Annotated in this window: 56 protein-coding genes; 18 read left to right on the forward strand and 38 right to left on the reverse strand. The window is 55.3% G+C overall.

Annotated features, from left to right (window positions below; all coding sequences use genetic code 11):
* Both R6V78_RS16375 and R6V78_RS16380 read left to right on the forward strand, forming a co-directional pair.
* On the forward strand, positions 1-2711 hold a 2711-nt coding region (locus tag R6V78_RS16375), incomplete at its 5' end, for an SDR family NAD(P)-dependent oxidoreductase (protein ID WP_410290455.1).
* Positions 2708-3421 carry a fumarylacetoacetate hydrolase family protein gene (locus R6V78_RS16380; protein WP_410290456.1) on the forward strand — a complete coding sequence of 238 codons (714 nt, stop codon included), beginning with the start codon at positions 2708-2710 and terminating at the stop codon, positions 3419-3421. The genes R6V78_RS16375 and R6V78_RS16380, both read left to right, overlap by 4 nt.
* 74 nt (positions 3422-3495) lie before the next feature.
* Here the strand turns inward: R6V78_RS16380 and serA are convergent, their stop codons facing one another.
* Positions 3496-5079: a phosphoglycerate dehydrogenase gene (gene serA / locus R6V78_RS16385; protein ID WP_410290457.1), complete on the reverse strand. Its 1584-nt coding sequence runs from the start codon at positions 5077-5079 to the stop codon at positions 3496-3498.
* 203 nt (positions 5080-5282) lie between these two features.
* Between serA and R6V78_RS16390 the strand changes: the two genes are divergently transcribed.
* The 3 genes from R6V78_RS16390 (at position 5283) to R6V78_RS16400 (ending at position 7432) form a co-directional block, all read left to right on the forward strand.
* Positions 5283-6404, forward strand: coding sequence for a DNA-methyltransferase (locus R6V78_RS16390; RefSeq protein ID WP_410290458.1), 1122 nt, complete (start codon positions 5283-5285; stop codon positions 6402-6404).
* 190 nt (positions 6405-6594) lie between these two features.
* The gene (locus R6V78_RS16395; RefSeq protein WP_410290459.1) at positions 6595-6894 is read left to right on the forward strand and encodes a hypothetical protein; all 300 of its coding nucleotides are present in this window, start codon (positions 6595-6597) and stop codon (positions 6892-6894) included.
* Between the two features lie 103 nt (positions 6895-6997).
* Complete coding sequence (locus R6V78_RS16400; protein WP_410290460.1) at positions 6998-7432, forward strand: hypothetical protein; 435 nt, start codon at positions 6998-7000, stop codon at positions 7430-7432.
* Between the two features lie 40 nt (positions 7433-7472).
* On the opposite strand, the gene yjgA is transcribed toward R6V78_RS16400, so the two are convergent.
* The 4 genes from yjgA to R6V78_RS16420 all read right to left on the reverse strand — a co-directional run bounded on the left by yjgA (position 7473) and on the right by R6V78_RS16420 (position 10499).
* The gene (yjgA, locus tag R6V78_RS16405) at positions 7473-7961 is read right to left on the reverse strand and encodes a ribosome biogenesis factor YjgA (protein WP_410290461.1); all 489 of its coding nucleotides are present in this window, start codon (positions 7959-7961) and stop codon (positions 7473-7475) included.
* Between the two features lie 95 nt (positions 7962-8056).
* On the reverse strand, positions 8057-8716 hold the full coding sequence (locus R6V78_RS16410) for a TetR/AcrR family transcriptional regulator (protein ID WP_410290462.1): 660 nt from the start codon (positions 8714-8716) through the stop codon (positions 8057-8059).
* A 125-nt stretch (positions 8717-8841) separates the two neighbouring features.
* On the reverse strand, positions 8842-10233 hold the full coding sequence (rlmD, locus tag R6V78_RS16415) for a 23S rRNA (uracil(1939)-C(5))-methyltransferase RlmD (protein ID WP_410290463.1): 1392 nt from the start codon (positions 10231-10233) through the stop codon (positions 8842-8844).
* The gene (locus tag R6V78_RS16420) at positions 10230-10499 is read right to left on the reverse strand and encodes a hypothetical protein (RefSeq protein WP_410290464.1); all 270 of its coding nucleotides are present in this window, start codon (positions 10497-10499) and stop codon (positions 10230-10232) included. Before R6V78_RS16420 ends, rlmD begins: the two co-directional genes overlap by 4 nt.
* A 44-nt stretch (positions 10500-10543) precedes the next feature.
* Between R6V78_RS16420 and acnA the strand changes: the two genes are divergently transcribed.
* The 3 genes from acnA (at position 10544) to R6V78_RS16435 (ending at position 15172) form a co-directional block, all read left to right on the forward strand.
* Positions 10544-13297, forward strand: coding sequence for an aconitate hydratase AcnA (acnA, locus tag R6V78_RS16425; RefSeq protein WP_410290465.1), 2754 nt, complete (start codon positions 10544-10546; stop codon positions 13295-13297).
* 254 nt (positions 13298-13551) lie between these two features.
* Entirely contained in the window at positions 13552-14937 is a 1386-nt protein-coding gene (locus R6V78_RS16430) for a hypothetical protein (RefSeq protein WP_410290466.1), read from the forward strand.
* Positions 14938-14953: 16 nt separating this feature from the next.
* The gene (locus tag R6V78_RS16435) at positions 14954-15172 is read left to right on the forward strand and encodes a hypothetical protein (RefSeq protein ID WP_410290467.1); all 219 of its coding nucleotides are present in this window, start codon (positions 14954-14956) and stop codon (positions 15170-15172) included.
* Positions 15173-15196: 24 nt separating this feature from the next.
* Here the strand turns inward: R6V78_RS16435 and manA are convergent, their stop codons facing one another.
* Positions 15197-16453 (reverse strand): mannose-6-phosphate isomerase, class I, encoded by a 1257-nt coding sequence (gene manA / locus R6V78_RS16440; RefSeq protein WP_410290527.1) that lies wholly within the window; start codon positions 16451-16453, stop codon positions 15197-15199.
* Between the two features lie 98 nt (positions 16454-16551).
* Between manA and R6V78_RS16445 the strand changes: the two genes are divergently transcribed.
* The 3 genes from R6V78_RS16445 to R6V78_RS16455 all read left to right on the forward strand — a co-directional run bounded on the left by R6V78_RS16445 (position 16552) and on the right by R6V78_RS16455 (position 18696).
* Complete coding sequence (locus R6V78_RS16445) at positions 16552-17196, forward strand: radical SAM protein (RefSeq protein ID WP_410290468.1); 645 nt, start codon at positions 16552-16554, stop codon at positions 17194-17196.
* Between the two features lie 84 nt (positions 17197-17280).
* Positions 17281-17979, forward strand: coding sequence for a 7-cyano-7-deazaguanine synthase QueC (gene queC, locus R6V78_RS16450; protein WP_410290469.1), 699 nt, complete (start codon positions 17281-17283; stop codon positions 17977-17979).
* Between the two features lie 60 nt (positions 17980-18039).
* Positions 18040-18696 (forward strand): lysoplasmalogenase, encoded by a 657-nt coding sequence (locus R6V78_RS16455; RefSeq protein ID WP_410290470.1) that lies wholly within the window; start codon positions 18040-18042, stop codon positions 18694-18696.
* A gap of 487 nt (positions 18697-19183) precedes the next feature.
* On the opposite strand, the gene R6V78_RS16460 is transcribed toward R6V78_RS16455, so the two are convergent.
* A complete protein-coding gene (locus tag R6V78_RS16460; protein WP_410290471.1) occupies positions 19184-22072 on the reverse strand; it encodes a DEAD/DEAH box helicase in 2889 nt (962 codons plus the stop codon).
* Between the two features lie 362 nt (positions 22073-22434).
* Between R6V78_RS16460 and R6V78_RS16465 the strand changes: the two genes are divergently transcribed.
* Both R6V78_RS16465 and R6V78_RS16470 read left to right on the forward strand, forming a co-directional pair.
* A complete protein-coding gene (locus R6V78_RS16465) occupies positions 22435-23664 on the forward strand; it encodes a hemolysin family protein (protein WP_410290472.1) in 1230 nt (409 codons plus the stop codon).
* A gap of 153 nt (positions 23665-23817) precedes the next feature.
* The gene (locus R6V78_RS16470; protein ID WP_410290473.1) at positions 23818-24417 is read left to right on the forward strand and encodes a DUF3047 domain-containing protein; all 600 of its coding nucleotides are present in this window, start codon (positions 23818-23820) and stop codon (positions 24415-24417) included.
* Between the two features lie 120 nt (positions 24418-24537).
* On the opposite strand, the gene efp is transcribed toward R6V78_RS16470, so the two are convergent.
* From efp to mltF, 3 genes are all read right to left on the reverse strand, one after another.
* Complete coding sequence (gene efp, locus R6V78_RS16475) at positions 24538-25098, reverse strand: elongation factor P (RefSeq protein WP_410290474.1); 561 nt, start codon at positions 25096-25098, stop codon at positions 24538-24540.
* Between the two features lie 99 nt (positions 25099-25197).
* Positions 25198-25968 carry a phosphoribosylanthranilate isomerase gene (locus R6V78_RS16480; protein WP_410290475.1) on the reverse strand — a complete coding sequence of 257 codons (771 nt, stop codon included), beginning with the start codon at positions 25966-25968 and terminating at the stop codon, positions 25198-25200.
* Between the two features lie 131 nt (positions 25969-26099).
* The gene (gene mltF / locus R6V78_RS16485; protein ID WP_410290528.1) at positions 26100-27515 is read right to left on the reverse strand and encodes a membrane-bound lytic murein transglycosylase MltF; all 1416 of its coding nucleotides are present in this window, start codon (positions 27513-27515) and stop codon (positions 26100-26102) included.
* A gap of 287 nt (positions 27516-27802) precedes the next feature.
* Between mltF and guaA the strand changes: the two genes are divergently transcribed.
* Complete coding sequence (guaA, locus tag R6V78_RS16490) at positions 27803-29332, forward strand: glutamine-hydrolyzing GMP synthase (RefSeq protein ID WP_410290476.1); 1530 nt, start codon at positions 27803-27805, stop codon at positions 29330-29332.
* 7 nt (positions 29333-29339) lie between these two features.
* The gene (locus tag R6V78_RS16495; protein ID WP_410290477.1) at positions 29340-30212 is read left to right on the forward strand and encodes a hypothetical protein; all 873 of its coding nucleotides are present in this window, start codon (positions 29340-29342) and stop codon (positions 30210-30212) included.
* 56 nt (positions 30213-30268) lie between these two features.
* On the opposite strand, the gene kdsB is transcribed toward R6V78_RS16495, so the two are convergent.
* Entirely contained in the window at positions 30269-31015 is a 747-nt protein-coding gene (gene kdsB / locus R6V78_RS16500; protein WP_410290478.1) for a 3-deoxy-manno-octulosonate cytidylyltransferase, read from the reverse strand.
* Positions 31016-31053: 38 nt separating this feature from the next.
* A complete protein-coding gene (locus R6V78_RS16505; RefSeq protein WP_410290479.1) occupies positions 31054-31386 on the reverse strand; it encodes a histidine triad nucleotide-binding protein in 333 nt (110 codons plus the stop codon).
* A gap of 359 nt (positions 31387-31745) precedes the next feature.
* On the opposite strand from R6V78_RS16505, the gene R6V78_RS16510 reads away from it, so the two are divergent.
* The 3 genes from R6V78_RS16510 to R6V78_RS16520 are packed head-to-tail and all read left to right on the forward strand — an operon-like array spanning position 31746 to position 34455.
* The gene (locus R6V78_RS16510) at positions 31746-32918 is read left to right on the forward strand and encodes an HD domain-containing phosphohydrolase (protein WP_410290480.1); all 1173 of its coding nucleotides are present in this window, start codon (positions 31746-31748) and stop codon (positions 32916-32918) included.
* Entirely contained in the window at positions 32919-33695 is a 777-nt protein-coding gene (locus tag R6V78_RS16515; protein ID WP_410290481.1) for a motility protein A, read from the forward strand.
* Positions 33696-33705: 10 nt separating this feature from the next.
* On the forward strand, positions 33706-34455 hold the full coding sequence (locus R6V78_RS16520) for a flagellar motor protein MotB (RefSeq protein ID WP_410290482.1): 750 nt from the start codon (positions 33706-33708) through the stop codon (positions 34453-34455).
* A 29-nt stretch (positions 34456-34484) separates the two neighbouring features.
* Here R6V78_RS16520 and flgL read toward each other — a convergent pair whose 3' ends face one another.
* The 26 genes from flgL to R6V78_RS16650 all read right to left on the reverse strand — a co-directional run bounded on the left by flgL (position 34485) and on the right by R6V78_RS16650 (position 57448).
* The gene (gene flgL, locus R6V78_RS16525) at positions 34485-35360 is read right to left on the reverse strand and encodes a flagellar hook-associated protein FlgL (protein ID WP_410290483.1); all 876 of its coding nucleotides are present in this window, start codon (positions 35358-35360) and stop codon (positions 34485-34487) included.
* A 28-nt stretch (positions 35361-35388) separates the two neighbouring features.
* Entirely contained in the window at positions 35389-36789 is a 1401-nt protein-coding gene (gene flgK / locus R6V78_RS16530) for a flagellar hook-associated protein FlgK (protein WP_410290484.1), read from the reverse strand.
* A 63-nt stretch (positions 36790-36852) separates the two neighbouring features.
* Positions 36853-37365 carry a flagellar protein FlgN gene (locus tag R6V78_RS16535; protein ID WP_410290485.1) on the reverse strand — a complete coding sequence of 171 codons (513 nt, stop codon included), beginning with the start codon at positions 37363-37365 and terminating at the stop codon, positions 36853-36855.
* Between the two features lie 22 nt (positions 37366-37387).
* Positions 37388-37720 (reverse strand): flagellar biosynthesis anti-sigma factor FlgM, encoded by a 333-nt coding sequence (gene flgM / locus R6V78_RS16540; RefSeq protein ID WP_410290486.1) that lies wholly within the window; start codon positions 37718-37720, stop codon positions 37388-37390.
* 137 nt (positions 37721-37857) lie between these two features.
* Positions 37858-38196 carry a rod-binding protein gene (locus R6V78_RS16545; RefSeq protein ID WP_410290487.1) on the reverse strand — a complete coding sequence of 113 codons (339 nt, stop codon included), beginning with the start codon at positions 38194-38196 and terminating at the stop codon, positions 37858-37860.
* On the reverse strand, positions 38196-39302 hold the full coding sequence (locus tag R6V78_RS16550; protein ID WP_410290488.1) for a flagellar basal body P-ring protein FlgI: 1107 nt from the start codon (positions 39300-39302) through the stop codon (positions 38196-38198). The genes R6V78_RS16545 and R6V78_RS16550 overlap by 1 nt, the downstream gene beginning before the upstream one ends.
* Before the next feature lie 19 nt (positions 39303-39321).
* Positions 39322-40083: a flagellar basal body L-ring protein FlgH gene (locus R6V78_RS16555; protein ID WP_410290489.1), complete on the reverse strand. Its 762-nt coding sequence runs from the start codon at positions 40081-40083 to the stop codon at positions 39322-39324.
* A 10-nt stretch (positions 40084-40093) separates the two neighbouring features.
* A complete protein-coding gene (flgA, locus tag R6V78_RS16560) occupies positions 40094-41098 on the reverse strand; it encodes a flagellar basal body P-ring formation chaperone FlgA (protein WP_410290490.1) in 1005 nt (334 codons plus the stop codon).
* Positions 41099-41103: 5 nt separating this feature from the next.
* Positions 41104-41892 (reverse strand): flagellar basal-body rod protein FlgG, encoded by a 789-nt coding sequence (gene flgG / locus R6V78_RS16565; protein ID WP_410290491.1) that lies wholly within the window; start codon positions 41890-41892, stop codon positions 41104-41106.
* Between the two features lie 79 nt (positions 41893-41971).
* The gene (flgF, locus tag R6V78_RS16570; protein WP_410290492.1) at positions 41972-42718 is read right to left on the reverse strand and encodes a flagellar basal-body rod protein FlgF; all 747 of its coding nucleotides are present in this window, start codon (positions 42716-42718) and stop codon (positions 41972-41974) included.
* A gap of 211 nt (positions 42719-42929) precedes the next feature.
* Positions 42930-43379: a hypothetical protein gene (locus R6V78_RS16575; RefSeq protein ID WP_410290493.1), complete on the reverse strand. Its 450-nt coding sequence runs from the start codon at positions 43377-43379 to the stop codon at positions 42930-42932.
* A gap of 79 nt (positions 43380-43458) precedes the next feature.
* Positions 43459-44217: a FliA/WhiG family RNA polymerase sigma factor gene (locus R6V78_RS16580; RefSeq protein ID WP_410290494.1), complete on the reverse strand. Its 759-nt coding sequence runs from the start codon at positions 44215-44217 to the stop codon at positions 43459-43461.
* 157 nt (positions 44218-44374) lie between these two features.
* Complete coding sequence (locus R6V78_RS16585; protein ID WP_410290495.1) at positions 44375-45262, reverse strand: MinD/ParA family protein; 888 nt, start codon at positions 45260-45262, stop codon at positions 44375-44377.
* A gap of 19 nt (positions 45263-45281) precedes the next feature.
* Positions 45282-46832, reverse strand: coding sequence for an Ada metal-binding domain-containing protein (locus R6V78_RS16590; RefSeq protein WP_410290496.1), 1551 nt, complete (start codon positions 46830-46832; stop codon positions 45282-45284).
* Complete coding sequence (gene flhA / locus R6V78_RS16595) at positions 46822-48933, reverse strand: flagellar biosynthesis protein FlhA (RefSeq protein ID WP_410290497.1); 2112 nt, start codon at positions 48931-48933, stop codon at positions 46822-46824. Before flhA ends, R6V78_RS16590 begins: the two co-directional genes overlap by 11 nt.
* A 265-nt stretch (positions 48934-49198) precedes the next feature.
* Positions 49199-50266, reverse strand: coding sequence for a flagellar biosynthesis protein FlhB (flhB, locus tag R6V78_RS16600; RefSeq protein ID WP_410290498.1), 1068 nt, complete (start codon positions 50264-50266; stop codon positions 49199-49201).
* A 3-nt stretch (positions 50267-50269) separates the two neighbouring features.
* Entirely contained in the window at positions 50270-51058 is a 789-nt protein-coding gene (fliR, locus tag R6V78_RS16605) for a flagellar biosynthetic protein FliR (protein ID WP_410290499.1), read from the reverse strand.
* 5 nt (positions 51059-51063) lie between these two features.
* Complete coding sequence (fliQ, locus tag R6V78_RS16610) at positions 51064-51333, reverse strand: flagellar biosynthesis protein FliQ (protein ID WP_410290500.1); 270 nt, start codon at positions 51331-51333, stop codon at positions 51064-51066.
* Positions 51334-51347: 14 nt separating this feature from the next.
* Positions 51348-52154: a flagellar type III secretion system pore protein FliP gene (fliP, locus tag R6V78_RS16615; RefSeq protein ID WP_410290501.1), complete on the reverse strand. Its 807-nt coding sequence runs from the start codon at positions 52152-52154 to the stop codon at positions 51348-51350.
* Complete coding sequence (fliO, locus tag R6V78_RS16620; RefSeq protein WP_410290502.1) at positions 52151-52528, reverse strand: flagellar biosynthetic protein FliO; 378 nt, start codon at positions 52526-52528, stop codon at positions 52151-52153. The genes fliP and fliO overlap by 4 nt, the downstream gene beginning before the upstream one ends.
* On the reverse strand, positions 52525-52884 hold the full coding sequence (fliN, locus tag R6V78_RS16625) for a flagellar motor switch protein FliN (protein WP_410290503.1): 360 nt from the start codon (positions 52882-52884) through the stop codon (positions 52525-52527). Before fliN ends, fliO begins: the two co-directional genes overlap by 4 nt.
* Before the next feature lie 3 nt (positions 52885-52887).
* Positions 52888-53871 (reverse strand): flagellar motor switch protein FliM, encoded by a 984-nt coding sequence (gene fliM / locus R6V78_RS16630; protein ID WP_410290504.1) that lies wholly within the window; start codon positions 53869-53871, stop codon positions 52888-52890.
* A gap of 9 nt (positions 53872-53880) precedes the next feature.
* A complete protein-coding gene (gene fliL, locus R6V78_RS16635) occupies positions 53881-54339 on the reverse strand; it encodes a flagellar basal body-associated protein FliL (protein ID WP_410290505.1) in 459 nt (152 codons plus the stop codon).
* 386 nt (positions 54340-54725) lie between these two features.
* Positions 54726-55955, reverse strand: coding sequence for a flagellar hook protein FlgE (locus R6V78_RS16640; protein WP_410290506.1), 1230 nt, complete (start codon positions 55953-55955; stop codon positions 54726-54728).
* 29 nt (positions 55956-55984) lie between these two features.
* Positions 55985-56665 carry a flagellar hook assembly protein FlgD gene (locus R6V78_RS16645; protein ID WP_410290507.1) on the reverse strand — a complete coding sequence of 227 codons (681 nt, stop codon included), beginning with the start codon at positions 56663-56665 and terminating at the stop codon, positions 55985-55987.
* A 54-nt stretch (positions 56666-56719) separates the two neighbouring features.
* A complete protein-coding gene (locus tag R6V78_RS16650) occupies positions 56720-57448 on the reverse strand; it encodes a flagellar hook-length control protein FliK (RefSeq protein WP_410290508.1) in 729 nt (242 codons plus the stop codon).
* Positions 57449-57671 lie beyond the last annotated feature (223 nt).

A 57671-nucleotide genomic window follows, 5' to 3' on the forward strand; every position in this document is an offset into this window, starting at 1 on the left:
CAACCAACAGCCCTTATGAAGCGAACGCTTCGGAGGTTGCCGCATGCGTCGACATTACTAAAGTCCTGATCGACATCGTTTCCGAGCTGACCGGCTACCCGGAAGACATGCTGGGGCTGGACATGGATATCGAAGCGGATCTGGGCATCGATTCCATCAAGCGGGTCGAGATCCTTTCCGCCATGGAAGCGAAAATGCCCCACCTGCCCCCGGTCACCCCGGACATGGTGGGCAGCCTAAAAACCCTGGGCCAGATCGGCCAATATCTCTCGGAGGCGGGTGCGACATCGACCGATGATACCCACACCTGTCCCCCGGTTTCAATGGGACACGCCCACGCCTCTGCGCCGGAGGCGATTCCCCGTCAGATCATTGAGGTCGTCCAAACGCCCAAACCGCAAGGCCGCTCGCTGCGGATTGCACCGGATTGCTGGGTCGGGGTGTTAGCCGGAGAGCCCGCCCTGGCCGGATCCCTGGTCAAACAGTTGGCGGAAAGGAATATCCCGGCCCGTTTGTTGTCATCGGATGCGGCTGAGCGTCCAGGCGTGTTTACCGGTGCGGCGGGTCTGATTCTATGCGGGTGGACCGACCCGGAGCGCGCTTTTCTGGCGGCAAAACACGCCGCCGCTGAGCTGTTGAACGCATCAACCAGGGGTGATGCGCTGTTTGCCGCTATCACCCGCATGGATGGGGCCTTCGGTTTCACCGGCAGCGCCTTTGACAATCCGGAACAGGGATCCCTGGCGGGACTGGTCAAAACGGCCGCCCTGGAATGGAACGCGGTGATCTGCCGGGCCATTGACCTTGCACCTGATTTTACAGACCCGGAAAAAGCCGCCCAACGGGTCATTACCGAGTTGTCGAGCGTCAGCGCCCATGATCCGGTTGAAATCGGGTTGGGCGCTGATCAGCGGTTCACCTTGATGCCGGTTCCTGTCCAGATCGCCGATGGCCCGATCCACCTTGACGAAAACGATGTGGTTGTGGTCACCGGCGGCGCCCGCGGCGTAACCGCGGCCTGCGCCCTCCACCTGGCGCGGGCTACAGGCGTTTCGATTGCCCTGGTGGGCCGATCGTCCCCCCCGTTTGCGGTTCCCGCCTGGTTGATTGGGACCGATGGCGAAGCAGACATGAAAAGGGCCATCCTTAAAAATGCGTTCACCGGATCCAAACCCACACCCCAGGACCTTGAAACGGAATTTCGAAGACAGGCGGCAAATCTGTCGATTGCACATCGCATTGGCGCACTTAAGGCCTCGGGGGTTAAGGCCGGGTATTTCAGCGCGGACGTGACCGATCATGACCGCCTGAATGCGGCCATCGGCGCCATCAGGAGCCAGATGGGCCCGATTGCCGGACTGATTCATGGCGCCGGAGTGCTGCATGATCGCTTGATCGTGGACAAGACCGTCCAGCAGTTTCGTCAGGTTTACGCCACCAAGGTCAATGGACTCAAGAATCTGCTGTCCGTCACCAAAAGGGATAACCTCCGCCATTTAGTCCTGTTTTCATCGGTCAGCGCCCGTACGGGAAACAGCGGCCAGTGCGACTATGCCATGGCCAACGAAGCGCTGAACAAGATTGCCCGGCTGCAATCCCTGCAACACCCGGAATGCCGGGTCCGCGCCATCAACTGGGGCCCGTGGGACGGCGGAATGGTGACACCGGCCCTAAAAAAAGCCTTCACGGGTAAGCGGTTTCAATTAATCCCCATTGAAACCGGTGCCCGCCTGATGGTGGCTGAAATGAAAAATCCCCATCCCGGTCCCGTGGAAGTGCTCATCGGCAGCATGCTAACCACCCATGATGGATTGGCCGAACCCACCGATTCTCCCATGGTGCTGCAGGAGCGCCGCGAATTGGACCTTCAACGCTACCCGGTGCTCGCATCGCATGTCATCGGCGGCAAACCGGTGGTACCTTTTGCCCTGATCACCGAGTGGATCGGCCATGGTGCCCTCAAGGACAACCCCGGGTATACATTGCATGGCATCGATGATTTCCGGTTGCTCAGTGGAATTCGCATCGAAGAGGAGATGAAACTGGTCCGTCTCATGGCTGGAAAAGCCCGCAAAACCGGTGACGCCTGGCAGGTGGATGTGGAGCTGAGAAACGGTGTGAAAAACGGCAGGGATGTAATCCATTCCCGTGCCAGGGCGCTGTTGGTTGACCGTTTACCCGCTGCACCGGTGTTCAAGGGCAACGGAAAAAACGGCGGCCGCGCCTACCCCCGCCCCTTGGATGATCTTTACGGTGAAGTTCTGTTCCACGGTGATCACCTGCGGGCAATCAAAGCCATCGACGAATTTTCCGACCACGGCATGACGGCACGCCTGACCGGCGCTCCGAAACCCGAGGCGTGGATGCAGGATCCCATTCAGGGAAGTTGGATGGCCGATCCCCTGGTTTTGGACGGTGCTTTTCAAATGGCCATCGTCTGGTGTTTTGAGCAGACCGGCAAGGTTTGCCTGCCCAGTTATGCCCGCACTTACCGACAGTATCGACCCGCCTTCCCGGTCTCCGGTGTTACCGCCGTGATGACGGTCATCACCGCCAGCCATCGCAGCATGGTTGCCGATTTCACCTTTCTGGATGAGGACCATCTGGTCGTCGCCACCCTGGCCGGTTACGAGGCCACCATCGACGAATCACTCATGCATGCCTTTAAAAATAATAGGTTAAACCTTGTTATCAAAGAGAATCAACCATGATCAAGCTGCCAATTAAAAACAGTTCCCACGCCTATACGGTCAATCCGAGCAAGCTGATCGCATTGGGGTTGAACTACCGCTCTCACATTGCCGAGAGCGTTTCGGTAAAGGTCCAAGGATTTACCAATGAAGTGCCCAAAGAACCCCTGCTTTTTCCCAAGACACCCAATGTACTGGTCGGGCCGGATCAACCCATCGTTATCCCAACTTTTTTAAAAACTTATGGGTTCAAGACCCTGAGGACGGATTACGAGGCGGAATTGGCGCTGATTATCGGTGATCAGTGCAAAGATGTGTCACCTGTTGAGGCCATGGCGCATATTTTCGGGTACACCTGCATGAATGACGTCAGCCAACGCAATATTCAAAATAGTGACCGCACGGGGTGGTACCGGGGAAAATCCCTGGACACCTTCGGTCCCATCGGCCCGCAGGTGGTCCTGGCCCAGGATCTTCCCGATCCTCAGAATCTGAACATCTGCTGTCGGCTGAACGGCGCGACGGTTCAGGAAGGCAACACCAGTCAGATGATATTCAAGATTCCAGACATCGTTGCCTTCGTCTCCAAAAACTTCACCCTCATGCCCGGCGACATCATCCTCACCGGCACCCCGGCGGGTGTGGGACCACTGAGCCATGGCGACACGGTAGAGGTTGAAATTGAACATATCGGGATTTTGAAAAACACCGTCATCGACGTGACAATCTGATCCGGTTTCCGGTTATTTAACCGCGTGCTTGAGGGGGGATCCCGCCTGCAAGGCTTTTAAACCGGATTGGAAGATCAAAGTTCCAGCGGCGTCACGGAGTTGACCAGTTCCGCCGAGCGCAGATCCTCGATGACATCCGGGGGAACCGGCGTATCGGTCTGCAGAAAAATGATATTGCGTTCACCGTCCTTTTCCTGCCCCACGTGCATCCGCCCGATGTTGATGTTGTGACGCCCCAAAGTGGTTCCGATGCCACCGATTGCCCCGGGCCGGTCCTGATTGAAAATCAGCAGAATATGTCCTTCTGGAACCAGTTCCAGGCGGAAATTGTTTATTTTTACCACCTTGATATCACTGCGGCCGATGATGGTGCCGGCGACAACATTTTCCCCTGCGTCCGTGCTGACCCGCAGGGTGATGAGGTGGGTATAGTCCTCGGCCTCCGATGTGGTGGATTCAATGACTTTAATGCCCATTTCCTTGGCTACTACCGGTGCGTTGACAAAGTTGACCGCATATTTGACCATGGGGGTCAGCAGCCCCTTGAGGATGGCCGTCGAAACCGGAGCCATGTCCATTCCCCTGAAATCACCAGTATATTCAATGGTGACCCCCTTTACCGGCCCATCGGCCAACTGGGCCTGCAAGCATCCCATGCGATCGCCCACAGCCATATAGGGTCCGATTTTTTTAAGGAGTTCCCCGGCAACGGAGGGGACGTTGACAGCGTTGATGATGGTATCGTTGATCAGGTAGTCGATGATTTGCTGGGCAACCGCTACAGCGACATTGGTCTGGGCCTCTTGTGTGGATGCGCCCAGATGCGGCGTGCAAATGATCCGATCCATTTCAAAAAGGCTGCATTCGCCGGGCGGTTCCGTCTCAAACACGTCCAGGGCCGCACCAGCCACCTTCCCTGATTTAACTGCCTCTTGAAGGTCATCCTCGTTGATAATGCCCCCCCTGGCACAGTTAATGATCATCACACCGTCCTTCATTTTTTCGAATGCAGCTTTGTTCAGCAGCCCGGTGGTTTCCTTGAGCATGGGCACATGAACCGAAATATAGTCAGCACGTTGGTAGAGCTCATCCAGGCGAACGCTCTCGAAACCGGCTTTTTGGATCTGCTCGGGTGCGACAAAAGGATCGTATACCACCACCTGCATCCGCAGGCCCTTGGCCCGGTCGGCAACAATGGAACCGATTTTGCCAAAACCGATAACCCCTAAGGTTTTATCGAACACCTCCCGCCCTTGCAATTTTTTCTTGTCCCAGCGGCCGGCCTTCAATGAAAGCGTCCCTTGGGGGATGTTGCGGGTCAAGGCCATCATCATGGCAATGGCATGCTCTGCGGTGGTGACCACGTTTCCCGTGGGGGTGTTCATGACAACGACCCCGCGTCGGGTGGCAACCGGGATGTCTACATTATCTAAACCAATGCCGGCCCGGCCGATGACCTTCAATTTTTTTGCAGCGTCGAGGATCTCCGCGGTGACCCTTGTGGTGCTGCGGATTACCAGTGCATCGTAATCGGTGATCGTCTCCTCGAGTTCCTGGGGAGAAAGCCCCGTTTTTATCTCCACATCGATTCCCGCAGTATCTCGAAAAAGCCGCACTCCCGCCTCCCCTAAGGGATCACTGACAAGCACCTTGAGCATCTTTTTCTGGCCTCCTTCGCCTGCTGGTTGCGCCGTTATGCTTCGATTCCGCATGCCTTTTCAAGCGGGCACAAGCGGTATCTTGCTTTGTTTATCAATAAAAAGTCAAGCCACAAGAAATAGGATGATGTTGCGTTCATCCATTGAAATAAGTTGCGGTTTATGAGAGGGAACGAGCATTAAAAAAAGGAACCCGAAACCCTATGATCACTGAACACCGCATCCATTTTGCCGATGCAGAAAAAATGACCGACGTAATCTCACAGAGCGTTCACCTGGTGGTGACCTCTCCGCCCTATCCGATGATCGCGATGTGGGACGGGCTGTTCAGCCGTCAGCGCTCGATCAGCAGTGCCCTGAAGAGCGGGACGGGCATGCGGGCCTTTGAACTCATGCATCAGCAGTTGGACCGGGTGTGGAATGAACTGGCGCGCGTGCTGGTTCCCGGCGGCATCGCCTGCATCAACATCGGTGATGCCACGCGAACGCTCAATGACGTGTTTGCCCTCTATCCCAATCACAGCCGCATCCTGTCCCATATGCGTGGTATCGGCTTTACCAATCTGCCCAACATCCTGTGGCGGAAACAAACCAATGCGCCCAACAAATTCATGGGGTCGGGCATGATGCCACCCGGTGCCTATGTAACCCTCGAACACGAGTACATCCTGATTTTTCGCAAGGGAGATAAACGGCTGTTCGCTGCTCAGGCGGATAAAACCAACCGTCGGCAAAGCGCCTTTTTCTGGGAGGAACGCAACCAGTGGTATTCCGATGTCTGGATGGACCTGAAGGGGACGCGACAGCGCACCGAAGATAAACAGCTCAGACAGCGCAGCGGCGCCTTTCCATTTGAATTGGCCTATCGCCTGATATGCATGTTTTCCGTCATGGGCGATACGGTTCTTGACCCCTTTCTGGGCACCGGAACCACCGTGTGCGCTGCTGTTGCCGCCGGCCGGAACAGTGTGGGCTACGAATTGGACCCAAGCTTCCAACCCCTGATTCTCGAGGAATGCGGTCAGGCCAGCGATCGCGGTCGCCGACGCATAGATGAACGGTTGGATTCCCACCGGCAGTTTGTCCGCGACCGTCAAGCCAGCGGCAAAATCATCAAACACACCAATCAGGTATACGGATTCCCCGTGATTACCCGTCAAGAGACCGAACTGATGATTCCACTTCCCGGGGCGGTCGAAGAGACCACCGCCAACCGGTTCAGGGTTTCCTACGACATCCCGCCGCATTCGGGCGCCGACGAACTGGGTTCCGTCCCTGAAAAAGGCCTGACAGAGCCGACCGGTCAGCTGTCGCTGTTTGACTGACAATTGGCGGTCGGTGATAGTCGTCCGTTGAGCCGATGGATGAACACCGGCACTTCGGCCACGGCCCGGTAGCGTTCAGCGGGAATTTGGGACCCTATCTCGCGTGCCCCCAATGTTTGCCTAAACTAGGGGTTTATGCTACAAAAGCGCCTTGCTTAAAATTCCCCATTACCGGCTGGTACAGGTGCCCATGTTTTCAGGAATACAGGAAATTCTGCTAATCGTACTCATCGTTCTGGGAATATTTCTGGTTCCCAGGATGACAAAACCCCCGCCACAGACAAAAGTAAGGCTGCGCAACCCCGCCTGGAAGTTTTCCCGGATGCTTAGACTGGCCATCATTGTGTCCATTCTCTGGCCTGTTGGATGTGCAATTTACTTCAAACCCTGGCTGCACGATGCCACCACCTTTGTCACGCTGGGGATCGGACCGGTGGTGTTGGGGTGGAGTCTAAAGTGGGTACTTGCCGGAATTAAAAACAAGCGCTAAGGTGGTTGGTGACGGCGATGCTTCCCCCGACTCAAACTGGAAACGCCGAGAGGACCGGGCATTGCCACCGTTTGATCACCATCTAACTCAGAAGAGGTTTTCCATGGCACATGAAGATGCCGGACATTACGCGGCCAAGCACCCCGGCGGAAAGATCGACAAAGCCCTTGCCGCCGCTATCGCCGAGAAGGAGAAAGCGGGTCAAATTACCTGCGCGGCAGCCCATGCCATTGCCAAAAAACAGGCTTGTCCGCCGCATGATGTGGGCATGACCATCGACCTGCTTGAAAAAAGAATCCGCCGATGTCAACTGGGGCTGTTCGGTTATGGTTTGAAAAAGAAAAAGGTGGTAAAGCCGGCTGCCATGGTGACGAACAATCTCAGGACCGCCATCCGCACGGCCATGGATGGCGACCGTATCAGCTGCCTGGCAGCCTGGGAGGTGGCCAAAAAGATGGGTCTGACAAAACTGGAAATATCGTCAGCCTGTGAGGCCATGGGAATCAAAATTTCAAAATGCCAGCTGGGTGCGTTTTAGGCTTATTGCTTAAACAGCCAACCGGTGAATACTGAGGCGATTATTCTCTGCTGAGGCCTTTGAGATAGCGAAACAAATTGCGCGCAGATTTGGGCGGCGCCTCTTTTTCATATTCCTTGCGGGCGCTGCGCACCAGCTGACCCAGGCGCTGGCGGTCCGCATGGGGAAAGTTTTCCAGAATTTCTTCAAAAACAGTTTCATCTCCGGCCATCAGCTGATCCCGCCAGCGCTCAAAGCAATGAAATTCCCTGGCCTGCAGATAGGCGCCCTGCTCGATCTCAAGGAGCGCCTGCTGAATGGGCTCAACATCCACGCTGCGCATAACCGAACCAATATACTGCATTTGACGCCGCCGGGCGCCATGGGCGCGCATCGACCGGACAGCTTCGATCGCCTCCCTCAGGCGCAGGGGCAAGTTCATACGGTCTAGCTGGTCATCGGAAAGCGTGACCAGCTTCGCACCAATTTTTTGAAGGGCGGCCGCCTCTTTTTTAAGTCGGGTGCGGCTTTTTTCAGCATCGTCTTGCATGTCCATGCTTACCGGTCTCGCTTTCTTCCCAGTCTGCCTAAACCGCTTGAGAACTGGATCGTAGATAAAGGCATGCCAGTGTCAATGCTGGGACGTCAGGATTCTGCTGCGGGGGGACTTGCAATTTCCGGCCCTGTCAACTCACGCAGATTTTCAGGAATTTTTCCGGTAGCGAACACGCTGCTGATGATTCGAACCAGCCGGTGGATGTGACGTTTGATCTCTTGTTGGGAACGCCCGGGATAATTTTTAAAGGACATGACCACGCCGGTAACGGATGCATAAATGGCGTGGGTAACCAAACGGCTGTTCATTCCGATATCGGTCTGGTTGTTCACCTTTTCCAATATGTCGAGAAAACTGCGTTGCATGGTATTGTAGCGCTCCAGGGCTTTTGGCTGGATCTGTCCGGTAATCATGAAATGCCCCATCATCTGAAATACGGACTCATTCTCCAGCAGATAGTCCACGCTGCCCATGGCGAGCTCTTCCAGCGAGGTACGGCCCTGGGCGACACTTTTTTCAAACAGCCCTTCCACCACTTTCATGTGCCGGACCAGGGCTTCAACAAAAACATCGTCACGACTGGGGAAATACCGATAAATGGCCGCCGCCGATATGCCGGCCCGTTTAGCGATGTCGCGCATGCCGATCTGATGAAATTCCTTCTGGCTGAACAGTTCCATGGCAGCATCGACAATGAGGCTTTTTCGTGTTTCGCGCTCCTCTTTCCGTAACTTCTGAAAAGTCGACATGCATGGGCTCCCGCGAATCCAGGTTGTCGTTGAGTCAATGGCGCCATCCGATCCGGAATTCCACTATTGCGGTTAAATTCATTAACGCAGTTAACTTGAATTAACAACTCTTTTCCAAATGGGTATCAAGTCCTTTTTCTTGATAGCCTGGCCACCGATTCAATGTGAAAGGTGTGGGGAAACATGTCAACCGGCTGGACTTCTTCGACGTTATACGACGCCTTGAGCTCCAGCATATCCCTGGCCATGGTGGCAGGGTTGCAGGAAACGTAGACAATCTTTTCCGCTGCCAGTATCAGCACCTGCTTGAGCACATCCTTGTGCATACCGGCGCGGGGCGGATCGATTACCACAAGATCTGGAATCGCTTCGATGGTTGGCAATGTATGCCTGATATCTCCGAGAATGAACCGGCAGTTGGCGATGCCGTTGGTTCGACAATTCTTCTGAGCATCGGCCACGGCGCTTTCCACCATTTCAAGACCGATGACTTCACGGGCCTGTCCGGCCAGCCATGTGGCAATGGTTCCGGTGCCGCAATAGAGATCAAGCACCGTTTCGTGCCCCTCGAGCCCTGAAAATTGACCCACGGTTGCATATAATTTCCGGGCACTGCGGGTATTGGTCTGGAAAAAGGAGTTGGCTGAGATCTCGAATTCAAAAGCACCGATGCGGTCGGTCAACACCGGCGCACCGGCCAGGAGGATTTCGCGCTCACCGATGGCCACACCCGAGCGCCTGGCTGTGATGTTGTTGACGACAGAGGCCACTTCGGGAAACTGGGCCAAAAGCATATCTGCCAGAGGTTTGACCGCAGAGCGGTCCTCGCTGGCAGTGACGATATTGACCATCCACTGGTCACAGGCCACCGAGTGCCGCAGCATGAGAAAGCGCCAGAATCCTTCGTGGGTGCGCAGGCCGTAAACCGGTTGACCAGAGGCGCGCATATGGCTGCGTACAGCATCCAGGATGCGGTTTCCCGCTTCCGGCTGCAACAGGCACGCCTGGGTATCCAGAACCTTGTGGAAGGTGCCGGGGACATGCAGTCCCAAGGCGAATCCGAGGTCCACGTCGGTGCCCATTTCATGGGGCATCAGCCAGCGCCGATCCGAGCATGAAAACTCCATCTTGTTGCGGTATCCGAAAACTTCGTCCGACGGCAGCGTCGAATGCACCGTGGTCCCGTTGATCAGTGCGATATGTTCCAGTGATTCAGCGACGTGGCGACGTTTTAAGGCGGTCTGGTAGGAATAATCAATGAACTGCCACTTGCATCCACCGCAATATCCGCTGTAAGGACAAGGTGCCTCCACGCGCATGGGCGACGGGGTCAGCATCTCCTGAATGACGGCTTCGGCGTAGTTGCGTTTCTTCCTGACAATGCGGGCGGCTACCCGGTCACCGGTAACTGTCTGATCGATGAAAACAGCCAAGCCATCAATCTTGGCCAGCCCCTTTCCACCAAAGGCCACATCGATAACATCGCATTCGATGATCTCTTTTTTCTTGACGGTCATATAGAACCTTTTTGCATGATAAGCATTGGTTTCAGCCTTCCTGACGATTTTTCAACAGGGCCCTCCACATCGTCCATGGGTGGGCTTTTGTCAAGGATGATCATGGCGGCCCCGTAATAATCCGATATCTGCGTTATGTTTATTCTCCTTTTTTTCTTGCCCTGCCCATCGATTTTCTTTACTTTAGAAAAACCTGACGGATCCATTGCCGATCCCCATTTCGCAAAATAAAACCGTTCCAGACCTTTCGTTCCTTTTTTATTCATTCGATCATTTCCAAGTTCCATTCAACCCCGAAAAGGACCTTGCCATGAAAAACACGGATTACGCAAAGCCCCTCCAAATCGATGCAAAAACCGTCACCATCTTTGACTTCAATCAATTTGCCGCCGACATCGGGGCATCAGTTGAAAAACTGCCCTTTTCCATCAAAATCCTGGTGGAGAACCTGTTGCGAAAACTCGACGGTCGGGTAGTCACCGAAGCGGACCTGATTAGTATCGTCCGCTGGCAAAAGACCTACGAGGCGCCGGTGGAGATCCCGTATCACCCTGCACGCGTGCTCATGCAGGACTTCACCGGCGTACCGGCGGTGGTGGACCTGGCCGCCATGCGCGATGCGGTAAAGGCGCTGGGCAAGGATCCCGCACGGGTCAATCCCCTGGTTCCCACGGAACTGGTGGTGGATCACTCCATCCAGGTGGACTATTTTGGCACCGACGACTCCCTGGAAAAAAATGTGGCGCTGGAATACAGCCGCAACAGCGAACGGTATGAACTGCTCAAGTGGGCCCAGAAAAACTTTTCCAATTTCAAGGTGGTGCCACCCAACTCAGGCATCTGCCACCAGGTGAACCTTGAAAATCTCGGCCGGGTGGTCATCACCCAGGATGAAGGGGACCAGACGATCGCCTATCCGGACACCCTGGTGGGAACCGATTCCCACACGCCCATGATCAACGGCATCGGCGTGATGGGGTGGGGCGTGGGCGGCATCGAAGCCGAGGCGGTCATGCTGGGCCAGCCCTACTACATGTCCATTCCCGAGGTGATCGGCGTGAAGCTCACCGGCGTTCTGAACGCGGGGGTAACCGCAACGGATCTGGTTCTAACCATCACCGAGATGTTGAGAAAGGTGAATGTCGTAGAAAAATTCGTGGAATATTTCGGCCCCGGGATGAAAAGCCTGTCGGTTACCGACCGGGCCACCATTGCCAACATGACTCCGGAGTACGGCGCCACCCTGGGTTTTTTCCCGGTTGATGAGAAGACCCTTGACTATCTCGAACTGACCGGCAGGGGCGATCGCGCCCGGCTGGTCGAGGCCTATTCCAAAGCTACCGGCATGTTCTACACCGGCGAAACGGATCCGGAATTCACCCAGGTGGTGGAGCTTGATCTGGCGACCGTCGTGCCATCCCTGGCCGGCCCCGCCCGTCCCCAGGACCGCATCTCACTGCCTGCTCTAAAGAAGACGTTTGCCGACATCCTCGGTTGTGAATATGACCGGAATACCGAGATCAAACACATATCGGAATTTCACGATGAATCCGGAAGCAAAACCGTTCGTGCCAAGCGCTGCCGCCCGGTGACCCCGCGCCAGTTCGACATGGAGCTCAACGGCCGCCCGTTGAAAATCGGGGACGGCAACATCGTCATCGCCGCCATCACCTCATGCACCAACACATCCAATCCCCACGTACTCATGGGCGCCGGCCTCATCGCTAAAAACGCAGTCGCCAGGGGCCTCAAGGTGCCTCCCTTTGTTAAAACCTCCCTGGCCCCGGGATCCAAAGTGGTCATGGATTATCTGGAGGCGGCCGGCCTGGTTCCCTACTTCAACGCCCTGGGCTTTCATCTGGCCGCTTTCGGCTGTACCACCTGTATCGGCAACAGCGGCCCGCTGCATCCCGACATCGAGGCAGTCATCAGGAAAAACGATTTGAACGTGGCCGCCGTGCTTTCCGGCAACCGCAATTTCGAGGCCCGCATCCACCAGAGCATCAAGTCCAATTTCCTGGCATCACCCATGCTCGTGGTCATATTTGCGCTGGCCGGACGGGTGGATATCGACCTGACCCTGGAACCGGTGGGCATCGACCCCAACGGCGAGCCCGTTTACCTGGAGGATCTGTGGCCGTCAAACGACCAGATCGACAACCTGGCCAAAGCCCATGTTAAAAAGGAATTTTACGAAAAGGAGTATGCCCGCATCTTCGACGGCGATCGCTTCTGGGAGGCCCTCGACATCGCCGAAAGCACCACCTTTGCCTGGAACAACGCATCCACCTATATCAAAAACCCGCCCTATTTCGATGGATTCTCTCTGACTCCGCAGCCCTCGGGAGATATCACCGACGCCCGTGTCTTTCTGCTGCTGGGAGACACGGTCACGACCGACCATATCTCGCCGGCCGGCGCCATTCCCCAAGATTATCCGGCCGGACAGTACCTGATCGAAAACGGTGTCGACCGGGACCAGTTCAACTCCTACGGGTCCCGCCGGGGCAACCATGAGGTAATGATGCGCGGCACCTTCGGCAATATCCGCATCAAAAACCAGCTGGTTGACCCCAAACAGGGCAGCATCACCTTGAAATTCCCAGAGAAGAAGGAAATGTTCAACTACGACGCGGCCATGGCCTACGAGAAAGAAGGCACCCCGTTGATCGTACTGGGCGGCAAGGAATACGGCACCGGCTCCTCCCGGGACTGGGCCGCCAAGGGCACCACCCTGCTGGGCATCAAGGCTGTCATCGCCCAATCCTATGAACGCATCCACCGCAACAACCTGGTGGGCATGGGGGTACTTCCCCTGGTGTTTGCCGACGGGGAAAGCGCCCAAAGCCTTGGGCTGGATGGTACAGAAACTTTCACTATCTCTGGAATCGATAGCATGACACCCCGAAAACCGCTCTCCGTCCAGGCCGTCAGGACGGATGGCGGCAAAATCATTTTTACGGTCACATCCCGGCTGGATACGGAGGTGGATGTGGAATATTTTAAAAACGGTGGGATTCTTCCCTGCGTCCTTCGAAAAATGATGGTCGGTTCTGCCGGCTAATCAACGGTTACCGATAAAAAAATCAGGCGGCCCGTTGTGATCGGGGTGCCTGATTTTATGTGCGTCCGGCATGTCTTTTAATCCTCAGCAGGCCCGGGCTCAAGTTCAAATGTATGCGCGTTGACCGGCAATCAGATGCCCATGGTGCTGGAACCATGCTTGAGGTTCAGCACTCTTTTTCCTTGACGATTTTCTCCAATTCCCGGATAAACGGATCTCAATACACTGCCAATACCACACAGGAACACGCCCGCATGCCAGAGCATAACGGACCCTCCGGTCACCCCATGGATGAAATCGCGGAACAATTCAAAGCATGTGCCAAAGCCTCGCCGGGTCAGCCCGCATCGGAAACCACATCGCCCGTTGAACCATCCGACAGTCGATTCGAACCCACCGATACACACGGTTCTGAACGTGAATCGTCCCGAACCGCCCAAGCGATATTTGGTCCGCTTTGCCTTTCACCCGACCAAATTGAGGCGCCGTCCTTTTTTGTGGACAAAAAACTCTCGGTCCTGTGGATGAACCCCATCGGCACCGATGCATTTTCCCACGCCCTGGCCGTGGAGTTGAGATCCGCACCGACACGTAACATCTTCGACCTGCTGCTCAGACCGGCCATCAAGGCCTCGATTGACAACTGGCAGGCGTTTTTTTCATTTGTCTATATCCTGTTGCGCCGCTCAACCGACCGAGATACATTTGATAGGCAAACCGTCCTTATCTCCAAGAATCACCTCCCCGCCACCGGTGACGAGACCGCCTTTGCCCCTGCGATCCACCCGTTTCTTGTGGACAGCTGCATCGTCGGACGAAATGACGCGGCCACCGATCCACCTCTGCGCATTTTCGGACTGGAATTCAAGGAAGGGACGCTCTTTCTGCTCCGGAAGGATCCATGGCACACCGCAGTGCCCGTCGACGGGGCTGCGTCATCTGTCGTCGGTGACATCGGACCTGTGGATGAAAAAAATACGATCTGCATATTGTCAGCACGGCTCAACGATTCTCACCGCATCGCCGACACCATGCTCCCCGAGATTTTCTTCAAATTGATGCATCGAATCCGGGATGAAGGTGATCGTGTCGTCAGGTCCTTCGGCGGCAAACGGGCCGGCTGCAACGGTGCGCAAATCGATTATATGTTTACCGAAAGCGCCGGTAGAAACCCCATCTTCAGCGCCATCTGCTGCGCGACCCGAATGAACCGGCAGATGCAGGCCATGGAAGAAGAGCTCAAGGCTCAGCAGGGATGGGCGGATGAGATCCACTTGAACATGGGCATCAGTCACGGAGCGGATGAAATGACCACACCAGATCCCACCGGCTGCATGGAATCCATGGTCCCCGGCGGCACCTTTGATCAGTCTTCCCGCCTGTCCGCCGTTGCCGGTAAGGGGGAAATCTGGATCACAAAAAATGCCGTCGCCCAACTTCCCAAAAAACTCATCGACCAGGTGGTGGTGGGTATTGATCGCCAGGGCCGTTTTTTCCGCAATTTTTTCACCCGGCTTTCCGACCTTCCGCAGAAAACTGGACCCGGTCAGCCCCAACCAGATCTGGGAACGCTGTCCATAGCCCGCATCCTAACCATTGAAAAGCAGGTGCCGGCACAACCGGCAACAAGCGAGGTTTAACCGTGGAGGTTTAACCATGTCGGAAATCAGCCCGTTGGTAAGGGTTCACGTCAATATTGAGCTGTCCGCGGCATCCCTCCAGGCGGTGGTGGCCCATTCAAAAAAGAAAGCCGGCACAGATGATAAGGGCCGGTATCGGGTGGACACGGCCGATGCCCTGGCCGCCCTGATCTCCACCTTCCTTCAGGAAAAAGACTTCGAGGCGTTTGCCCGTGATGCGGATAATTATCGATAACGGCATCACCAGCAGCCCAGTTGCTCAGCATCTGCATCCATCTATCTTGATTGCTTGCGAAGCCTTCGACGATGGACGCAAAAGTGGAACGGCCGCTTTGTAAACGGTGAGGTTGCCGTCAATGGTATACGCTTCAAGGCCGGCAGGGACCAGGAAACTGTCCCCCCTTTTCACAGTGAGGTGCTCCTCCTTGTGACCCCTATATTCAATTTGTCCTCCTCCGGCTGTACACAAGAGCATCTCCACATTTCTGATTGAACGGGAAATATATGGCTGCGCGTTCGAGGGCCGAATGACGGTGAGTGAAAACTCCTCCGCCGGGCAGTCGTAGCCGGATTCAGCCGGCCCCGTCGGACCGGGCTCGAGAATCTTGATTGATGTCTCCTCAAAGCGGACAACGCTGAGCAGGTCCGGGACATCCACATGCTTGGGGGTCAACCCTCCCCGGAGCACATTGTCCGAATTGGCCATCAGTTCGATTCCCACCCCATCCAGGTAGGCATGAAGTTGACCGGCGGGCAGGAACATGGCCTGTCCGGGTTCAAGGCGGATCAGGTTCAACAGCGCCGGAGACAAGACGCCCATATCCGCCGGATAGGCGCAGGCCAGATTGACCATCCACTGGTAGATCGGGGATTCGTCCGCCAGTGGCCCGGCCTTATCCAGAACCTCCCGGGCCGCAGCCTTCCGTTTTTCAGCGCTAAGTGTCATCATGACCGCGAAAAAATTTCTGAACCCTTTGCCCTGCCGCCTTTTCAGATCCTGGAATGCATCGTCGAGGGCGGTGGGGCATACCGGCGCCAACAGATCGACAACTGCTGCCGCCGGCCGGAATCCGTTCAATCCCCAAAAGGGGGTCAGGGCGCAGATAATTTCCGGTTTGTGGTTGTCATCCCGATAATTGCGGTCCGGCGCATCCACGGCCTTTCCTTGACGATTTTCCCTTGCAAACCCCTCTATCGCCTGGCGTTTTCCGGGGTGAGCCTGAATGGACAGCGGCCGGGCGGCGGCCAACACCTTGAACAGGTAGGGCAGGACATTGCCGTACCGCATGGAGGCATCACGGCCGAGAATGCCAACGGGCTGCCTGTCGATCAGCTGCTGAAGCGGGATTTTTTGGTCACCGGCAACCACCATGGACGAACCTTTGGGGTGGGTGCCCATCCACAGTTCCGCCTGGGGTTCCGGAGAGGGGCTGGGCCGACCCAGCATATCGGCGATGGCGGTGTTCGATCCCCATTCATAGGGCTGAACAACATTTTCGAGACGGTAAATGTGCATCTTCAACCTATTGTCTTCCTGGCAACGGGCTGTTTACTAACCGGTGGCGCCTTGATATAGATCTTCCTCGATTGAAAATCGATAAAACAGGCAATACCATGAACCTCAAGGTAAATGAAATCTTTTACAGTATCCAAGGCGAATCCGTGTATGCGGGGCTGCCCTGCGTATTTGTCCGTTTGACCGGCTGCAACCTGCGCTGCAGCTACTGCGACACCGAATATGCCTATGATGATGGCACGGTGATGACCGTGCCGCAGATTCTTGAAAAGATACAAAATTTCGACTGCAGCCTGGTTGAAATTACCGGTGGGGAGCCTCTGGTTCAGCAGGGCACGCCTGTGCTGGTGGAAGATTTGCTTGCGTCGGATTACCAGGTATTGATGGAAACCAACGGTTCACTGAACATCGACCGGGTGAATCGCCGATGCAGCCGGATCATGGACATCAAATGCCCGTCCAGCGGGGAGCAGGCGATGAACGATCCGGGTAACCTGAAACGGCTCACCGCCAATGACCAGGTAAAATTTGTCATCGGTGACCATGACGATTTCCTTTTTGCTGAACAGATGCTTTCCCTTTTGCCGGCATCGCTGCTACCGGATCGTGTCCTCTTTTCGGCGGTGTCCGGCCTATTATCGCCGGATTGCCTGGCCCGCTGGATGCTGGACGACCGGATCAAGGCCAGGCTGCAGGTACAATTGCACAAAGTGATCTGGCCGGATCGGGATCGGGGGGTTTAACGGGGGTACCCTTTCAGGGCGGTCGACTTTCATCAGGGCCTTCAATGCTTACCAAATGCTTTATATATATTAGGGCAACCAACCATGATTGATATAAAAAGTGCAGTGGTGTTGTGCAGCGGCGGTCTGGATTCCACCACGGTGATGGCCATGGCAAAAAGCCAGGGATACGCGCTGTACAGCCTTAGCTTTGCTTACGGCCAGCGCCACGGTGTCGAGCTCCAGGCCGCCGAAAAGGTCGCCGCGGCCATGGGTGTAAAACGGCATCTGGTATCCCGGGTGGATCTGAAACCCATCGGCGGATCGGCCCTAACCGATGACATCGCCGTGCCCAAGGACCGCGGGGGGTCCCACATGGCTGAAGCGATCCCTGTTACCTATGTGCCGGCACGAAACACGATTTTTCTCTCCTACGCCCTCGCCTGGGCCGAGGTCCTCGGCGCCTGGGATATCTTCATCGGCGTAAACGCAATTGATTACAGTGGATACCCCGATTGCCGACCGGAATACATTCAGGCATTTGAAGCCATGGCCAACCTGGCCACCCGAACGGCCGTTGAGGGAAAAGGGCGTTTTCGGATCCGCACGCCGCTGATCGACATGACCAAGGCCCAGATTATCCAGGCGGGAACGGCACTGGGTGTGGACTATGAAATGACGCACAGCTGCTATGACCCATCTCCCCAGGGACTGGCCTGCGGTGGCTGCGCCGCGTGCATCCTTCGCAGAAACGGTTTTGCTGCTGCCGGCCTACCCGACCCGACACGCTATGCACCCCGGTAGCAACCAGACCGGACGGCAGGCACCTGCAAACGCATCAATAAATCGAAAGGGACTTTCAAGATGGTTATCGGTTCGTTTGTGGGGTTGGCGCTGGCGCTTCTGGTGGGATTGATCAGAGCTGAAAAAACGGAGCAGCCCAAACGGATCCTGGCATTCAAGACACCGCTCTCCCTGCTGTTCATCGTTGCCTGGGCTCTCCAGCCGGCCCAGAACCCCGGTTTTGCCGCAACAATTCTCATCGCCCTGGTGTTTTGCCTGGGCGGGGACGTCCTGCTGGCCCTGGGTTCGCACAAGACCTTCCTGTTGGGGCTGGTCAGTTTCCTGTTGGGTCACGTGATGTACGCCGCCGCGTTTTTTTCGCTTGGCCAGGTGGGTCCGGCCATGGCAGCGGGCATGATCCTGCTTTTGGCCGCCGGTGTCGTTGTCTGGCGCTGGCTGGCGCCCCACCTGGGCGACATGCAGACGCCGGTGCTGGCCTACATCGTCATCATCAGCATCATGGTATGCGCCGCCGCCGGCCTGGCCGCCAACCCGGCAATCCCGTGCATCACGCGCGCAACGATCCTGATCGGTGCCATTTTGTTTTATCTTTCGGATATTTTCGTTGCCCGGCAGCGCTTTGTTGTCAGTGCCCAGTTGAATCGAGCGGCGGGCCTGCCCCTGTATTATGCCGCCCAGTTCCTGCTGGCTTTTTCAGCGGCTTGGGTTCCTCTCTAAAAAGTTATGCATCTATTCGCTTTCCCGTGCCAGATCTTCAGGATACAAAGCGTGCCCTGCTTAGATTGTTCCGAAGGGGAAACATGCAAATATCATCGACCGTCAGCCATCTCTCATCCATCGCCTTCGTCCTTCGTTCATCATGTTTCGGTAAAAGCCCGAAGGTCTCCGGGAAACCCGAAATCCGGACACAGCGCCGCAAATTACCTCCATAAACCACTTTAATGGATTGCCAGAATCAATCGTTTTGTGCCGAATAGAGCCGATTTTTCCAAAAACCGGCTTGATTGTCGTTTGTGAGGTTGGATCGGGGGGCGGTCAGCGCTAACTATTTGACATTAAATGATTAACAGCTTAATAAGTGGCCTAATACAGGCTTAACCCACCGTTTTCACCCCTGAAAACATCCGATTAATGAAATCGCTGCCACAGCGGATTTATGGAACGCTCTCAATATTTGGTGATCCCAGCGGGAGCCGAACCCGCATCACCAGTTTACCGGCAAACGCACAGTCTGCTTAGCCTTGTTTTGAAACAGCAAATATCGATTGTCGCGCCCGAAGCGGAACAGATCCCGCGTAATGGTCACATCCGACCGGCAGTATTCCAGGATCTTGGCCATCTTGCCCTCCTTCCACCAGCGCAGCGCATCCAGTCCGTCGGCCATTTTCCCGGCATCCAGGGTTGCCGATGCCAGATGATCGAGCGACAGCCGATACCCCAGCTGATCGTTAACCTTCTCCAGGAGGTCCAGGGTGGGAATCTGCCGGAAATCCATCGCGCTATATGCGGAGAGCACCCGATAATCAAAACGCTTGATATTGAACCCGACCACCAGGTCCAATTTTTTAAGGTGTTCCAGCAGCATGGGAATCTGCCCTTCTACAAACTCAAAATAATTGTCCGACTGTGAATCGTACAGTACGGCACAGCTCACCCGCATGCGCTCAGCCCGATGCCAGCCTCCCACTTCCTGTGCAGAAAGCTGGGTTTCGATGTCCAGCACGCCGTAGCGACGGATTTCGTCCGTCGGGGCCTTATCCGTTGGCGTTTCATGCACGACTTGCCCGGGTGAAGCCTCAATCGAATCGGAAAGCAGGAAAGGCGTCGGTGAATCCTTAAGCGCCATCATCGCCTTCAACAAAAAGATCGCCCCCGCCTTATCGATGGGACGGTTCCCTGAACCGCATTTGGGGGAATGGACACAACTGGGGCAACCGGTTGCACACGCGCACCCGGATATGGCCGAGAGGGTGGCGTCGAACAGCCCCCGGCCATCCGAAAATGCCTGGGCGCAGAGGCCGGCACCACCGGGTAGTCCGTCATAGATAAAGATGCCGGCATTTTTCAGTTGCGGATGGAAAGGGGTCGAAATGCCTCCCAGGTCATTGCGGTCCGCCAGCACCAGCAGGGGAAAGACACCTATGGCCGCGTGCTCCATGGCATGCAATCCACCCATGATGTGAATCCGCGCCTTCTCCGCCACGGCGGTTATCGCCCCGGGGACGACAAACCATAGACCCTGGGTTTCAAAAATCATGGGCGGCAGGTCCAGAAGGACCCGCTCGAGCAGGTTGCCGGTTCGGGTTTGAATACGATCATAACCGGTGACCTGCTCCGTGACCCGCAGGCGACCGGCAGCCATGATTGTGCCGTAAACCGGCTGCTGGTCGGAAATGTCAAGGATACGGGTCTCTTTATGGGATCTCACCCGCGTGTGAAAATTGACCTGCGTCGAAGCCACCAAGACTTTGCGGTTTTCCGGGTCCAGTGAATCCACCAGAAACGTTCTCCCCCGATGCAGGTAGATGGCACCGGGATGGGCTTCCCGGTAAACCCGGAATCCGTCGATTTCTCCCAGGAGGCTGTTATCGGCCGTGTCGACGATGGCAAACCGGTCACCCGCCCCCCGCAGGTCCACGGTCCGGTGTGGGTGCTTCATCGGCGAATAGCAGGTGGTGCCGTCGGCGCTCAAGTATAGCTCGCCGGACGCGATGGACTGCCTGAGGGTGTCCGCCACCGGTGCCGGCGCCAGCATCGGGTCACCAATTTTCAAGGGCAGTTCGGCCGCCGCGCATACCAGATGTCTGGACACGATGTCCGGGTTGTAGGGATTGATCACCGCCGCTTCGGGTGGGCGCACGACCAGCTGGTCCGGATTTTTAATAAAATAATGATCCAGGGCATCCTCTCCGGCCACCAGCACCACCGCCGATTCCTGACCGTTGCGCCCCACCCGTCCGGCGCGCTGCCAGGTGGCAACAATGGAGCCCGGGTACCCCACCAACAGACAAAGATCCAGGCTGCCGATATCGATGCCTAGTTCAAGGGCACTGGTGGTAATAACCGCCAGCAGTTCTCCGGATGCCAGTTTAGATTCAATTTCCCGCCGCTCCTCAGGCAGAAATCCAGCCCGATAGGCGCTGATGCGAGTGGCAAACGGACCGGAGCGACGCTGAGCCCAGATGGCCAGCAGCTCGGTCAACTTCCGTGACTGGGTGTATACAATCGTCCGAAGTCCGCGGTTAAGTGCTGCCTTGAGCAGGATCAGCGTTGCCGCCAATGGCCCATCCGCAGGATCAATCAGGATCAGGTGCCGCTTTCCAGTGCCGGCTGTACTCAATTTGACAGTTTCGACCTGCAGTCCGGTCAGTTTATGGGTCAACTCCCCTGGATTGCCCACCGTTGCCGAAGTAAAAATGAATGTCGGCGACGCCCCGTAGTGACGGCACATGCGTATCAGCCTTCGGAAGACCTGGGCCATGTGCGCACCCAGGATTCCCCGGTAGGTGTGCACCTCATCCACAACGACAAACCGGAGTCCGGGCAGCAAGCCGGTCCAGCGTTCATGATGGGGCAAAACCGACAGGTGGACCATTTCCGGGTTGGTCATCAGGATATGCGGTGGTTTATCACGTATTTTTTTGCGCGCGTAGGTCGAGGTGTCACCGTCATAAATAGCGGCCTGAAGATCGATGCCGACCAGGTGGGCGGACATGCGGCTGATGGTTTTATGTTGATCCTGAGCCAGTGCCTTTAACGGGTATATAAACAGAGCGCGGGCTGACCTATCTTGAATGACGGCCTCAAATACCGGCAGTGCGTAGGTCAGGGTCTTGCCGGAAGCCGTCTGGGTAGCGGCAACCGTGTGCATGCCTGCCCGAACCCGGTCGATGGTTTCAACCTGGTGGGCGTACAAACGCCTGATCCCCATCGCCTCGAGCAGCCGACCGATCGGTTCCGGCCAGGGTTTGCAGGGTTCCCCGAAGGTGGGTGTATCGGGTTCGAACGCACGGTGGTAGACCACCTGTCCGTAAAGCGATTTGGCTGCTTTGAGTGCAAAGATATATGCATCGATCAGTGGCGCGTCCGGCATGGTTCGATTACCGCGATCCGAACTCAAATCGCCGATTTGTGAGCATATTGACTTGAAAAACTTAAAAAATACGCTATACTGAGTCAGATTTGGCCGTTTGGGCCTGCATTCGTTTAGGCAGCGATTGTCAACTCCTCACCGAAAAAAGGTCTCGCCCTTTACCGGGAAGGACCACTATCGCATGACAGCATCTCCAATTTCAAGAGGAAGGCAGTAACGTTGGACGACCCCTTTTTACCCGGCCCAGGTTCCGGACTCCTGGGTGATTTCCGCATTTGTTTCCCCCTGCATACCTTTTATTTAGGCCGACTCAACCGTAATCATCCTCCCGACTGCAGAATCGGTGCTGGAGCCGACGGGTGATGGGCAGTCAACTTATTCTCCTTTTCGTGCTGCTGCTGCTTTCCGGGTTTTTTTCATCGGCGGAAACGGCTCTGTTTTCAATCAGTCATACCCGCGCAAGACACATGGCCAAGGAGAACATCCGGTCGCATCAGCTGATCAAGCGGATGAAAGATGACCCCCACAAACTGCTGACCACCATCCTGATCGGCAACAATGTGGTCAACGTGGGTGCGTCGGCAATCGCCACCTCGCTGACCATCAACATGTCCGCCAATTATGCCGTGGGACTTTCGACCGGGGTAATGACCTTTCTGATTCTCGTTTTCGGGGAGGTGATCCCCAAATCATTTGCCACCCGCAACAACATCCTTTTGGCCAAACTGACTATTTTTCCCATTTACTGGATGTCCATCCTTTTTTTCCCGATCATCGCATTTTTGAATTTCATTCCCCGCATTACCGGAAAGATGAGCAGGACCCCTTCAGCAACCGAAGAGGAGCTGATCACATTCGTTGAAGTGGTGGAAGAGCAGGGAGAAATCAAGGAGGAGGAACGGGAGATGATTCACAACGTCTTCGAACTGGACGACACCAGTGCATCGGAGATCATGACCCCACGTGCCGACATGTTTGTCGTGGACGCAGACGCGCCCCTTGATTTAAAAGCCATCGCCGAATCCGGCTTTACCCGCATTCCGGTCATTGAAGGCGACATCGACCACGTGGTTGGGATTTTGAACATCAAGGACATCTTCATGCACCAGGCCACATCGGAAACACCGGTGAATGTCCGTGCCATAATGCGCCCCCCTTATTTCGTTCCGGAAAATAAGAAGCTGGACCGCATGCTTCACCAGTTCAAGGCTCGCAAAAACCATATGGCTATTATTGTCGACGAGTATGGCGGTGTCTCCGGTTTGATCACCATGGAAGACGCGCTTGAGGAACTGGTGGGTGAAATCAGCGACGAGACAGACAAGGAGGAACCGCACATTACCAGTAAAAAACCCAAGGAGTGGATGGTGCTCGGCAAATCGGATATCGAGGAGGTCAATGAAAAGACCGGCATGCGCATTCCCCTGTCCAGAGAGTACGACACCTTCTCCGGCTTCATCCTGGACAGGATCGGCAGAATTCCTGAAGTCAATGAAGCATTCACGATCGACGGTCACAAAGTGGTGGTCATGGAGATGGACGGAAACCGGATCAAGTGCTACCTGGTGCAGTCCATCTCCGCCCAGGCCTGAGAATAAATGAGGCCAGCAATTTTGAAGCACTGGATGCTGATTTTTTGGGTTGGTTTGGCGCCGGGAATCCTCCATGGCGCCGATTCTGCTGTGATCGCGGTTGGCGATTTCTCCGCAATGATGCCGGGCGCCCAGGTGAGGGGGTGGGAGCCCATGTCTTTCGACAATATCGACCACACCCGCTACACCCTGGTGGAAGACGGGGGTCGCACCGTGTTGCGGGCGGATAGCCACGGTTCGGCATCCGGTCTGGTCAAAAAGATGCAAATCGATCCCACTGCCTACCCTGTGCTGAGATGGCACTGGAAGGTAGACAACATTCTTGTGAAGGGGGACGTGACCAACAGATCGGGAGATGACTATCCGGCGAGAATATATATCACCTTTGCCGATGAACCCGGTCAACGCACCTTTCTCCAGCGGACCAAAATGGCGGCGATAAAAATGCTTTACGGGATGGTGCCGCCATCGGCGGCACTGGCCTACGTGTGGGCAACCCGCGCGCAGGTGGAATCGGTCCACCCGAATCCCTATACGGAGCATGTACGGATGATTGTCGTTGAGAGCGGGCCGGCCCACCTGAACGCCTGGCGGTCTTTCCGGAGGGATATCGTCGAGGACTTTCAGCGTGCCTTCGGCACCGAACCATCGACCATATCAGGCATCGCCGTGATGACCGATAGCGACAACACGGGTGAGTCGGCCATTGCCTGGTACGGGGATATCACCTTGAGCAAGCGAACGGCTGACTGAGGGTAGAAGACCCGTTGACGCAGAACCGAAAGCGGAAAACCAAGGCCTGCCGGGCTTGCGTTCCCGCGCTTGACCTGTCGGCGGACGCCGATCTCGGTTGCCTGCGGCCGCGATTAGAGGCTACTTTACCCGTTCCACATACTGTCCAGTACGCGTGTCGATGCGGATTTTTTCCCCTTGGTTGACAAAGGGCGGAACCTGCAGGACATGACCGGTCTCCAGGGTGGCCGGCTTGGTTGAACCGGCGGCGGTGTCCCCCTTGGCCCAGGGTTCGGCCTCGGTAATGGTCAACTCCACAAAATTGGGCAGGGAGATGCCCAGGGCTTTTTTCTCAAACATGAGAACGCTGCAGACGGTGTTTTCCTTGAGAAGGGCCTTGACCTCGCCCACCTGTTCTTCGTTCAGAAAATCCTGCTCGTAATTTGAAAGATTCATGAAGCAGTAGGCATGGCCGTCAAAATAGAGATATTCCATCTCCACCTCTTCCAGATTGGCCTCCTTGAATTTTTCGCCGGACCGATAGGTCTTGTCAAACTGTGAACCGGAAACCATGTTCTTGAGACGGCACTTGTAGAGTGCTTGTCCCTTTCCGGGTTTGACAAATTCAAACTGGACAACGACATAGGGATCGCCATCAATCTCTATTTTCAGCCCTTTGCGTAAATCACTGCTCTCGTACATATGTTTTTTCAGCCTTTCCTGGGTTCGTTAATCAAGCCTTACGGACGATTTGGCCTGCACTTGCCGGGTGTGCAGATAACAACCGTCATTTTATTTGGGTTACCACGCATCCAGGGTCTGGTTGTCTGCACGCCGTGTTTCAGCGACCAACGCCTCGACCCGGGCGGGGTCCTTCTTAAATCGGATGGGCCGGCCGTTCGCATCCAGCGCATTGGTGCATGTGCAGCTGTCCACTCCGAAGGGCCGCACCTGCCGAATCCCTTCGGCTACGTTTTCCGGCGCAATGCCCCCTGCCAGAATAACCGGGATTCGGCTCCTGGCCGTCAGCTGCGCAGCAACCCCCCAGTCACAGGTAAGCCCGGTAATGCCTACAAATCCCTTGACCGGCTGATCCCCATGGGCTGCCCCCAACGGATCGACAATCAGCGTATCCGTCAAAAAGTAATCACTCAGGGGTTCCAACCTTGCGGCCAATGCAAATACGGCCTCGCGAGTTGTGCCTGCAGTCCGTCCAATGGGGATGGAGCGCATGATCTGAATCTCGGAAAACCGAACTTTCACGGCTGCCTGCAAGGCAAGCGCCGCTTCGACCGAACCGTCGTTGCCATCCAGCCTGTCGCAGAAATGGACAATATTCGGCTGGTAATAGTCCAGGATGTCGAAAACGGCATCCGGTTCCGTCAAAAGCGGGATCAGGCTGCTTGTCGCACCCATCTTGCGGACGGTTGCAATGGTTTGCCGGATAACCGGATTGTAACCATTGTCCAGCGAGGTGATTACGCTGCCGACGTGATCCACGCCCAGACCCAGCATGGCCTCGGCTTCATCGGGAGTCTGAATCTCATAAACCTGGACAACCGTTCCTGACATTATCCTGTTCATTCTCAATTGGTTAAGTATTTTTCCGGCTTTCTACCAGTGGCCGTCCTTACCACATTGATGGCTGTTTTGCAAATCGTATCACCCGTTGTCATACCCTGTCAGCCAAGGGCAGCGGCTGATCAATGCACCGGAAACAACAGCGAGTCATCGTTGGAATAGTCGGGTTCCGCCGTGTCGACAATCGACTGGAGCATTTTATAATAGGTCCGGATACGGTCCACATAAATGACGGCTTCATTTCCGCGCGCATAGCGATATTCGAGTGTGCGGTAATATTTTTTCTGTTGCAGCAGGGGGAACACCGACCGGACCCCATGCCAGCTGTCTTCCGGTTTCCCCAGCCGTTTGGCAAGAATCTTGGCATCCTGAAGGTGGCCGAACCCGATGTTGTAGGCTGCAAGTGCCATAAAGGTGCGATCGGGTTCCGGCACCTTTTTATCCACGCGGCGGTGCAGGCCGGCCAGGTAACGGGCACCTGCAAAAATCGACGCTTCACCATCCATACGATCATCCAGCCCCATGGATACCGACGTTTCGCGGGTGAGCATCATGATCCCACGCACACCGGTATAACTTTCCGCCTGAGGGTCCCAATGCGACTCCTGATACGCCTGGGCGGCAACAAGCTTCCAGTCCAGTTTGTATTTTTCAGCCGCAGCTTCGAAATAGGGCCTGTATTTGGGAAGGCGGACTTTAATTCGCCGGCGATATCTGGCCAGGTCAACGTAATCGAATGACTCCAGATGGCTGTAATAATGTTCAACCAGACCGTCAATGATCCCCCGGGTCTCCTTGCGGTCAAACCATTTGTCCATGGCCGCCTTCAATCTGCGGTTGCGCGGGTCCGTGGCCCACGTCAGCTGCTGGGGACGGCCCAGTGTCAGCATCACGGTCAGTTCCGGATAATAGTGGTGGTTCATGGACATGGTGTTGGAATCGACGACCGTCAGTGGCAGGGAACGGTTCCACACCATCTGGAGCAAATCTTCAGCACTGTAGGCGGTCAGGATCTGCCAGCCGATGTTTGGGAAGTCCCGACGCAATGCTTCCAGATATTCGATTCGGGCACTGCTGCCGGTCATCCAGAGGGTATAGGCCTCCAGCGCACCCACGCTTTTGATCTCCGGACCGCCGCGACGGCCCACCACCTGCTGTTCCACCTCCTGATATCCCGGTCCCAGGGCAAGCAGCTTCGCCGACTGGGTGCCGAATGGAAAACCGGCGGCAATGATATCACCCTGGCCGCTCTTAAGCGCGGCAATCATATCTGCCTCCTCTTCGATAACCTTCAGGCGAAGGTCTACACCCAAGTCGTCGGCAAAGGCCTTGGCCAGCTCATACTCAAATCCGGTGGGGCCATGGGGGCCTTCATAGTAGCAGGCAGAATTGTTGCGGGTGATCAATACCAGTTCCCCGCGGGACAACAGTGCTTCCAGATCATTTTGCATCAGTGGGCGATCGCAGCCTGAAATCAGCAGGAGCACGCACATCACAACTGCGCAGCACCATTTTTTTACCCATCTGCCAACGCGCATAATCAACCAGGCGGTTTCATGGTTTGGATCCGGTGGTTTGCATGCAACCCCGATGGCATTCCGAGGTCTGCAAAGTTTTGGTTTATAATCGGAGGCGTCGGATTAATCAACCCAAACCCCATCAATGGGTTGCAGTGACGCCGCAAGGCGTTCCGCCGTGAGGGTGGCGTATTCCCGTGTCGGCCGCCTCTGGTTGCCTTTTTCGCCCGATAGTGCTATTACGCCCGAAAAATGATCAATCCACTGAATTATAGCGCATTTGCGGCGTCTTATCCTGGAGAAGGCCAATGATTGTCATCATCGATTTCGGATCCCAGTTCAACCAGCTCATCGCCCGTCGGGTGCGCGAATGCCATGTTTACTGCCAAATCGAACCACCGACCGCCACTGCCGATCACATTCGCTCCATGTCGCCCGAGGGCATTATTCTTTCGGGTGGGCCGTCCAGCATCTATCAGAAAAACAGCCCGCGGGTTGACGCCGGCATTTTCAACCTGGGCATTCCGGTGCTGGGAATCTGCTACGGCATGCATTTTATGGTCGATACCCTGGGCGGAAAAGTCAAGCAGGCCGATAAACGCGAGTACGGCTTTGCAACGCTTTCCGCCACGCACCAGGTGGGGCTTTTCAAGGATGTCGGTCCAGAAACGGTCACCTGGATGAGCCATGGAGATTCCATTGAAAAGCTCCCCAAAGGTTTTTCCATCACGGCTTCAACAGCCAATACCGTTGTGGCCGCCATGGCCAACACCCGCAGAAATTTCTTCGGTGTCCAGTTCCACCCGGAGGTCGAACATACCGTCAAGGGGCGGACGATCATTCACAATTTTCTCTTTGACATCTGCGGCTGCAAAGCCTCCTGGACCATGAGATCCTTTGCCCGGGACACCATCGCTCAGATTCGCGAAACCGTTGGGGATAAAAAAGTGATCCTGGGTTTATCCGGGGGGGTCGATTCGTCGGTGACGGCGCTTTTGATCCACCGGGCTGTCGGTAAGAATCTGACCTGTATTTTCGTAGACAACGGTCTGTTGAGAAAAAACGAGGCCACGCAGCTGAAACAAAAATTCAAAAGCAAACTGAAGATTAACATTCGATTTGTGAATGCCGCATCCCGGTTTATGGAGGCACTTGCCAAGGTTTCCGATCCGGAGCGCAAACGAAAGATCATCGGCAAGGAGTTCATGGATGTATTCGAGGCTGAAGCCATGAAAATCAAGGACGCTGACTTTCTGGCCCAGGGGACCTTGTACCCCGATATCATCGAATCCCAATCGGCTTTCGGCGGCCCCACTGCGGTGATCAAATCACACCACAATGTAGGGGGACTGCCTAAAAAGATGCGGCTCAAGCTGGTAGAGCCATTAAAGTATCTGTTTAAGGATGAGGTTCGCAAACTGGGAAAAGCCCTGGGCCTGGACGACGACCTGATATGGCGTCAACCCTTTCCGGGACCCGGACTGGCCATCCGGGTGATTGGCGAAATCACCAGAAGACGTCTGGAAGTGCTGCGCACCGTGGACGCCGTGCTCCAGGAGGAGATACGTGCATCCGGATATTACCGCAGGCTCTGGCAATCATTTGCGGTCTTACTTCCCATCAAAAGCGTAGGCATCATGGGCGATGGCCGCACATATGAAAATATCGTCGCCATTCGGGCGGTTACCAGCAAAGACGCCATGACCGCCGACTGGGCCAGGCTTCCCCACAATCTGCTGGGTAAAATTTCCAACCGGATCATCAACGAGGTCCGCGGGGTAAACCGCGTCGTATACGACATCAGCTCCAAACCGCCTAGTACCATTGAATGGGAATGATAGAAAAATGAATGCAAGCGATCAAAATTCCCGCTTCACCATTCGTGATGGCGAAGCAGCGCCGGATTCCATCTATCTTTCGGATGCCGAAAACCTGCGCATCGAAAAGCTGAGTACCCGGGTTACCTTGGTGGCGGTGCTTATCCCCTGCCTGCTGGTGATTATTCTGGCCGTAGCTTACCTGGATATTAAACACCGGGTTATCCGTACCCAAAACACGGGCTCGGTTGGCGTCCAGAATCTTTCCAAGGATCTTGAATCCCGATTCTCCAGCCTCTCCCTTAAACAGGCAAAGCTCGAGGAGCAGCTCGCCGAACACACCCAAACCCTTGAAACCGCCACCGCAGCGCTGCAGGTAAACTTGAAAAAGGCTGCCGCAGAGGTCCAGCGCACCACTGAAACCAAGCCGGACCGATCGGAATTGAAGGCCTTGGCAGCAAAAACGGAGGCATCCATCGCCGCCCTGCAAAAGGACCTGGCGGATATGAACGCTGCCTTTAGCAAATTTGATGACGAATTGACGGCCCAGATTCTGCTCATGGCCGAGGGCCTGAAAAAAGATCAGCACCGGCTAACCGACATCGAAGCGAAAACCCAACACCTCGAGTCTGAAAAACTAAACAAGGAATCCATGGATCTGGCACTGGGGTTGGAACGGCTGGCGCTTCAGGAGATGGTCAAGGACAGGATTCGGGAGGTCGAAAAAAAACTGGCTGACGTAAGCAAAAAGATTGACAGCTTGAGCCAACGGCTGGATGCACAAGCACACCGAGCACCTCCTGCAGCGGCAGTCCCGGCTGCCTCCCCTTCGACGCCCGCCCTGCCTCCCTTTGATGCGCCAACCGGTTCCGCAAAAATCGTGGAACAGACCATTAAATGACCCCAAACGGACCCGGAATCGGGAGCGTCATTGAACCTGCCGATTGAAACAACACGTCAGCACAAACCCAAGGCGGCCATTCTCGCTTCGATGCGCTGAATGTCCATCGGCAGATCCACTTCGGGTGAATCATATGGGCTGACCACCACTCGAATACGATGGCCATGCTCCATGGCGCGAAGCTGTTCGAGTTTTTCAATCTCTTCCAGTCGTCCTGGCGTAAACGCAAGAAACTGCTCTAAAAATTTTTTCGTGTACGCATATACACCCAGATGTTTATAGATGTCGTAGCCGCTTGACCCGTCCCGCCCATGGGGGATAGTCGCCCTGGAGAAATAGAGGGCATCGCCTTTGTTGTCGAAGATGACCTTGACATCCTTCGGGTCGTTAATTTCGCGTGGGTCAACAATGGCAAAAGCCAGCGTGCTCATCTTCACGGTGGGGTCATCGTGAAAGGGTTGAACCACTGCGTCAACACAGCGCGGGTCCACTAGGGGTTGGTCTCCCTGGATATTGACCACCACGTCGTCCGAATCCAGCCCCAACCGCTGTGCAGCTTCGGCCACCCGGTCCGTTCCGGACCGGCATGTTGATGAGGTCATCACAACGCTGCCGCCAAAGGCGCTAACCACTTCCTGAATCCTGTGGTCATCCGTAGCCACATGAACCGAGTCCACACACTGGGCTTGGATGGTCCGCCGGCAAACCCATTCGATCATCGGTTTTCCGCAGATGTCGGCCAACGGCTTCCCCTCAAACCGGGAAGAGCCGTAGCGCGATGGGATAATCACCACAACCCGCATTTTAGATATCCTTTTGCATTAGGCAAAGGCCTGAACCGCTATTTGTCCCAGCCGCCCATCAGGTGCAGGTGGAGATGAAAAATCACCTGTCCGCCGCCTTTTTCAACATTAAAAAGAAGCTTGTATCCGGAGAGGTCCACATTCTCCATTTTGGCCATTTGTCTGGAGATCAGGATCATTTCCGCCAGGATGGCATGGTCTGCGTCGGTAAGATCGTTGATGCTGCGGATATGCCTTTTGGGAACAACCAACAGGTGTACGGGAGCATGGGGGTTGATATCCCGGAAAACCACCAGGTTTTCATTCTCATAAAGAAAATCGGTCCCCATTTTTCCGTGGGCAATTTTACAGAAAAGGCAATCTTTTTGCATATCTGGTATCTCCTTTCGGCGTTTCCATCGACTGTAATTGCAGCCGATCGGGAAAATCGGGTGGCTTTAAAGCAGGCGCGAAAATGCCTGTTCCTAACGTTCACCACCCGCCTTGTCAAGAAGACAATTTTGGCAATGCCGATCCGGTTTTGCCTGGCCTTACGGACAGCATGCAAAATGCCCAAAATCCCTGAAATTCATTATTTAAGTTTTAAATGCGGCTGCCGATATGAACTAGCAACAAACACGTCCACCTGCCATGCCCACAAACATGCAGCGGTATGGCGGCGTCCGACTCCCCATTGGCGTGGCATTGAATATGCCCCAAATGGAAAGCGTGCATTGAAGCGACCAACACCATGAACATTCTGATCGCAGACGACGATCCCGTCACCTTGAGCCTTTTGTCCACCTGCCTGGGAAAATGGGGCCACACGGTTCATCGGGCTGCCGATGGCAGCACCGCCTGGGCCTTGATCTGCAGCACTCCCATCGATATTGTTGTCAGCGACTGGATGATGCCCGGTCTGGACGGGATTTCCCTGTGCCGCCGCATTCGGGAACGTGAGACCTCCGGTTACACCTATCTGATTCTGATCAGTGCCCAGAATTCAAAGTCCGATATCGTCCACGGCCTGGAAAGCGGCGTTGACGACTACATTACCAAACCCATCGACATCGACGCCCTGCGCGCCAGGATTGAGATCGGTGTTCGCATCGTCAATCTGGAGCGCACCCTCAATCGGAAAATTGATATCATCACCGCCAACCATTACCAGACCATTCATATGTTTTCCCAGATGATTGAAATTATTGACGATGATCTGGGCGGACACTGCCGAAGAACTGCAAAATTGGCGCTCCAACTGGCCGACCGGCATCCCGATGTGGGTGATGCGGATGTCCCCATCATCGAGACGGCAGCCCTGCTACACGATATCGGCATGGTGGGCATCCCAAAGGCCATATTGAACAAACGCCGCACGGAAATGGTCGATGACGAAAGGCAGCTGTACCAATCCCATGCCGCTTTGGGTGCACGCATCATCGGTGAGATTGAGATCATGAAACCAGCGGCTCTGCTGGTGCGGATGCACCACGAGCAATACAACGGCAAAGGTTTCCCCGACGGCTTGGCCGGGGATGCTATTCCCATCGGCGCGCAGCTCATCTATGCAGCGTCCATGTATGACAACCTGATCCACAAGGGCAAGATCCCACTGGACGGCGTTGCCGAACGCCTGCAACAGATCCGAGGATACCAGTTGGCCCCCCGGGTGGTTGAACTGCTGATCGAAATCAATGTGGACCAGCAACATGACCTGGCACGCAAAACCAACGCGGAGCGGATGCTGGACGACTTGAAGCCCGGTATGGTGCTGGCGGCCAACGTGCGCATGAAAACCGGCGCTTTTGTCATGGCAACCGACACTGAACTTGACGACTACGCTATCGACAGGCTCAAACATTACCATACTATCGGCACCATAACCGACAAGGTGCTGATTCGCAAATCTTCCGTGAGGGACTAAATGGATCTTGCAACCATCATTGGTATAGTCAGTGGAACCGTGCTGCTTCTGGTCTCCATCGTCATCGGAGGCAGCGCCCTGGTTTTCATAAACATCCCCGGCCTGCTTATCGTCGTCGGCGGGACGCTGGCGGCCACCTTCATCAAATTCACCATGTCCGATGTCATCAATTCCATCCGCGTCGCCATGAAAGCCTTTCTGGTAAAAATGGAACCTCCCGAAAACATAATCAAAGAGATGGTGGATTTCACCCGCATTGCCAAAAAGGAGGGATTGATCGCCCTGGAGAAGGAAAATCCGTCGGACCCCTTTTCCGTCAAGGCGCTCAGATACCTGTCTGACGGCTATGATGAAGGGCTGATCGCCGACATGCTCCAAAAGGATATTCGTCTGATGGGGCAGCGGCACACCACCGGTCAGAATGTGTTTAAAGGGATGGGCGATTCGGCGCCGGCATTCGGCATGGTCGGCACCCTGATCGGGCTCGTTCAGATGCTCTCTTCCATGGCGGACCCATCCAGCATCGGACCCTCCATGGCCGTGGCGCTGCTGACAACCTTGTACGGTGCGGTCATCGCCAATCTCGTCGCCCTGCCCATCGCCGACAAACTCGCCTTGAGAAGTGAGCAGGAACGGCTGAATAAAAGCATCATCGTGGAGGCGGCCATTGCCATCAACCGAGGTGTTTCCCCCATGGTGCTGGAAGAATCTCTTAAAATTTTCCTCACCCCCAAGGAACGGAGAAAATCCGATGCCGAAAACAGCAAGGCACCCTAGCAGGTAGACGATGAATAACGACATTCCGGAATGTCCCCCATGTGTCAAAGGCGCACCCATGTGGGTAACCACCTTCGGTGACCTAATGAGTCTGCTGCTCTGTTTTTTCGTGCTGCTGCTCTCATTTTCCGAAATTGACCGTCAGAAATACAAGCAGGTCGCCGGTTCCATGGAAAAGGCATTCGGCATCCAGCGCAAACAAAATGTTTCCGAATCACCTCGCCATGGGCTGAAAATGATTGCCAAGGATTTCGACCAGCAAGCCATTGCCACACGGATGAAGGAATTTATCGGTCGGGAACTGGAAGAGAATTTCGATGAGCTGTATGCGAAAATTGCCGAGGATGTGGAAATCGAAGCCGGCAAAGATCAGGTCGTCATCCGCTTGATGGGAGAGAGCACATTCGACTCGGGTAAAGCTGAAATCAAGCCCGAACTCAAGCCGATGATCCTGCGAATCGGACAGATCCTGTCGGCCGAGACTTCGGGAGATATTATCATCGCCGGTCATACCGACAATGTACCGGTTCATGGAGGACCGTTTCAATCCAACCTCAAGCTGTCCATTGCCCGGGCCGCCACGGTCGCTCAATTTATGCTGGATCAATCCACAATCGATCCCAGGCACCTATCCACCATGGGATTTGGGGAATACCGTCCGATTGCCGGAAACAACACCGCATCGGGTCGGCGCAAAAACCGGCGCGTGGAAATCATCGTCGGCACCCTGCCCCGACTGCAGGATCAGGGATCACAATGACGCCGGCCGGTGGCAACAGCCTGAATGGTCTATCTTAGAAAATCTAGCAGCGTGGGTTGGATGACCCGGCCGGCAGTTGCCAGCAGGACTTCATAGGCCGTCTGCTGAACCTGCATGTCTACGGCCGTTTGGGCGATGTCGGCATCTTCCACGGTCTGGCGCATGGTTTCAACCGCATTGCCGAAATTCTTCCAGTAATCATCGGTTCTTTCCAGGCGTATATAGTCGGTGGCCAAACCGCTGCGGGCCAGCTGAAGGCGATCGGCAATCCGGGTCAGCGGATCCACCGTATTCTGAACTGCCGCCCGATCGTAGGGAACGGCGGTCAGCGCCGTTTCCAAATCATCAAGAACCTGAAACAGGTTGTCCCCGCCATCGATAAACATGCGGCTGCCATCGGCTTCGATGGGGACAGTGATGCCCTTGCCCACGACCACCCGGTGGGAGCCGCTGTCGCCGTTATAGGCAAAGGGGGGGGTCTGGTCAAAGGGAGCCGTATCACTGCGATGACCGGCAAAAAGGAAATTGGCACCGTATTTGGAATTGGCAAGCCCGAGAACCTGCTGGCGGATATTGTCAATCTCCTGGGCAAAGGCCGTTTTATCTTCAACGTTCGGGTTGGCGGCGAGCTTCTTGGCATCTTCGATGAATTCACTGACCTGCCCCAGCACCGTTTCAGTGAACTGTATTCGGGTTTTGGCATCCAGAATATTGTCGCGGTACTGATCAATGGTCTTCAGGGTTGTTCGATAGTCGAGCACCTTGCCGATCCCTATGGGATCATCCGAGGGTTTGTTGATCCGCTTGCCGGACGCCAGTTTCACCTGGGTCTGCATGAGTTGGCTGCTCTGTTTGGCCAGGTTGGCTTTAATGTGGTCGGCCATTATTTTGGCACTGATTCGCATGATAAACTCCCGTGTCAGTTCCTACTTTTCACACCATGGCGATGAGCGCTTCGAGCATTTCATCCACCGTGGAGACCAACTTGGCAGCCGCATTGTAAGCGCTTTGGAATTGTACCATGTTGACCATCTCCTCGTCCATGGACACACCCGAAACCTCCTCCCGGTAGGTGGCCAACTGCAATGAAATCGTGGATTGATGCTCCCCGTTTACTTTTGCCTGCGAAACCATTCGACCCACATCACTGACCAGGCCGTTGTAAAAATCATCGATAGTCGCGCTGCCGGCGCTCATCAACAGCCGATTCTGGATCTCGGCCATTTCAATGGCATTGCTGCAGCCGCCCGGAACACTTTCGGTGTTGAGGGCGGCGGCGATCAGGTTGGTATCGCTGCCGACCAGGCTGTTGACCGTGATATCGTCAGCTCCGGTAAAAGGTGAAAAAAAATCCAGCCCGGGCGCGCCATTGAGGTCTATACCGTTGTTGTGCTGCATGTTGACTGCATTGGCCATGGAAACGGCCATATCATCCAAGCGGGTCAGATAATCCGGGATAATCGTATCCCTGGCTTCAAGCCAGCCTTTGAGTTTGCCGGTTGAAATATCACTGGTGATGTTCTGGCGGGCGCCGCTGCGGCTCTCCCAGAAAACGTCCTGAAACCCGTTGGCATTGGTGCCGGTGGCCAGGTTCCAGGAGCTGGTGCGGTCCACCAGGGTGTGGCCGTTGGTGGTGACGATGGTCAGGAATCCATCGGCATCTTCGAAGCTGTTGACGTCGATGAGGCTGGCAAGCTCCTTGAGACTCAAGTCCCGCTGGTCCCTGAATTCGTTGGCACTGTGCTCGTTGCCTGCCTCCACCGCTGCAATTTTCAGATTCAGGGCGGCAATCTTGCCGGTCAGGGAATTGATATCCTCCACCGTACCCGCAATGCTGATATCGCTGTCCGCTTGGACCTGGCTCAGATCCCGGGACAACTTATTGAATACCAGGGTCAGGTTTTCTGCATTGGCCAGCAGCGTTGCCCGCTCGGTATATCCGGAGGGATTGTTGGCCACCTTCTGCCATGAATTCCAGAATTCCGCCATCGCACCATTCAAGCCATAACCGGATGCATCGTCAAACATCAACTCTGTTTTTTCCAGCGTCTCGCGCTGGGCCTCCCAGCGCCCCTGCTGGGAGGCCGAATTGGCCATCTGGGCGGCCAGAAACCGGTCGTATATCCGCTGGATGGTTCGGTTGGCGCGCACCCCGGTGCTCAGGGTGCCGCCCTCATAACGAACCGGTTCGTTTTGTTCCATGTTCAGCCGCTGGCGGGTGTAGCCCTCGGTGTTGACATTGGCGATGTTGTTGGCTGTGATGTCCAGCGCTTTTTGCTGGGTGATCAGGGCAGTTCTGGCAACGTTGAACATGCCGTATATAATGTTTGCCATGGCAGGTGCCTCGCTTTACCGCTAAAAATCAAGATCCATTCGGTGGCAGGCTTAATAAGCGTTTCAAGCGCTTTCACATAGAAACCGTCCCCCACCGCCGCTGTAGCCAAGCGCGGGACTGCCGCCTCCCGGTTTAGGATATACTGAGTTGTCATAGACCAGATCGGTCAACAGCTTCAGGGAGCCTTTGACCAGATCCAAAGATTGTTGGATCAGCAGCTGATTGTGTTTGTTTTTCACCTTGACTTCGGCGATGAGGGACCGCAATCGGGTTGCACGCGCCTGCAAATTTTCATTGTGGGGAGACGGAAGGCGGGGTGACAGCTTGCTCACGGTCACAACCGGTCCATCCACCCGATACGCTTCCGCCAGTCCATCAACCAGTCGTTGCCTGCATTCCTCATAATGGTGAAGCTTGACCACCAACGCTTCTTTTTTCAATTGAATCGTGTCGAACTGCACCTTTTTCGCAAGGGCAAGGGAACCCGCTTCCTCGGCCAGGACCCGTTGCATTTCCCGGTAACACGCGCTTTCTGCATCCAGGATGGCAAGGAGTTCCATTATCTTCATATTCATGGGTGTTGTCCTGTCTTTTTGCTCATGCATGGGTGTCGATGTGTTTCAGCACGGTGTTGTTTTCCATGGTCTCATCCAACATGTTCGCTGCAATTCGATGGCCCACGATTCGATAGGTACCCTCTTCGAGCCGGCGCTTAATCTGCATGACCCGATCTTCACGGATTTCGGGAAGCGTCCGTGCATGTTTTACGGCTGCGTTGAACTCACGGCCTCTTTCCGTCAGACTGACCGTATCCTTCGCCGTCTTGTGTGGCTGCATCCCGGCCCCTGCAACCGATGGCTGTGGGATCTCTTCAACCGGCCGGTTTTGGGATGACGGGACCTGCAAGGGGCATTTTTCGGGGATTTCCATTCAAGATCTCCTGATCGGTGCTGATCTCATTGACCCTGGTTGTCAAGCAAGGTCCAGTTTCCCCTGTTATCGGCCCATTCCTGCGATGGCTTTAGGTTTCAGATGGTTCCAATTAAAATAGCAGCCAGCCGCAGCACTTATTTTTCGCCCCTCAACTGGTTGAAAATCATGCGTGAAATGCCAATGCCGCCATTTCCGGCCATTTCCACGGCTATCTGTTCATCGACCATGCCGGTGAAGATCTCTTCGGCCATGGATCGGGGAAACAAGGTGGATTCGGGCACGGTTGCCCGCATTTCACGAATCATGAAATTTAACATCAAGGCTTCAAATTGCTGGCTGGCTTTCTCCATGTCCGCCTCGGTGTCACCCACGCGCTGGACGCCTGAATTGACAGTTGAAACGGCACGCTCAACGGTTGACGCCCGCAATTGAAAAAGAGTTGATTCAGTATTGAGCGCGTTAATATCGGACATCAAATCACCTCCAGATCCGCCTGAAGCGCTCCGGCTGCCTTAATGGCCTGAAAAATGGCGATCAGGTCCCTGGGGGTCACCCCCAGGGCGTTGAGGGCATTGACCACCGCGCCGATATTGACGCCTTGGGGAACCACCACCAGCTGACTGGCACCTTCTTGAACATTGATTTCGGTATCCGGCGATGCAACGGTCCGACCGTCAGAGAAAGGCAGCGGCTGGGAAACATCAAAATTCTCCCTGATGACAATGCTCAGATTTCCATGGGCGATGGCGATGGTTGAAATGCGCACCTGATCGCCCATAACCACGGTGCCGGTGCGTTCATTGATCACCACTTTGGCATCATTGTCCGGCTCCACTTCGAGCTCGCTGAGCGATGCCAGCAGCGGAACCGTATTGCCCAGATACCGATCGGGCACCCGAATCTCGATGGTACCGGCATCCTCGGCCCTGGCCAGGGGCGCTGCAAAGCGGGCATTGATGACATCGACAACCCTTGACGCCGTGGTGACATCGGGATTGTGCAGGCTGAACATCACGGTTGAACGGCTGCCAAAATCAGTGGCCACCTCCCGTTCGATAATGGCTCCGGATAGGACCCGTCCCACCGTGGGAAAATTCTTTACCACCGTGGATGCCGTGCCCCCAGCGCCAAATCCGCCTGTATTGACCGGTCCCTGGGCCATTGCGTATACCTTGCCGTCCACGCCCTTGAGCGGCGTCAGCATCAGGGTGCCACCTTGAAGGTTGTCGGCATCACCTATGGAACTGACCAGCACGTCGATGCGGTTGCCCTGTTTGGCAAAAGGCGGCAGCTTGGCGGTCACCATGACCGCGGCCACATTTTTCACCTGAATGACATTCTGGTCGACCGTCACGCCCATTTTTTCAAGCATGGCGGCCATGGATTGCACCGTAAAGGTGGCTTTTTTTCCGTCACCGGATCCGTCCAACCCCACCACAAGACCATAGCCAACCAACTGGTTCATGCGGACCCCGTTGATCTCGGCGATGTCTTTGAGTCGGACTGCATCGGCAACACCGGCCCATGCCAGGCCGGCGAAAACCAATATGCCAATCGTGATTGTGCGTAAGCGTTGCATGATATCGTCGATCCTTGTTTTAAAAGGGCCACACCTTCATGACGATGGCAGTCAGCCAACCCGGCTTCTGGCGGTCGTCGACCACGCCGGTGCCGCTGTAAGCGATCCTGGCATCGGCAATATAGGTGGAAAGCACCTGATTGTCGGCACCGATATCGCGAGGCCGAACCACACCGGTAAGCTGGATGATCTGATTTTCATTATTGATCAGCACCTCTCTCGAACCGGTGACCACCAGGTTGCCGTTGGGCAGCACCTGCGTCACCAGCGCCGTGATATAGGCATTCAGATCTCCGCTGCGTTTGGTGGTTCCATTGCCCTCGAATTCGCTTTCAACCCCGCCGGCGATCTTTGAAAAGGGGTTGAAAAAAGAGTGCGTGGACGGGTATTTTTTTTCCAAATTGAAGAATGCATCCACACTGGCGCTCAGAGATGAAGAACGGTCCGTCGCCGTACTGGCCTTGTTGGTGGCAGCCGACGATTCAGCGATTTTGATGGTGACGATATCCCCCACGGATCGGGCCTTCGGATCGACAAACAAGGCTAACATCGGCGCGTCGTCCTGCCATAGCGAACCATTGTGCGAGACGTTGGGAATAGACGCCGGAGCCACAGCGATCGCCCCTGGCTGCAGCGGTTCATGATTGGGCGCCTTGGATTGAACCGGACGGGCCATTTTGGAAAAACCGCCGGCACAACCAGCCAAAACGACTCCCAGCAACATCACCACGGCCAATGGCCCTAAGCCGACTGCCAGACCACTGTTAAATCGACAGTTCATTGTCATCTCCTTAAAAATCCACGGCAACCGAACCCGGACCGGTCACCCGGGCAGTGATGATGCGGCTGGAATCCGTATTCATTACCCGAACCAGGTCGCCTATACACCCTTGCTGCTTGACCATGCCGGTGGCGGTAATGGTCAAAGGACCGGTGTTGGCGACAATTTTGACAATGTCGCCCCGCTTGACCAGCGGCGGCAACGCAATCATGCTCAACTGGAGCACCGTGCCGGGATAGACCATCTGGGTGGCCCGGCTTCCTAAAGCATCCTCCATATGCCTGACCGTATCCGATGGCAGATCCGCCAGATCACGGCGTTCAACCTTTAGGTCTGCCGGGTCGATATGCTGATGCTTTCCCAAAGGTTTGATCACGGTGACTACGTCCGTCATAACGGATAGGGTCGCGTTCACCCAGGTCTTGCGCACGGGTTCGCCGTCCACGAACAGGTGCAGGGCCAACCTCGTGCGTCCCAGATAGTCCTCATTGCGGGAGGGAACGATGCGGTAGGTGAGTTCACCCGTGGGCAACGCCATGGCGTCATCCAGGGTGATCTCACGGATGGTCACATCTTCGTTTTTCCACGGCATCCGGTTGCGAATGGCAGCTTCAACGGCTTTTTCGATACGCTTCGATGGCAATGTGGCGCTATTGCGGGTAATGCGAACGTCTGCAGGCCCCTGGAAGGTTATTCCATCGACATCCAGGCCGGCCTGCTTGAGACGAATGCAAATATAGTCGATGTCGACGAATCGCGTCTTGCCGGGCAGGGGTGCGGTGGCCACAACGGTTGCCCCCAGGGATTTCAAAGACATTGCCGATACGCCGGAAACGGTGGCAATGTCAGCCAGCCGAACCGCATCCCGATCGAGGGTGACCGCCGCTTTGAGGGTCAAGGTGATACGTTCTGCGCAGACGGCAGCCGATGCGGGAAGCAACAGCACATGCAGCAGAACCAACCCTGCCCATAGTTTGCCCATGCTACCGGCGCGCATGCATGCGTGAGTTGTCATCGTGGCTACCTTTTCAGATTGGTTGCTGTCTGCAGCATCTCGTCGGATGCCTGGATGGTCTTGCTGTTGGTTTCATAGGCCCGTTGCGCCACAATCATGTTGACCATCTCATCCACGACGCTCACATTGGACATCTCCAAGTAACCCTGTGCGATGGTGCCGAAGCCGTCCTCACCCGGTGTTCCCGTGGTGGCATCTCCCGAAGAGGCGGAGGGGACGTAAAGGTTCCTGCCGATGCTTTGCAAACCGGCCGGATTCACAAAATTGGCCAGTTCGATCGTGCCGATTTCCGACGGCTGGTTCTCCCCGGCCAACAGCACGGAAACCGTGCCGTCGGTCCCGATGGAAACGGATGTGGTGTCTGCCGGAAGGGTTAACTCAGGCTCCATGGGGAATCCGTCGGATGTCACCACCCGGCCGTCGCTGTCCAGTTTGAATGTGCCTGCCCGGGTGTAACCGGTTTCCCCGTCGGGTTGGATCACCTGGAAAAAACCGCCGCCTTCGATGGCCATGTCCAATTGATTCTGGGTGTGGGTGAAATCTCCCTGGGTAAACATTTTCTGCACGGCGGCCGGACGGGTGCCATGCCCCACCTGGATCCCGGTGGGGACCTGGGTGTCTGCGGACGACGACACCCCCGGGGACCGGAGCGTCTGGTAGAGCAGATCCTGGAAATCCGCCCGGCTTTTCTTGTATCCGGAGGTGCCGACATTGGCCAGGTTGTTTGAAATCACATCGATGTTCAAGGTCTGGGCCTGCATTCCGGTGGCCGCTGACCACAAGCTTCTGATCATGGGTTCCTCCTTGACGGTGGCTGCACGGGGATACAACCTGGGATGGCAGCTGGAGCGACCCCAGGTGCCGGTTGATTATTCATATGGTTTTGCCCACATCGTTGATGCTTGTGGATGTGGCTTCGTCGGCGCTTTGGATCACCTTCTGATAGGCATCAAAGGCCCGGGATGTCTCGATCATCTCAGTCATGGCCAGTATCGGATTCACATTGGCGGTTTCGATATGTCCCTGGCGCAAAGCGGTGCTTTCCGGCCGTTCCCCTGAAATGGACGCATCCGTTAATTCGAACCGCCCATTGCCAACCTTTTGCAGGGTATCGCTGCCCGGAAAATCAATAATCTGCAGGCGGCCGACTTCGTCGCCGTCCAGGAACACACCACCTTCCAAGTCGATGTCAACCCTTCCCGCCTCCAGGGTAATCTCGCCACCGTCCCCCAGCACCGGATAACCGTCCTGGGTGACCAGCACACCCTCGGCATCCAGCGTAAAATTTCCCTGACGGGTGTATTGAACGCCATCAGGCGTCTGGATGGCAAAAAAACCGCTCCCGTCGATGGCAACGTCCAGGGAGTTGCCCGTTGACCGAATCGCCCCCTGATTGAAATCAATGACCGTGGCAAAGGGCGGTGCATAGGGCGATAAGGCTTGAATTCCTTCAATTGACGTCTCAAAAACCATCGGTTCCGTCTCTTCCGGGATCTGGAATACGGACCGATCGCCTTTATAGCCGATGGTATTGATGTTGGCCACATTGTTGGCCAGCACCTCCAGACGAATTTGCTGAACCAGTGCGCCGGCTGCGGCCAGGTACATTCCACCACTCATGGGGATCACTCCTACACAATTGTTTATGCAGCGTTCCTGCCTGCCGATGGTTCTGCAACCTGTGTGCCACAACCAAATCTTTCCAATTTTCCTGGGTTCTCAACCGATTACAATGCGCCAAAAATCACCACGCCTGAAAAAAAACAAAAACCGGTAGGCAATAAGTGCCATACCGGTCCATGGCTGCATTTAAAAATGCACGACGAAAAATTCAGGCTTTCACCCGCATAACCAGGGAGACCTCCGCTTCAGGTAGTTGCAGCTGGCGGGCAATCCTTTCAACGGCGATACCGTTTTGGGCCATGGGTAAAATCCGGTCATAGGGCGTTTGTCGATCATCCGCACCGGAAATCGCTTCCGCCGGGTAAGCGTCCACAGCTTCAGCGATTGACGGATTTCTGACGATTGTGCCCAGTTTTTGTCGTTCCTGCGTGATGGTTCGCGCCAGTGCAGCAAGAATCGTATCGGTTTTCTGGGCCATCAGGAACATGAGCGCCCGATGCTGGATATCGTGATCCGATTGCGCGTCCTCGCTTACCAGACGGCCCACGCAATTCACACGGTCAGCATGCCTGCGGTAAATCAATCGTTTCAAAGTAAACATCCCGATGAGCAGTGCGACCATGGAAACGCCCCAAAATTCATAACTGGCTTGCAGCATGTTCACCTCTTTCCCTTATCCTCGATGCAATGACCGCTATCGACCGGCGATGGGTTGATTATTTGCGGGGTCGGGCGCATTATTCTTCCAACAGGCCTTCCCGGCGCAGTTTGCTTCTCAAATGAATGATGGCTTGGGCATGAATCTGCGAAACGCGCGACTCAGTGATGTTCAGGACCTGTCCGATCTCCTTCATGGTCAGTTCATCGGAATAGTAGAGCGATACCACCAGCTTTTCCTTTTCCGGCAGCAAGTCGATGTTATTGGCAATGGTGGATTTAATTTCCTTCATGGTGGTCAAGGACAGGGCATCATCGGCATCTCCATTGACCAGCGAACTGGAAATGGCCGTGGCATCGCCTTTGGACGTATAGCCGATCTCTTCAAAACTGACAAAGGAGATGCTGGACATTCGCTTCACCTTGTAAAACTGGTCCAGATCCATATTCATCTCTTCGGCGACTTCTTCATCGGCCACTTCCCGGCCGAGTTGCTGCTCCAGCTTAAGGTAAGCCTTCTCCAATTCGCGGATTTTCCTGCGTGTGGTCCGGCCCAGGAAGTCGCGCGATCGCAGTTCACTCAGTACGGCGCCTTTGATGCGAAAAACGGCATAGGTGATAAATTTGTTGTCCCTGGTGGGATCGTATCGTTCGATGGCCTGAATCAATCCGATCACCCCCACATTGATCAGGTCATCCACTTCTATGGTGGCAGGCAGATGCACCGCAATCCGGTTGACGATGCGCTTCACATAGGGAAGGTATTCATTGATAATCTGATTGCGCAGCAGATGGCTCTCTTTTCCGAAGCATTCTTCTCTTGATCGCGCCAAATCCATGTCATTGCTCCATGTCTGGGAATTCTTCCGTTATGCCTGTGGTCCAACCACCTACCCGTGGCGTCTAAAGATGAATCTTCCCCGGACCCTTCTGGCCCATGTTATGTTCAGTGGTAATCTGTTTAGTCCGATTTCGGTCCGTTGCCGCGATCATGGATCACACAATATCCTGCCAGATCAAGGGTCGGTTTTCGGACCGGGGAGTCATCGGTTCCGTCCGGGCAAGTTTGTGGGCCAGTTCGGCAAAGTTTCGACTTGCCTGGCTCATGGGCGCCATTTCGCTGACGACCTTTTGTTTGCGGACCCCGATTTTCACATTCTCATCGGCCAGCACGCTGCCGAAATATTCGATGGATATATCCAGAAAGCGATTGGCCACCAGGCAGAGTTGCCGGCTCACATCATCGGCTTCTCTGGCATTTTTTGCCTGATTGACAATCAGCCTGAAATGCTTTTCCTGGTATTTGACCGAAAGAATCTTCATCAACGCGTAGGCATCGGTTATGGATGTCGGGTCCGGGGTAACCACCACCATAATCTCGTTGGCCGATGCATTGAAATAGAGCACATTGGAGGAAATGCCGGCGGCCGTGTCGATCAGCACGATATCATAGCTCGACAGCAGCGCATTGAGTTCATGGAAAATATCCATTTTCTGAAGGGGTGTCAGTCTGGTCAGTTCCTGAATCCCCGAGGAAGCGGGCAGAATCTTTAAATTCCCTGGCCCGCTGATGATTATTTCCGACAAATTTTTCCGGCCTTCGATGACATGGGAGAGATTGTACTGCGGCGTCAGGCCCAACAGCACGTCCAGGTTCCCGAGGCCCAGATCCGCATCGAAAATCAGAACCCGCTGGCCGGATTTGCACAGGGCATACCCCAGATTGGCGACAATATTGGTTTTACCCACACCGCCCTTGCCGCTGGTGATGGCGATAACCCTGGCATGTGCCGGCTGCGTGGCCTCATTTCTCAACATCGCATGCCTCTGCCTTCTTTTCTGGTTCAGGCTGATGATCCGTCCGGCTTTCTCGATAGTATGCATTACCTTATGTTCTCCCAGGTTATATGGCACTTGCACGCTGATAACCCAAAGTGCCCGTCACCGATTCTCTGACCATGGCGAGGTTGCAGCATGCCCGGCAAGGCTTGAACCCTTCGTTGATAGCCTGTTCAATGCTGGTGAACGCGGCGATATTTTCCACATTGATCCGCTTTACCGACTTGCAGGTGGGGTGGTGAAACAGTTCTGAATTCCGGTTGGCAACGTATTTCATCGATCCATGCTGATACGGGTTAAAAAACGGACCCGCATTCCGGGCATCGCCCTTGCCGGGAAATGCCTGCACGCGTGCGCCTGCGAATGGAAGCGTGCCAGCCACCGGCCGCCCGTAGATCTGCGCCTGGCCACAGGAGTTGGCGAGGCCTTTTTGACCCAGATCGTTTTCCGGTTGACTTGAAAACGCCTCAGCGCACGCGGCGGTCGCCGGCTGCGGCATGTCACCGGCGCAACAAAAGTCGCTCAGGAAATGGACGGAAGTTTTCTGCAGATTATCGAACAGGTCGACCCCGTCCGCAAAGAATGAGGATGGCAGGCCTGTCTCCTTGAGCAGATTCAACACGGTCGAATTACGGCCGTACGCATCCATATGGGCAAACAACAGACGATTGACGCCAGCGGGCAAAAAAAACGTCACGGCGGCGGCGAGCACATCGGAGCGGGCCGTTGCATTGAGAACCAGATGAATCTCGTCCGGATCGGCCAGCCGGAGCAACCGGCAGACTTCGTCCAGCATGGCCTGGTCCCGGCTGCCCATTCCCGGGGTATCGATCAATACCACCTCGGCGTCCGCCAGATCTTCCAACGCGGATTGCAGCCCATCGCCGTCGTGAACCGTCTTCAACGGCAGGTTCATGATGCGGGCAGCCTTTTTGAGCATGCCGTTGGCGTCGATACGGAATCGATCGAGGCTGATCAAGCCGGTCCGCCTGTTTTCTGCCATCCGGCAGTACCTGGCCAGTTTTGCCAGCGTGGTGCTTTTTCCCACACCTGGCGGCCCCACCAGGGCAATCATCGTGCGCGCCTTTGCCGCCTCATAAAAGGGATCGGCCAGCAGGGTCTCTGGATCAGGGTGCCGGACCGATCCATTCAACCCCGCCGGGTCTGCAGTCAGTGCGTCGTCCGTGCCGCGGCGGATGGTCTCCGCTATGGCAGGTTTTACCCGCTCAAAAACCCGTCGCGGTGACAACCCGACGCCCCCTTTTACACCGTGTGGGCCTTGTTCATCGGCGACGATCCGATTTCCGGGCAATTGCTGCGCATCTTTGACAACCGTGTTGGGCAGCGGCAGCGTGGACAGGGAAACACGATCGGTCTGCGCTTCTGCATCCAGCGCCTGGGACAGCGTGCCGGAAAAGGCATTCTCTTGGCGGGCACCATTTAACGCGTAATCTGCTGCGGCGGTAATTTCAACGCGCTTATTTCGCAGGGCACTGAAAAAACCGCCTGAGCGTATCTCCTTTGCCGACAGGATCACCGCATCGTCGCCAAGCTCGCGCTTTACCATACGAAGGGCTTCGGTCATATCGGCAGCTTCAAATCGCTTAATCTGCATCTGAGGCCTCCACGGTGCCAACTATTTGTATCTTGGCGCTGCTGACAATCTCATCATAGGACAACACCGCCAGACCCGGAATGAACCGCTCAGTCAACTTTTTGAAATGACTTCTGATCTGGGCTGAGCAAACCAGCAGCGGCGGAACACCCAATGATTTGTAATCCTTCATCTTAACACTCAGGTCATCCATGATGGACTTGGCATAGGCCGGGGCGATGGCCAGAAACATGCCCTGATCGGTTTTCTGAAGCGATTCGGCGACTTTTTTCTCAACCCGCTGATCCAGCGTGAGCACATGCATCTTTCCATCTTCCGCCTGAAAAAAACTGGTGATGGTACGGGCCAGCGCCTGGCGCACATACTCGGTCAGAACATCCAGCTTTTTGGTGCTTGGCGCCCAGTCTGCCAATGTTTCCATGATCGTCAGCAGATCCCGGACCGGCACCTGTTCCTGCAAAAGATTCTGGATGACCCGCACCACGCCTCCCAGGGACATGAGATTGGGCACCAGTTCCTCCACCACCCTGGGATGGCTGCCCTTGAGCGTATCGAGCAGCTTCTGGACTTCCTGTCGACCGACCAGCTCGTGGGCATGGCGGCGGATCACATCGGAGAGGTGCGTGGTAATGATCGTTTCCAGGTCCACCACCGTGTAGCCTTTTGCATTGGCATCTTCGCGGGAAGCGGGTTTGATCCAGAAAGCCTCAAGACCGTAGGTGGGTTCCCGGGTGGCAATTCCATTGATGGCTGTGTCGGCGGTGCCCGGATTCATGGCCAATAAATGGTTGATCATCAGATCCCCGCTGGCCACTTCGATCCCCTTCAATAAAATGGAATAGGCGCCCGGTTTAAGTTTCATGTTGTCCTGGATGTGAATGGAGGGCACCACGATGCCGACCTCCTGGGCAATCTGCCGCCGAATCGACTTGATGCGTTCCAGCAGCTCTCCATTTTGCTCCACATCCACCAGAGGGATCAGGCCATATCCGACTTCAAGTGCCAATACATCGATGGGTGGCAGCGGCTTGAACGATTCCGGCGGGCGCTCTTCGGCCTTCTTCTCCCCTTGCAGGGTGATGGCCCGGTCCTCTTCCAGTTTGGCCCGCTGTGTCTGAAACACGAGGAAGGCCACGAATCCGGCGGTGGCGGATAATATCACAAATGGAATTGTCGGCATGCCGGGAACGAGCCCGAAACCGAACAGAATTACAGCTGCGACCACAAAAGCCCGGGGCTGAACCAGTAGTTGGCTTCCGATTTCCAGGCCCAGGTTCTTCTCGGCTCCGGCGCGGCTCACGACAATACCGGCTGCGGTGGAGATAATCAGCGCAGGGATCTGACTGACCAGCCCATCGCCGACGGTGAGCAGGGTGTATGTCTGAGCGGCATCGGTGAAGTTCATGTCTTTTTGAAAAACACCGATGGCCAGGCCGGCCAGGATATTCACAAAGGTGATGATGATCCCTGCGATGGCATCGCCGCGCACAAACTTGTTGGCGCCGTCCATAGCCCCGTAGTATTCCGCTTCGCGGCTAATCTGACGACGACGCTCCCGGGCCTGATCTTCATCGATGAGCCCGGCGTTCAGGTCGGCATCGATGCTCATCTGCTTGCCGGGCATGGCGTCCAGGGTAAATCGGGCGGCCACTTCGGCGATCCTGCCGGCGCCCTTGGTGATCACCATGAAGTTGATGACCACGAGAATCACAAAGACTATGAATCCGACGACATAGTTGCCACCGACCACAAAGTTGCCGAAAGCCATGATCACCTTGCCGGCAGCCTGGGTGCCCTCGTTCCCATTCAGGAGAATCATTCGTGTGGAGGCCACGTTCAAGGAGAGCCGGAACAGGGTGGACAGCAGCAACAGTGAAGGAAAGGAAGACAGATCCAACGGGTTGAGAATGTACATGCCCACCAAAAGAATAATCAGGGACAAGGTGATATTGAATGAGAGAAACAGGTCCAGCAGCATTGCCGGAATGGGAATGACCATGACCATGAGAATGGACATGGCGGCGAACCCCATCAGCACATCGGAGTTGTTGGCAACAAAATCGAACCGGTTCAGGTACTGTTTGCGTTCGGCAAGTTCCATGGTGCGTAATGGGGCTCCTTGATTGGTGAAACTTTCAGGGATAATTAGCACGTTTCATGCCTATTTCCGCCCCGAGTAGAACACACGCCCGGCCGCAAATGGAATAACTTGATTATACAATCAATTTGTAATTTTTAGATGCGCAAGATGAGCATTCACCGGTCGGACTGAAAGCGGGAAGCGCATCCGTCGAGCGTCAATTAATTGTCCCGGGAGACGGCTAAGGCGTGTGGCGCCCGTGCACCTTGGCACCCGACAGGGGCGATCAACGCTTGACGAGCCCTTTAAGGCGATAGACATAGGCAAGAATCTCGGCAACGGCGCGGTACAAGTCGGCCGGGATGAAATCGCCGATCTCGGTTGACCTGAACAGGGTTCGGGCCAGTGGTTTGTTCTCCACCGTGGGGACGTCGCTTTCGGCGGCAATGGATTTGATCGTCTGGGCAACAAAACCGGCACCCTTGGCCACCACTTTGGGCGCCGGCATCCCGTCTTCATATTTGAGCGCGATGGCCAGATGGGTGGGGTTGGTGATGACCACGGTGGCTTCAGGCACCGCCTCCATCATGCGCCGTCTGGCCATTTCACGCTGGACGGACCGGATTCTGGCCTTGACCGACGGGTCGCCTTCGCGCTGCTTGTATTCGTCTTTGACCTCCTGCTTGGTCATTTTCAGGTCCTGCTGATGCTGCCATTTGGTGTAGGCAAAATCGAGAACGGCCATGAGAAACAGAACCATGCAGGTATACAGACCCATTTGGAATGAGACCTGGCCGATAAATTTTAAAATGTTGCCGACGCTTAACTGCATGAGACCGGGAATCTGGTCCACATAACGGTTGAGAACGATAAAGGCGACCCCGCCGATGATGCCCAGTTTAATGATCGATTTGGCCAGTTCGACCAATGATCGCAGGGAAACCAGCTTCTTGAGCCCACTGATGGGATTGAGCTTGGCCAGATTGGGGGTCAGCTTCTCTCCGGTAAAGAGAAAACCGAACTGGGCGACATTGCCGACGACGCCGGCAGTCATGACCACCAGCATAAGGGGCGTGAGAACAACGACGCAACTGAGAAAAATCTCCCAAAACAAGGTATGCATTGTTTCGGTTTCCATGCTCAGCGAGCCGGCCCGCTGGTACATGAATCGCATCATGTCCGTCATCCGACCGAACATCCATGACCCGCCAAAAAAAATGACGCCGATGCTGCCGGAAAGGATTAACACGGAAGGAATCTCGCGGCTTTGGGCCACGTTGCCCTTTTGGCGGGCATCCGCAAGCTTCTTGCCGGTGGGTTGTTCGGTTTTGTCCTGGCTTTGCTCCCCGGCCATGGATCACCCCGCCGGTGCCATCAGCCGGATCAGGTCGAACAAGGTCGCCTCGTAGGACGCAAACAGATCGATCAGAAAAGCCGTCAGATAAGGGGTGACGATAAGCATAAAAACCAGCCCGATCAGAATCTTGAGTGGCATGGCCACGATGAAAATATGCATCTGGGGAACCGTCCTGGCCACCAGGCCGAGGCCGAAGCTGACCACCAGCAGAACCGCGATCAGAGGCGCGCCCACCTTGACGGCGACCACAAACATATTGGTGGCCAGCTGCATCATCATGCCCACCAGTTGGGGGCTGATATGCATGGACAGGGGTGGAAGCATTTTATAGCTGTCCACCAGGGCCGCAAAGAACATGTGGTGGGCGTTGATAGCCAGAAACACCAGCATGGCCGTCAAATTATAGAACTGCGCCAGTATGGGGATCTGGGCGCTGGTAGCCGGATCGACCACATTGGCCACGGCAAAACCCATCTGAAAACCGACAATCTGTCCGGCCAGCTGAATCCCGGAAAACAGCAGCTTCACCGAAAGCCCGATGGTCACGCCGATGGCAATTTCCGAAACAATGCCGACCGCGAAGGTCATCAGGCTCAGATCCCGCACGGTGACCACCGCATCCACCGTCGGCAGCAGCAGAATACTCACGGCAAAGGCCAGACCCGCCTTGAAGGCGACCGGGATGGTTTCGGTATCCAGAACAGGAGCGCTGAAAACGATGGCGGCAACCCTCAGAAAAATCAGCAGCACCCCGTAAAAGGCGTCAACGGGGATATTCAGCGTCGCCATGTCATTTATCGGATGTAACTGGGTAGATTGATGAACAGGTTCTGGGTATACCCGATAATAATTTTTATCATCCAGGGGAAAAAAAACAACAGGGCCAGGGCCACGCCCAGCATTTTGGGCACAAACACCAGAGTCATTTCGTTGATCTGGGTGGCAGCCTGGAACATGCTGACCAGCACGCCGATAATCAGCCCCACCGTCAGCATGGGAGCGGCAAGAAAGATGGCCGTTTTAATGGCCTCCAGAAAAAAGCCGGTAATAAATTCAGGGGTCATGGACCATTGCTCCTTCAGGCAAAGCTTTTCACCAGGGAACCGACGATCAGATGCCATCCGTCGGCAAGCACAAAAATCATGAGTTTGAACGGCAGCGACACCATAATGGGTGGCAGCATCATCATGCCCATGGAAAGCAGGACGCTGGCCACCACCATGTCGATAATCAAAAACGGAACGTAGAGCATAAACCCGATCTGAAAGGCGGTCTTCAATTCACTGATGATGAATGAAGGAATCAATACGGTGGTAGGCACCTCGCCGATGTTGGCCGGGCGCTGCATTTTTGACACCTTGACCAACAGGGCAAGATCTTTTTCCCGGGTCTGTGAAATCATGAACGTGCGGATAGGCCCCAGGGCCTTGTCAAGGGCCTGTTTCTGATTAATCTCTTTGGCGATGAGCGGTTGCAGGGCGTCCTGATTGACCTGCTGCCACACCGGTGCCATCACATAAAAGGTTAAAAACAGCGACAGGCCGATCACCACCTGGTTGGGCGGCAGTTGATTGGTTCCCATGGCCTGCCGCAGCAGGGAGAAAACGATGGCGATGCGGGTAAAGGAGGTCAGCATGATCAGGATGGACGGTGCCAGGGAGAGCACCGTCATCAGCAGGAACAGCTGCATGACCATGGCCACTTTGCCCTGATCGGCCGCCTGATCCAGCCCGATGCTGATCAACGGCGCCGGCGTCTGCCCCCAGACGCTGCCGGCAAAGATGGCCAAAGCGACCAGGACGGCCGCCGACAACCCGATCCAGACAACCGGCCTTTTCATCCGGCCACGCACTTCGACCTGGCGCGGGGTGAACGTATTTTTCAACGGTTTTCCTTTCCTTTGAACCCGTTGCCAAGCTTTTTCAAGCGTTCGGACAGCATCGGCCCGAAGGATTTGGATTGATCAACCGGCATCTGCTGCCGGACCACATCGTCGTCAAGGGTATCCAGCAGGTTGATGCGGTCACCGGTAATACCCAGCACCAGAACCTTTCCCGGTACACGGACCAGCGAGATTGACTTTTTGACCCCCATGTAATGGCTGTCCAGCACGTGGATCTGCTTTGCGCCGCCGGCGCCCATGCGTTGATTGGTTAATTTCCGGATTCCATACAATAGGCAAAGGATCATGGCCAGCACCACACCCAGAGAGGCGATCATCTTCAATCCGGCGGCGAGCATGTCAGGTGTCCCGTTCATCCCAGTTTCTCCACCCGTTCGACGGGGCTGATCACTTCGGTGAGGCGGATGCCGTATTTTTTGTTCAGCACCACCACATCGCCCTTGGCAATCAAGCGGTTGTTGGCCAGGATTTCGAGGGTGTCACCGGCCTCCTTGGGCAGTTCGATCACAGATCCCTGACCCAGCTTAAGAAGGTCATTGATCAACATCCGGGTCCGCCCCAGTTCAATGGTGATTTCCAGGGGGATGTCCAGCAACAGGTCCAGATTATCATTGCCACCGGCGGTTTCGCCAGAGTGGGAAACCGCCACCCTTCCGGCCTGCTTTCCACGCGCGGCAGGTTCGGACAACGCAGGATTCTTTTTTTCCGCCATCGATTATCCCTTTCCCCGGTCCTGATCGACCATTTCAGTGATTTGAACGGCCTTGCTTCCCTTAACGACACCGGGCATCCCCAGATATTTGGGAACGCGTTCGATGTTCACGTTAACGTGGTTCTGGGGGCCGGTGTTCAAACGCAGGATGTCGTCCACCTCAAAGTTTAAGATCTCCTGCACCGTGTATACGGTTTTTCCAAGCTCCGCGACGATGCTTACCTCGGTGCGTCCCAGCAGTTTACGGATTTCATCACCAAATGAACTGGCGCGGTCTTTTTCCCTGAGATAGCTGGAGCTCAGCTGATCCTTGATGGGTTCAAGCATGAGATACGGCAGGCACAGGTGAATATTACCCGAAAACGATTCCGCACTGATGGCGAAGACGACAATAATCAGTTGATCACTGGGGTTGACCAGATAAACGAATTCGGGCTTGGTTTCAATCTTTCGCACAGTCAGACGGAGGCGATATGCCGCTTCCCAGGCGGTTTCCAGATCCTTTAAAACCGCCAGGGCGATCCGCTGGAGCATCCGCCGTTCGATCATGGTGAATTCGCGGATTTTTTCCATCGGCTTTCCCCCACCGCCGAACATGCAGTCGATCAAAGAGAAAACCAGATTGGGCTCAAAGGCCATCAACGCCGATCCGATCAGGGGTTCCATGCCGAAAATGATAAACCCCGTTGGGTTGGAGAAAGCCTTGATGAATTCGCCGAATTTGACGGTTTCCCGCGAGATGGCCTTAACCGATACGTTGCGCTGGAAAAGGCTGGACAAAGATCCCTGAAACAGATTAACAAACTTGTCGTAGACCTCTTCCAGCGCATCGAACTGGCCACGCTGCATGATGTTCTGTGAGGTAAGGTCATACGAACGGATCTCGACGGCGGCCTCCTGTTTTTCTTCGGCAACATCGATCTCTCCGCTGTCCATCGCCGAAAGCAGCGCATCAATTTCCTCTTGTGACAGAATCTGGTCGGCCATGGTCGATTCCTATTGTACGACAAACTCGGTAAAGTAAATGTTGTTTACACGGCCCTTGGTCATCAGGCTGTTGATCTTTTCCATCACCTGGCTGCGCAGGGCGACTTTCCCTTCGCTGGTGCTGACATCGTCATAGTTCTTGGTGGGCAGAATCATCAAGATGGCGTCACGAACCTGGGGCAGCCGGCTTTCGATACTGGCAAGCGCTTCCGGGTCGCTGAGTTCAAGCGCCATGGTCACCCGCAGATACCGTTTGCCCCCGTGATCGGCCAGATTGACGATCATGGTATCCAGTGAATATAAGGGGCCGATGACATTCTCCTCTTCTTCGACAGACAGATCATCAACTTTAGATGGATCAAGGGGAAGTTGCGAAACCTTGTTCCAAAGGATGAAAAAGCCTGCCCCCACCATGCCCATAAAGAGTACGGCAGCCACAACAATGATGATCAACACTTTCTTCGACATTCGTCACCCTCCACCGAATGGTTTTATCACTACCGATATTGGTGAATCATTCAGCCACTGCGATGGGAATTAGCATGTTGCATGCCATTCCCTTTCAGATCCCTGTGGAATTGCCGCAATGGGTGAGATCGCTGCCTGTTTGGCTGCGAGGGTCGGTTTGACTGGACTTTAGAACCTAAAAAAATGCCACAACCGACGTGAAATTCGGGCTTGGAGAAAATGAAGGCGCTGGGAAGGGGGCAAAACAATGCGCAAAGTGTCAATTATCGCCCATCAGAGTCAAGGCGTTGACAGAAAACCGTCGCCGGAGCCCAGACGACTGCCGGTTGCGGGCAAGGCTAAAAACAGACCATTGCCCACAGCCGGCCCCGTGATGCCTGCAAGGCTTAGCGTTTGATGCTCAGCAACTCGGCCAAGATCTCGTCACTGGTGGTGATGACCTTGGAATTGGCCTGGAAGGCCCGCTGGGTGGTGATCATTTCAACGAACTCGGTGCCCAGATCCACGTTGGACATCTCCAGGGTGCTGGGGGCGATAGAGCCCAGGCTGGCCGTATTGGGGGGGCCCACCAAGGGTTGACCGGAGGAGAGCGATTCCGCATACAGGTTGCTGCCCTGTTTGGCCAGGCCCGAATAACTGGGAAAATCGGCCAGGGCGATCTGGGCAAAGGGAATCATGGACCCATTGGAGTATATTCCGGTAAAGTAGCCGTCCTCATCGACGGCCACGGATTGCAGACTCCCTGAAGGATAGCCGTCCTGACTCTGGGCGGTTTTGCTGGATTCGGAGGTGTATCCGGTGATACTGCCGTCGGATGTATTGGCCGCGTCAAGATAGTTCCAGGTGATGTTCAAATCCGCCGCCGGACCGATACCAGTAACTGCAATGGTCGGATTCGCATTGGCGGGTACACAAGCAGCTGGATTCAGGTCACCGGCAGCATCGAAAACAAGAGACCCGGTCGATGCGCTGGCCGCGGCGGGGTTGTTGTGGTCCACCGTCACCGCCCAGTCCCAGCCGGTGGCCGTCCGCGTGAACCCGATGTCCAAAATGGCCTCCGAACCCAATGAATCGTATGTCGTAATCGAACTCATGAACGTATCCCCGGCAGCCGCACCGCTGTCCAGGTTCATTCCAAAGGAGATATTCTGGGTGGGATTGGGTGCGCTGGTGCCGTTGGGCAGGGAAATGTTATCGATACCGCCAACGGCACCGGTAGCCGGGTCGATGCTATAACCCTGGACGATGAATCCATCCGGGCTGACCAGGCTGCCGTCCTTGTCCCACTCGAACTGACCGGCCCGCGAGTAATAGGTGATGCCGTTGCTGGGGTCGTCGACAACGAAGAGCCCGGTTCCGTTTATGGAAAGATCGGTGGCGCTGTTGGTATTTTCCAGGGAACCGGCCTGCCACTGGGGATTGACCCCGTTCAAGGTTACCCCGCGGCCGATCTGGAGATTGTTCTGGCTCAGTGATGCGCTGAAAATGTTGGCGAAGGATACGCGTGAGGCCTTGAACCCATTGGTGTCCACATTGGCAATGTTGTCGCCGATAACGGCCATGGCGCTGGTGTTGGCTTTCAATCCTGAAATGCCTGAATACAGTGAACCGATCATGGTAACTCTCCTTTTTGGGCGGTTGATTTTTAGCTGTCGGCCGGGGTACCCGTTTCCTCGATACGGATCACTGAGGAGATGGGCACTTCATGGTCATTGATCAGTAGGTTTGTGGCGCCGGTTTTATAATCGACGCCGGTGACGACACCGGTGGTGTAGCTGTTGGCACTGACGATGGATCCATCCGTATTCATCGCCATGATGGTAAAGGTGTAAGGGCCATCGGCAACGGTCGTGCCGTTGGCATCCCGGCCATCCCACTGGACCTGTTGCTCACCCGCTGCCCGGCTGCCTGCCTGGATATCGGTAACGAAACTGCCGTAGTTGTCGTAGATCTGGAGATAAACACTGTCCGCAGCATGGGTCAGGTCAAACCGGATCGGATCCGGGTTTCCGCCGTTAACCCCGAACAGACTGCCGGTAGCAGTGACTGTCTTACCAATGAACCCCGATGACTGAATGTTGTTCAAGGTCGATTGATAGACTTCGAATCCGCTCAGTGTCGACCCGATGTTCTGGAGTTGTTCCAGAGAGCTGAATTGGGCCAGTTGTGCGGTGAATTCGGTGCTTTCCGATGGATTCAACGGGTCCTGATGCTTCAATTGGGCAACCAGCAGCGTCAGAAAGTCGTCCTTGCCCATCACGCCGTTTTCCTGCGTTTTGGGCGTACTGGCCTGACTGTACACATCGGATACGCTCATGACCGTCATCTGGGTTCACCTCCGAAAATAGTGCTGCAAATGGTTGGGATGCCCGATCCCGGTTCAGGCGAAATAATTGACGCCATCACGGTTGGCCGGGGCATCGTCAAACACATCGCCAACACGCCGATTCAGCCCTTCCGGGTCTTGTTCAGCCGGTTGACGCCGACCGTTGCGAAATGAATGGTTTTTGAACATCTGGGCGAATTGGTCGCGACTTTGCTGTTGGTGCGCATCCGGATTGACCATGACCTCAAATTTGTCGATGGTCAGCCCCTGGCTTTGCAGTTCCGTCTTCAACTGGTGCAGATGCGTTTCGATGATCTCCTTGACCACCGGCTGATCGGTTACAATCCGCACCACCAGCTGCGCCTTTTCGGCTGCGATATTCATCTGCACATTGCCCAGAAATTCTGGCTTCAGGCGGATCTGGATCTCGGAACGGCCATGGATGGAACGCATGGCGGCTTTATCGACGATTTGATCCATCACCGTGGTCTGGAATGTTTTCACCGCGGATGCTTCCGCCCGGCCCAAAAGATTTGCCTGACCGGCGGCCTGCTTATCTGCCAAAGGGGTGCTCGGATCAGCGGCCATGGCCTTTGCGGTGTCAACAAAAGCGGATTGTGACCGGAGGTTTTCAGGGGGTGCGGCTTTGATTGAATCCGAGGCGTGATTTTTTTTAAGGTCGGTTTCAGCAGCCATTTCCACCCGCTGTGTCTGGCTTGGCCTTTCTCTGCCGCGGGAATTGGCCGGTTCATCCTCCGGCGAAGCCGTTTTTTGATCGGTCATTGCACTTACGATGGATTCCGGATCCCTGGTCGGGCCGCTGGCGGCATGTGGGTTGCGTGGTGCAGGTTCGCTTGCCTGCTTCTCGATTTCCAATCCGGAAGGGTGTTTTTCGATAACGGGTTGCCCGGTGCCGGGCTTTTGCCCATCTCCACCCGATGAAAGCCCGGTGAACGGCGAAGATGTGATTTCCTTTGAAGGCCCTTCTTTCGGCGCGGGGTTTTTA

It is taken from the genome of Desulfosarcina sp., assembly GCF_046496365.1.
In the GTDB taxonomy this organism is placed as follows: Bacteria; Desulfobacterota; Desulfobacteria; order Desulfobacterales; family Desulfosarcinaceae; genus Desulfosarcina.

Excerpts from the sequence above, each read along its gene's own strand:
- R6V78_RS16380 (WP_410290456.1), top strand. The coding sequence starts at position 2,708 with ATGATCAAGCTGCCAATTAAAAACAGTTCCCACGCCTATACGGTCAAT.
- serA (WP_410290457.1), bottom strand. The coding sequence starts at position 5,079 with ATGCTCAAGGTGCTTGTCAGTGATCCCTTAGGGGAGGCGGGAGTGCGG.
- R6V78_RS16390 (WP_410290458.1), top strand. The coding sequence starts at position 5,283 with ATGATCACTGAACACCGCATCCATTTTGCCGATGCAGAAAAAATGACC.
- R6V78_RS16395 (WP_410290459.1), top strand. The coding sequence starts at position 6,595 with ATGTTTTCAGGAATACAGGAAATTCTGCTAATCGTACTCATCGTTCTG.
- R6V78_RS16400 (WP_410290460.1), top strand. The coding sequence starts at position 6,998 with ATGGCACATGAAGATGCCGGACATTACGCGGCCAAGCACCCCGGCGGA.
- yjgA (WP_410290461.1), bottom strand. The coding sequence starts at position 7,961 with ATGCAAGACGATGCTGAAAAAAGCCGCACCCGACTTAAAAAAGAGGCG.
- R6V78_RS16410 (WP_410290462.1), bottom strand. The coding sequence starts at position 8,716 with ATGTCGACTTTTCAGAAGTTACGGAAAGAGGAGCGCGAAACACGAAAA.
- rlmD (WP_410290463.1), bottom strand. The coding sequence starts at position 10,233 with ATGACCGTCAAGAAAAAAGAGATCATCGAATGCGATGTTATCGATGTG.
- R6V78_RS16420 (WP_410290464.1), bottom strand. The coding sequence starts at position 10,499 with ATGAATAAAAAAGGAACGAAAGGTCTGGAACGGTTTTATTTTGCGAAA.
- acnA (WP_410290465.1), top strand. The coding sequence starts at position 10,544 with ATGAAAAACACGGATTACGCAAAGCCCCTCCAAATCGATGCAAAAACC.
- R6V78_RS16430 (WP_410290466.1), top strand. The coding sequence starts at position 13,552 with ATGCCAGAGCATAACGGACCCTCCGGTCACCCCATGGATGAAATCGCG.
- R6V78_RS16435 (WP_410290467.1), top strand. The coding sequence starts at position 14,954 with ATGTCGGAAATCAGCCCGTTGGTAAGGGTTCACGTCAATATTGAGCTG.
- manA (WP_410290527.1), bottom strand. The coding sequence starts at position 16,453 with ATGCACATTTACCGTCTCGAAAATGTTGTTCAGCCCTATGAATGGGGA.
- R6V78_RS16445 (WP_410290468.1), top strand. The coding sequence starts at position 16,552 with ATGAACCTCAAGGTAAATGAAATCTTTTACAGTATCCAAGGCGAATCC.
- queC (WP_410290469.1), top strand. The coding sequence starts at position 17,281 with ATGATTGATATAAAAAGTGCAGTGGTGTTGTGCAGCGGCGGTCTGGAT.
- R6V78_RS16455 (WP_410290470.1), top strand. The coding sequence starts at position 18,040 with ATGGTTATCGGTTCGTTTGTGGGGTTGGCGCTGGCGCTTCTGGTGGGA.
- R6V78_RS16460 (WP_410290471.1), bottom strand. The coding sequence starts at position 22,072 with ATGCCGGACGCGCCACTGATCGATGCATATATCTTTGCACTCAAAGCA.
- R6V78_RS16465 (WP_410290472.1), top strand. The coding sequence starts at position 22,435 with ATGGGCAGTCAACTTATTCTCCTTTTCGTGCTGCTGCTGCTTTCCGGG.
- R6V78_RS16470 (WP_410290473.1), top strand. The coding sequence starts at position 23,818 with ATGTCTTTCGACAATATCGACCACACCCGCTACACCCTGGTGGAAGAC.
- efp (WP_410290474.1), bottom strand. The coding sequence starts at position 25,098 with ATGTACGAGAGCAGTGATTTACGCAAAGGGCTGAAAATAGAGATTGAT.
- R6V78_RS16480 (WP_410290475.1), bottom strand. The coding sequence starts at position 25,968 with ATGTCAGGAACGGTTGTCCAGGTTTATGAGATTCAGACTCCCGATGAA.
- mltF (WP_410290528.1), bottom strand. The coding sequence starts at position 27,515 with ATGCGCGTTGGCAGATGGGTAAAAAAATGGTGCTGCGCAGTTGTGATG.
- guaA (WP_410290476.1), top strand. The coding sequence starts at position 27,803 with ATGATTGTCATCATCGATTTCGGATCCCAGTTCAACCAGCTCATCGCC.
- R6V78_RS16495 (WP_410290477.1), top strand. The coding sequence starts at position 29,340 with ATGAATGCAAGCGATCAAAATTCCCGCTTCACCATTCGTGATGGCGAA.
- kdsB (WP_410290478.1), bottom strand. The coding sequence starts at position 31,015 with ATGCGGGTTGTGGTGATTATCCCATCGCGCTACGGCTCTTCCCGGTTT.
- R6V78_RS16505 (WP_410290479.1), bottom strand. The coding sequence starts at position 31,386 with ATGCAAAAAGATTGCCTTTTCTGTAAAATTGCCCACGGAAAAATGGGG.
- R6V78_RS16510 (WP_410290480.1), top strand. The coding sequence starts at position 31,746 with ATGAACATTCTGATCGCAGACGACGATCCCGTCACCTTGAGCCTTTTG.
- R6V78_RS16515 (WP_410290481.1), top strand. The coding sequence starts at position 32,919 with ATGGATCTTGCAACCATCATTGGTATAGTCAGTGGAACCGTGCTGCTT.
- R6V78_RS16520 (WP_410290482.1), top strand. The coding sequence starts at position 33,706 with ATGAATAACGACATTCCGGAATGTCCCCCATGTGTCAAAGGCGCACCC.
- flgL (WP_410290483.1), bottom strand. The coding sequence starts at position 35,360 with ATGCGAATCAGTGCCAAAATAATGGCCGACCACATTAAAGCCAACCTG.
- flgK (WP_410290484.1), bottom strand. The coding sequence starts at position 36,789 with ATGGCAAACATTATATACGGCATGTTCAACGTTGCCAGAACTGCCCTG.
- R6V78_RS16535 (WP_410290485.1), bottom strand. The coding sequence starts at position 37,365 with ATGAATATGAAGATAATGGAACTCCTTGCCATCCTGGATGCAGAAAGC.
- flgM (WP_410290486.1), bottom strand. The coding sequence starts at position 37,720 with ATGGAAATCCCCGAAAAATGCCCCTTGCAGGTCCCGTCATCCCAAAAC.
- R6V78_RS16545 (WP_410290487.1), bottom strand. The coding sequence starts at position 38,196 with ATGTCCGATATTAACGCGCTCAATACTGAATCAACTCTTTTTCAATTG.
- R6V78_RS16550 (WP_410290488.1), bottom strand. The coding sequence starts at position 39,302 with ATGCAACGCTTACGCACAATCACGATTGGCATATTGGTTTTCGCCGGC.
- R6V78_RS16555 (WP_410290489.1), bottom strand. The coding sequence starts at position 40,083 with ATGAACTGTCGATTTAACAGTGGTCTGGCAGTCGGCTTAGGGCCATTG.
- flgA (WP_410290490.1), bottom strand. The coding sequence starts at position 41,098 with ATGACAACTCACGCATGCATGCGCGCCGGTAGCATGGGCAAACTATGG.
- flgG (WP_410290491.1), bottom strand. The coding sequence starts at position 41,892 with ATGATCAGAAGCTTGTGGTCAGCGGCCACCGGAATGCAGGCCCAGACC.
- flgF (WP_410290492.1), bottom strand. The coding sequence starts at position 42,718 with ATGAGTGGTGGAATGTACCTGGCCGCAGCCGGCGCACTGGTTCAGCAA.
- R6V78_RS16575 (WP_410290493.1), bottom strand. The coding sequence starts at position 43,379 with ATGCTGCAAGCCAGTTATGAATTTTGGGGCGTTTCCATGGTCGCACTG.
- R6V78_RS16580 (WP_410290494.1), bottom strand. The coding sequence starts at position 44,217 with ATGGATTTGGCGCGATCAAGAGAAGAATGCTTCGGAAAAGAGAGCCAT.
- R6V78_RS16585 (WP_410290495.1), bottom strand. The coding sequence starts at position 45,262 with ATGCATACTATCGAGAAAGCCGGACGGATCATCAGCCTGAACCAGAAA.
- R6V78_RS16590 (WP_410290496.1), bottom strand. The coding sequence starts at position 46,832 with ATGCAGATTAAGCGATTTGAAGCTGCCGATATGACCGAAGCCCTTCGT.
- flhA (WP_410290497.1), bottom strand. The coding sequence starts at position 48,933 with ATGGAACTTGCCGAACGCAAACAGTACCTGAACCGGTTCGATTTTGTT.
- flhB (WP_410290498.1), bottom strand. The coding sequence starts at position 50,266 with ATGGCCGGGGAGCAAAGCCAGGACAAAACCGAACAACCCACCGGCAAG.
- fliR (WP_410290499.1), bottom strand. The coding sequence starts at position 51,058 with ATGGCGACGCTGAATATCCCCGTTGACGCCTTTTACGGGGTGCTGCTG.
- fliQ (WP_410290500.1), bottom strand. The coding sequence starts at position 51,333 with ATGACCCCTGAATTTATTACCGGCTTTTTTCTGGAGGCCATTAAAACG.
- fliO (WP_410290502.1), bottom strand. The coding sequence starts at position 52,528 with ATGAACGGGACACCTGACATGCTCGCCGCCGGATTGAAGATGATCGCC.
- fliN (WP_410290503.1), bottom strand. The coding sequence starts at position 52,884 with ATGGCGGAAAAAAAGAATCCTGCGTTGTCCGAACCTGCCGCGCGTGGA.
- fliM (WP_410290504.1), bottom strand. The coding sequence starts at position 53,871 with ATGGCCGACCAGATTCTGTCACAAGAGGAAATTGATGCGCTGCTTTCG.
- fliL (WP_410290505.1), bottom strand. The coding sequence starts at position 54,339 with ATGTCGAAGAAAGTGTTGATCATCATTGTTGTGGCTGCCGTACTCTTT.
- R6V78_RS16640 (WP_410290506.1), bottom strand. The coding sequence starts at position 55,955 with ATGATCGGTTCACTGTATTCAGGCATTTCAGGATTGAAAGCCAACACC.
- R6V78_RS16645 (WP_410290507.1), bottom strand. The coding sequence starts at position 56,665 with ATGACGGTCATGAGCGTATCCGATGTGTACAGTCAGGCCAGTACGCCC.
- R6V78_RS16650 (WP_410290508.1), bottom strand. The coding sequence starts at position 57,448 with ATGACCGATCAAAAAACGGCTTCGCCGGAGGATGAACCGGCCAATTCC.